The following is a 43,029-nucleotide window of genomic DNA, read 5'->3' as shown; positions in this document are numbered from 1 at the left end:
AGCCAGTCCACATAAAAAAGATGTGGTCCTAACATCAGCAAAGGATCTCTCATAGACGCCCTCCCCTTGATTGTATCCCTTCCAGCACGTCATCTCTTTCAAAACGTATCATTGCATCTCTCCTACCATTGCGCTCTCCTAGCACTTCATCCCTCCCCTCATTGTGTTCTTTCCAGCATGCCGTCTTTTCCCTTATTCTGCAGCCCTTATCATTCTGTCCCGCCATGCAACGCATTGGCGCGTGCCCGTTGAATGGCATGAGCGACCGCACGACCAGTGGCAATAGGATCACGCGCGCCATTGACGTGCACCGTGACATTTTGATTGTGTGTGATGGGGGAGTGATCTTTGCTTTTTGCTTCTGTGAAAGGGGAATTTGCATGCCCCGCCCCCGCAAATTGTGCTATGGGTTGGATGGTTGTTTTGCCTCCCAAAAAACTTGGCAAAAAATCTCTTACATCAATGGACCCAATCCACCCCTTCATGCGGCTGGGCAAAGATTTACAAAAATCGCTCAACTTTGTGATGGGTCCCATAAAACCATAAACAATCGAATTAGCCAGATCTTCGCCCGCTTGTTCCATACCAGCCTTGGCACTCTCCGAGAGCTTTTCCTGTGTAAAAAAACTCTTCAACCATTGCCAAAAGTTGGAAAAGCTTCGTTTAACGCCCTCCCACAAATTGCCAAACCACTCGACAACAGAGGAAAGTCCTTGTTTGAACTTTTGCCAAGTTTGAGAGAAATCAAAAGCAGCAGCAATGATATTTTTCCATTTGGTGATGGTGGTAGTATCAGCACCAAAAAAACGCATAACGGCTTCAAAGGCACGCCCCCAAGCCCGAGATACCCCCCGTGCAAAACCTTTGACAAAAGAAGAAAAACGGTCCCAGTATTTCCACAAAGCAAAACCAGCAGCAAGGACGACCGCCACAACAGCAGCAACGACAGCCCCTATTGGAGTAAAAACAGCTCCCACAACAGAGGCAATACCTGCCCCAACCACTTCGATCACTGTCCCAATAAAGCCAAACGAGGCAGAAAATGCCGCACCTGAAACAGCTATCCCTCGTAAAGCCCCCACAAGTAAAGTCATTGGGCGAAGAAGACGCAGCGCACTCCCACCAAGCCCTGCTGCCATTAAACCCAATGAGCGCCCTGCAGCCAATAGCCCTCGCCAGCTTGCAGAAAGACCACGACTAACAGCACCCATCTTGATAAAAGAGCCTATCAATTGAAGAAGCCCAAGGCGTGTCCCGGCCATAGTAAAGCGCAACACACGCAGAGCAATATTAAAAGCCATAAGGGCAGCAATGGTTTTGATAATGGCGCTTGTTAAAGTGGGATGGGCATTCGCCCATGCCATCAAACCATTGACAAATCCCCCAACACTTTCCATCAAACTGTTGAGAGGAGGCAGAAGCACTTCACCAATGCTAATCCCCAAAGCCACAATGCGGTTTTGTAAGAGTTCAAATTGTCGCATAGCACCGGTTGCTTGTTTGTCGGCTTCTTGTTCTACCGAGCCCTTAAAGACTTGTGGATCTTTCACATAATCTAAAGCTTGCCCTAACAATTCAGGGTTACCCACCAATTTGGCAAAATCGCCGGTAAAATCGCGCCCCGCAATGGCAATCAGGGAACGCATCCCTTGTTCGGATTTGCCCAACACATTAAAAAAGCGCACCAAGGTACCGGTGGCATCTTTGTCGAGATCTTGCATGAATTTTTCGCGGGAAAGCCCAATATTGGCAAAAGCATCTTCAATATGCTTGCCCCCTGCTTGAATACGCGCACTCATCGCATTAAAACCACGCGCTGCACTCTCAGGAACAATCCCAGCAGAAATCATCGCTGTACCAAATGCCGCGGTTTCGCGGGCTGTCAGTTTAAACATGGTTGCTGCACCGGTGGCACGATTGGTAAAATCAGACACCTCACTGGCCTTTGCCGCCATGTGGTTAGAGAGATGATTGATGGCATCGCCTAGATCTTCAATGCCTGCTTGATTAAGCTTAAAGACATTGCGCAACTTGGCAAAGCGCTCCCCAATCTGATCCCCCGTCATATCAAAAGCAACAGCCGCTTTGGCTGCATAAATGCTAAAAGCTTCTAAATCTTGTTCACCAATCCCTGCTTGGCTAGCACTGGTCATCAATTCTAAGACTTCACGCGCCGCTAACGGAATCTTGGTGGAAGTTTCAAGCGCAAAACGGCGCAATTCCTTTAAGCGATCAAGGGGGGCATCGAGAACCTTTTCTAATCCCTTCATCGATTGGTCAAATTGCATGGCTTTATAGAGCGGTGCAATTAAGGTTGCGGTTTGCGCAATGGCACCCACCATACGCCCGCGTGCATGATTGAAAGCATTTTCAGCATTCTTTGTCGCATCCTCAAGATGCTCAGGGTCAAACCAATTTTTAAAGTGTTGCCTTGTCTTGTTTTGGAAATGCGCAACATCTGAACTAAAGGCTGCAAGATCACGCTTGGCAGAAGCTATCCCCTCTTGCAGATGATTGACAAAACGCACAACAAGAGAAACATCCATGATCGCATCTTATCCTAACTTATGGCTTTCATATTCTTGAGCTTTCAGGCGCGCGAGTTCTTCTCGATAAGCAATCACATCCAGCCAATCCATCTGGTTAATTTCTGAAGGCGCCCAGTGATAATAAAGGGCTAGCTCTGCCCCAAATTGTCTGGCAGAGAGGATTGGCGTTGCGGAAAAAAAGCAAAAAAAGCCTTCAATATTGCGACAATATCTATCACATCAACTCGATCAATCAATTCAATAGATTCATGTGACATATCAGCCAAAAGTGCTGTGATGCCTTCTGTTGCCTCACTTGTGAACAAAACTTGAGAAAGCTTCGTGATAAGCACATCATTGCTCAAAGTTGTTTTATCCTCTTCTACAGCGGGCAGAACGAGCTCTACCAACTGCGGTCCAATCAACACCGCTAATTGGCGTGCTTGCTTGAAGTTTGGGCGATAAAAGGTCAGTTTCTTGCAGAGAGATTCTTTGCCTCCTTTATCCTGATAAGGAAGCGGAACCTGCAACTCTACATCAATGCTGGTTTGTAAACTTGTCATGATCAATTCCTATAAATGAGAACCCTATCAATAATGAGAGCTTATAAGTTGAGAATAGAGCGGCGGCGAGAACCGATCTCTTGCCCATTGCGCACAAGCCAACCGCCCCGTTTAAAGGAAAAGCGATGCAAAACAGAACCATCCCAAAATTCCGTATAGTCCCAAATATTTTTGATCTCGCAATCATAGCCTGTCGCTTTTCCAGCCGTTAAGCCTTCACTATCCACTTTGACCAAGCGCCCAGTCACATCAATGGAATGTTCATGCTCACGTCCATCTTCTTCAGAGATGACATGTTTTTTGCCTGTGAATTTATGATGAAGACCAGGGGGACCACTTATTTGCCTTGCACGGACAACATTATGAAATGACCTGAGAGCTTTGAAAGATATTTCCTTAAGAAAACATATAGGTTTTAAACAACATGAATATTCTTTGCTACGGCATCTTTTTTTACCCGAATAACAATGCCATGGAAGGGACGATCACAAAAGTATGAAGCAATCTACAGGCTATAATGACCAAATATTTAAGCTTTATTCTGCATTGCTTGATTCAGCATCAAGAAACTGATGCAAATCTACAATGTAATAACGTTGCAATGCATTATCTACACTGCTTTGTGCCTTTGCCTGCCATGCTTCTTGAGCGGATTGATAATCTGAAAAAATACCAACCACATCTAAATCATCAGGATTCTTAAATTGATTACTGTTAAGACTTTTTAATTCCCCACCAAATACAAGATGTAAATATTGTTTTTTTTCCTTTGTTTCAGTCATATGTGCCTCCATATCATTCAAATGATTTTAGCGCTTTTTATGTGATTAAACTAACTTTGCTTGACGAACAACATCTATCATATCCTGACAGCAATTATTTTTACCAGCAATTAAAAGCCCATATTGGTAAGGTTCAATTCCATAAGATAGTAAAGGAGTATCAAGTGATAAAAAACACCCTCCACACTCCTGCAAAATAAGATCAGCAGCGGCAATATCCCATTCATGACAATTTGGACGAACTAATACGATATCAATTTCATCTTGAGCAACAAGAACAATACGATAAGCAAGAGAAGGAAGATAATGGTAAAGACTGACTTGATTGAGAAAATCATCTGGTAATTTTTGTGCGAGCGATTTATCAAGTGAAATTTTATATTTTCGATGAACCTCAAAGGCTAAACGAGGAAGTTTTATTCCATTTAATGTTGCTCCTTCACCCGTTACAGCTGCATAAACATCCCCTTGAGCCGGACATTGTAAAACGCCCACAATAGGACGCCCATTCTCAATAATAGCAACAGAAATACACCAATAAGTACTGCCAGAAAGAAAACCACGTGTCCCATCAATAGGATCAACGACAAAGGAGCGCTTATAATCTTGTTGTTCTCGATTATCTTTTGTTTCTTCTGAAATCCATCCATAATTTGGACGTGCTCCAAGAAGCTTCTCTTTCAAGAAATGATCGACAGCAAAATCTGCCTCACTGACCGGGGAATTACCTTCTTTAATCCAGACATCCAACGTGCATCCAAAATACCGCATTGCTAAATCTCCTGCCTCTCGACAAACGTCACGCAAAAGATTTAAATCAGAAGAATGATGCATGTTATTTTCCTGCAAGTGTCATCCCTTCAATTAACAATGTTGGAGCTGCTGTACCATAACGCCGATCAATATCATTGGCAGGTGTTAAATGTGCTAACATATGAAGCAAATCAGAGCCTAGGGTTACTTCACTCACCGGATAAGCAATTTCACCATTTTCAATCCAAAAACCGGAAGCCCCACGACTATACTGACCAGTAATAAAATCAATGCCATGACCGAATAATTCGGTCACATAAAATCCATTTCGCAAATCTTTTATCATATCGCAAGGCGATACTAAACCCGGTTCAATAGCAAAATTTGTACTGGTCGGCTGCACTAATGATGCCGAACGCATACCGTGTCCATTTGTTTTAAGTCCCAATTCACGCGCTGTAGATGATGAAAGAAGCCAATTTTTTAAAATACCATTTTCAATAATATTGAGTGTTTTCCCCTCTACCCCTTCTCCATCAAAAGGATGAGAAGCATTTCCACGTAATCGCAAAGGTTGATCGGTTACATTAACATTAGGCTTCATCACTTCCTTGCCTAGGAAATTCTGTAAAAGACTCGTTTTTCGAGCCACAGAGGCTCCATTGACCATAGATGCGATATGCCCTGCAATTCCACGAGCCGTACGCGGATTAAAAATAACATCAACGCCCCCAGTCGCCGCACGAACTGCACCCAAACGTCGAACTGCACCAAGCCCTGCATTCTTTCCCACAGTTTCTGCTGCCTCTAAATCAGAAAAATGTAAGGCTGTTGTATAATCATAATCCCGCTCCATCTGTGTTCCTTCACCTGCAAGAGCACTACAAGAACGTGAAAAACAACTGGAACGATAGGCTCCACAAAAACCATCACTGGTCACAAGAATAAGTCCACTACGGCCATAAGCTGTTGCAGCGCCACCAGAATTGCTTACACCTTTAACATCAAGAGCTGCTGCCTCCGTTTTTAAAGCATCTTCTGTTAAAAAATGACTGCTGGGTATAAAATCATCAAAAAGGTCAAGATCTTTAGGGTTCTTAACCAAACACTCTTTATCTGCCAAACCTTCAAATAAACTATCGGGAGAAGCTTTAGCCATTGCAATAGCACGTTCCGCAAGTTCTTGCGGATAAGATCCTAAATTAGCAGAAACACTTGCTACTTTTTTTCCAACAAAAACCCTTAGAGTAAAATCATTGCTCTCTGCAGATTCTGTCGATTCGACTTTCCCAAAACGAACAGATACACTGGTGGAATGTGCATGAACAATAACAGCATCAGCAGCGTCGGCCCCAGAACGCCTTGCTGCTTCAACCAATGAAACAGCTTTCTCAATCTGGTTCTTGTCAGTCATTATAGACTCCCTAAAATATTTTATTATTTACATTGATAAGCATTCTGACAAAAGATTATGCACATTTCATGCATTCTTTTTCTTTTAATGCATTAAATCATTTCCTTTTTCGCTTCTTTATGAAAAGATGCAATATGTCGTAAAATCTCTTTAGTTGCAAGATTGCTCATTGGACCTTATCATTTTAGAAGCCAAATCTCCACTGACAATCAAATCAACAGAACATTGACAATTAACAAAAGTCTTAGCAATAACACTTGAATTTAAGCCAAAATCCTCAAAAATTCGAAAAGCATAAAATGATCTAAATCACAGGTCTTCCTTCCTCTGGGTAGTAAAAAACCTACCTCATCTCTTTCCTATAGCATTCTTTAATTTCCAAGCAAGAATCAAGAAAATGCCTTATATTTGTATACACTTCTTTTCTTCTATAAACTCTCTCATAATGAAACGGCACTCTTGTAAATGAAACAAAACTTAAACAGAGTAAAAAATATTTCCTTCCATTATGGTTTCAACAAAATGAGCAGTCATAAACTTCTTTACCCTAATGGACGTAATATCATAAAGAACTCATTTTTTATATTTAAAAGTAATCAAAGAAATTATATTGTAATCTTTCAATAAAATTAATATTTTGATTTATACTTATAATTTATTGTTTTGTAATTTGTATAAAAAAGCCTAATAGCATAAAATTCTCTTTGTTTCGAACCTATTCATGTTGAGTCAATCACAACTATTTGCGAGCATATCATGAATAAGGGGCATATGAATGAAAACTATTTAAGAAGAAAACAAAATGCCTCTTATGAAGGTTTTAAATGCAAAAGCTATCGCAACATTAGAAACCAGCAAATATCATGACGATATTGGCCTACATCATAAGAGAAACAATGAGCTTCTGAAACTTTCTCATTTTCAATGAATTTCATAAGATTTTTAGCGCAAAATTAATCCCGTAAGATGATTTGAATCGATTTCAACAGCTAACTAAAAAATGCTCCGTAGCTCATTGGTTTGCCGTATACTCATAACTGATTCCATTCTAATAATAAGTTACAATTTCTGCACCTTTTTTAAGGTGTTAACTTCTTTATAAACGCACACCCTTACAAGATGGTTTTGTTTTCAGTAAGAGCACGCTTACTCATTTCAATCATTGCATCGCGAAGATGTAACTTAATTTTTGATCCAATAATCATTCCAAATAAAGGAGCAAGTAAGCCAGAAATAATTACAGTATGACGAATTTTGTTATTTGAAGAACCCGATTTTGTTGAACAAATATATTCATGATTAAAACTCATACGTGTAAAAGGAAGTTTAGCATAATCAGAAAAGCAAATATTTTTTATAACTTTATCAAGTGTAAAAGTTACTGTAGGTCCTTTTTTAGGTTTCATGCGTCCTATAGCGCCTTCTTTGAAAGGACCAGAAAGTTCTACCCACTCAAGTTCACTATCCCAGCAAGGCCATGATGCCACATCTTCCCATATAGCCCAAATTTTCTCAGCACTTGCTTCTGTACTAATTTCTTCACTATATATCCATTTAAACATGATAATCTCCCCTTTTTTATAAATTACTTATCTTTAGTGATAAAAAATAATATAAAAAAGTATCCTTAAAGCTGCACAACGATAAGATACTTAATACTCTCAGATCTACTTAATATGTAATGATTAAATCAACAAGCGATACTACTAAACTAAACACACAAATATTCAGGATAAATGAACAATATTTTCAATACTAAACAAAATATCTTTTTTAAGTTTAGACAATAACAAAAAATAAAAGTTACGCATCATTAAAATATAAATGCAGACTGCATAGCTTAAAGCTTTCAACTGCTGATGAAATGTAATGATTAAGGTATAGCATAAAGAAATTAGACAAAAAAGATCATAACTATTATCGAGGATATATATATCCTATTGGAGAAAAAACATCCTTCTGTAGTAAAGCTAATAAAACTTCATCAATTCCTTTAACATTAGAATCTTTTATTTACTTTCTGCTTGACCTTTTAAAAACCATATAAAATGAAGAAAACTGTGAAAAAACATTTTTTTATCTTATCGGATAAAAACAAGAACTTTCTCAAGATGTAAGCAATCGTAATTTATAAAGACGTATTGCTGTCTCACCATAAAAACGCTCATCGTCTAGATAAAAAATATCTGGTAAATGAATAATCGTATCTTTCTTTTCTTCGAGCACGAAGAGTGTATCAGCTTTTGCCCAACCTCCTCGCAAAGCTTCTACAAAAGCACGTTCACCTAAACAACGGCTATAGGGAGGATCAGCGCAAATAACATCAAATGGAAGCATTGTTCCAATATTGCCAAGTTTGGTTGCATCACGACGCAAAATCCGTCCAATCCCTTGCAATTCAAAAGCTTCGATATTTTTTTGAAGTACTCCACGCCCCTCAACTGAATTTTCAACAAAAACAGCAGCCTTTGCTCCACGTGAAAGTGCTTCAATGCCTAAAGCCCCCGTACCAGCAAAAAGATCAAGAATGCGTTTATTGGTCCAAAATTGTTCTTCACGGCTAGAAAGAATATTAAAAAGGCTTTCACGTGTACGATCACTCGTTGGGCGAATCGACTGATTAACAGGCGAAAATAAAACACGACCAGCAAATTTACCGCCTATAATCCGCACGTGGACCTCCAAATCGCTTCGAAGTTTTTGCACCATCACTCTGTGATTTAGATTTTTTCATAGAACCACCAAATGTTTTTACTTTTTTCTTTCTCTCAAAAGAACGCTCATCATGACCACCTTTTATCATTTTCTCTTTATCCTTTAAAAAGCGATCTTTCTTACCAAAGGGATGCGTCTCGTCATAAGATATTTTGCCACGTTTTTGAACAAAACTTTCCCTCTTCTCTTTGTGTGACGAACTTTCTTTTAGTTTTTCCTTGCCTCGATGAAAGGACTTTCTACCATCCAAATCGCTCTTATAACCATGCGATTTCTCCTCACTATAGGAAGGCTTTCTACGTGCACTTTGCGGACGTGCACCAGGAGCCATCCAAACATTAGCACGGCGAGAACGCGGTAGAAAACGCTCTACTTTTCCTTCTTCACTTTTCTCCTTTTTTACATTTTCATGAGATTTTGTACTTAATCGTGCGCGACTATGTTCAACAGAACCATCTCTTGAGCGACGTCGTATCACCCTTTCACTTGAGAAAACCCAACCATCATTTGCAACAGAAAGATCTTTCTGGCTTTTCTTTTCTGCAACAACTGCAGAATTTGAAAATGGCTTAAGAATAGGAGCATCAAAATCTGCATTGGCTTGCATAATCAAACGCTCTCCCAACTGATCTCGTAACATCCGCCCTTTTAACTCTTGCACAGCTCCTTCTTCTAAATCAGAGAGATGAAATGGACCATAAGATACACGTATTAATCGATTAACTGATAATCCCAATGCCCCTAAAACATTCTTTATTTCACGATTTTTTCCTTCTCGCAAAGCAACAGAAAGCCATATATTCGACCCTTGTTCGCGTTCAATTGATGCTTCAATTGAACCATAAAAAATACCATTAATCGCAATACCATTTTTAAGGTTATCCAGCGCACTCTGTTTTACTCTTCCATGAGCACGGACGCGATATTTGCGGACCCACCCCGTTACAGGAAGTTCTAATACACGCGCTAAGCCACCATCATTGGTTAAAAGCAAAAGCCCTTCCGTGTTAATGTCAAGCCTTCCTACAGAAAGAACACGCGGCATTCCTTTTGGTAAATTACTAAATACTGTAGGTCTACCTTCAGGATCACGGTTCGTGGTTACAAGACCTGCTGGCTTATGGTAAAGCCATAAACGCGTTCGTTCTATAGGAGGTAAAGGTTTGCCATCAACTTTAATAACATCAGAGCGGCTAACATTAAAAGCTGGCGTTTTCACGACTTTACCATTCACAGAAATACGACCTGAAACAATCATCATTTCTGCATCTCGACGCGAAGCAACACCAGCACGCGCTAATCTTTTAGCAATTCGTTCACTCTCATTATTTTCATTCATTTGCGTTTCAAACCAATCTTTGCAAGTATGTTCAGAAAATTATTCACATGCACCATACCGCTTATCCTGAAAAATGAAGTAGCATAATCATTTATCATTTTCTATCCTTTAACGACAATAATGTATCTGTTGACTTGCAAGTTTGTTTTAAACTCTTAAAAAAATAGAGGTATTCTTTTCATTATAAAAGCGTAATAAATTATTCATTCCATAGCATTCCTTATCGAGATAACCTTTAGATTTTCTATACCTTCAGTAGGAAGAATATTATGACTTTGACGCCCATGGAAATAGCCCTTTTAGAAGCGCAAGAAGCTGCAAAAAAAGATGAAGTTCCCGTAGGTGCTATCATTACACGTGGAAAAGCTATCATTGCACGCGCTGGTAACTTTATAAAATCTGCATATGACCCTACAGGACACGCAGAAATACGCGCAATCCGTATGGCTTGCAAAACATTGCAAAGCGAAAGGCTTCCTGATTGCGATCTTTATGTAACACTTGAACCTTGTGCTATGTGTGCTGCTGCCATTTCATTTGCACGCATACGACGTCTCTATTACGCAATAAATGATCCCAAAGGAGGTGCTATAGAAAATGGTCCACGTTTTTATCAGCAACCAACCTGTCATCACAAACCTGAGATTTATTCTGGTTTTAAAGAAAAAGAAGCAGCTCAATTACTTAAAGATTTTTTTGTACAAAAGCGATACTAAAAACAATTCTTCTTCCATAACTTTTACTCTTTAGAAACTATCCTATTTCTTAAAAAAGATTATTCATCCTTCTGATATAGCGAAAGCTATTTTGAAATATTTTTTCTCTCACACTCTTTTAATATTGAATATTATTTCTATTATACAACATATTGATTTATAAAAATAATTCATTGCTTTTTATATAAAATATTTTTATATAAACTATAAAGCTCAAAATATCGTGGAATATTCTCATTTCAAATGACGTTGAATCAATAAAATCTCTTTCTTGGCACTCATAAGTGAGGTTACTGTCTAGATAAAAAACGATTTAGAAAAGACTAAAAATGTCTTTTATGAAAGCTCTCAAATGCAAAAATTGTCACAACATTGGAGTCTGGAAAATAAAATGATGGTATAAGTTCTCTCCTTCATAAGAATAAAGCTGCTAATTTTCAATGGCTTTCACGTTATACTATCCACACAAACAACGTTGTGAAATGGACTTAAAAGATATTTCTGTTAAAAAAGTGACGCCGAACCACTCTCTCGATGCTATAGCCATATTGCTATTTCATGGAAATAACAACCAGCTTGCAGCAGCATTATAACGCTGCATGAACGAGAACTTGGTGTCATAAGTAATGAGAAGAATACTTCGCATACTTTTATTTTGTCTTTTTCTTATCGACCAATAGGTGCAATTTTTGCCGGTTGGCGATAACTTAAAGGTGGTTCAGTGAGATAGCGACGGTATTTTGAACTTCCAACTTGTGCTCTCTGACGACGTAAATATTCTTGTCGTTGCTTCGCACTCAACTGTGAAGGATCTTCTGAACCAGCGCCATTAACTAATGATCGCTTGTGAGGAAAAGGAGTACTTTCCCGATGCTGCTTCGATGCTGCTATTTTATTGACAGATTTATCTTGTTGTGGCACCGGTAAAAACCTGCGTGAACTAGGACTTGGTATTATAAGCTTTGGATGGGGTTTCATAACAATCTGGCTGCTGTTATTTGTTGGTGTTAATGAAGTGATATTAGCAACATCTTCAAAAAACTGTATCGAAACTGGTTTATTGGTACCATAGGTAGGCGCATTACATCCCGTTAAAACAAAGCATATACCTAAAATTCCTATTGGAAATATTTTTACTTCACATTTTCTCACTGCTTATCCCATTTCCTAAGTATATGGCTGATTAATATTCCCGTTATTTATGAGAGAACGGTCCATATACAAATTTCCCCCCCCTGCAGATAAAACAACGGAATTTTTTCGTACCACAAAAAACTATATTCATCAATACGAGAAATATACTTGCATTTCTTTCCTTTGATCTAAAACTTTAAATCTTGCCAAGAATCCGCAATTCCCGCAAAGCAGCTGCATCACGAGCAGATACATCCGGATAAGCTGGATCACTTCCAACATCTTGTGTATAACGCCATGATCGAGCACATTTTTTTCCCAACGCTTTCTTTGGATATACACCAACACCTTCAACATCATCCAAAGTAAACGCATCGGAAGGCATTGTATCCTGCGTAATTGTGAGTGCGCTGGTAATACAGATCTCCGCCATATCCACATTTTCTAATGCCTCTCGTAAAACCAGATTGGAAATAAAAACAATAGGCGCAGCTTCCAAAGAGGATCCAATACGCTTATTAGCACGTTCAAGTTCTAAAGCACCTGTCACAACTTTACGGACCTGCCGAATTTTTTTCCAACGCTCAGCCAAAGATTGGTTTTGCCATTCTTCTGGTACAGAGCGAAATTGTTCCAAATGCACTGATTGGCTTTCTGGGTAACGCTCTAACCAAGCTTCCTCCATAGTAAAAGGCAACATTGGAGCAAGCCATGTTACCATACGCTCAAAAACCTCACGGACAACCTGCAAGGAGGCCTTGCGTTTTTTTGATGAAGGCGCATCACAATAAAGAGAATCCTTTCGGATATCAAAATAAAATGCCGATAACTCAATGATTGAAAAATCCAATAATGCACGCATAATCTTTTTAAAATCAAATTCATCGTAAGCGCGATTAATCAACTGATCAAGTTCAAAAAGCCTATGCAATATAAATTTTTCAAGATCCGGCAGTGCACCATAAGATATTTCTTCTCCATCATCATGTGCTAAAGTTCCAAGCATCCAACGAATTGCATTGCGTAGTTTACGATATGAATCCACATTTGTCTGAAGAATTTTCTTGCCTAAACGCTGATCTTCCCAATAATCTGTTGTCATCACCCAAAGACGAAAAATATCAGCTCCAGATGTTTTAATGATCTCTTGCGGAACAACCGTATTGCCTAAAGATTTAGACATTTTCTTACCATTCTCATCCAAAGTAAAACCGTGTGTGATCACTGCCTTATAAGGAGAGCAAGCACGCGTACCACAGCTTTCCAAAAGAGAAGATTGGAACCATCCACGATGTTGATCAGAGCCTTCAAAATAAACATCTGCAGGCCATTTTAAATCAGCCCGATCTTCTAATACAAAGCTATGGCTTGCTCCAGAATCAAACCAAACATCCAAAATATCATGAACCTGCATCCAAGGCTCATGCGCACGGTCACCTAAAAAACGTTCACGTGCTCCTTCAGCAAACCATGCATCTGCCCCTTCTACTTCAAAAGCCCGTAAAATACGTTCGTTCACGCTTTCATCTTTCAAAACAACACCATCCTCATTCGCAAAAATACAAATAGGAACTCCCCAAGAACGCTGACGAGAAAGAACCCAATCAGGACGATCTTCTATCATAGAGGCTAGGCGGTTTTGTCCAGAAGGTGGTATAAAACGCGTTTTTGAAACAGCATCCAAAGCCCGACTGCGTAAAGTTGAACCATCCCCAAGATCTTTATCCATTGAAATAAACCATTGCGGCGTATTACGAAAAATAACGGGTTTTTTCGAACGCCAACTATGGGGATAGGAATGTTTCAAACGACCGCGTGCAAATAATCGATCTGCTTTAATTAAAGCGTTAATGACCCCTTTATTGGCATCACCCATTTTCCCATTATCATCAATAACACGTGCTGCTCCCCCTTCACGATCCGGTCCCAAACCCGGAACATCTTTCGTATAGAAACCCGCATCATCGACAGGAAATGGTATAGATGAATCAATCCCTGCTTGCTCCAATAGAGGCTTATAAGCATTCCAAATTTCAAAGTCCTCACGCCCATGACTTGGTGCTGTATGGACAAAACCTGTACCAGCATTCTCTGTCACATGCGATCCCTCAAGCAATACTATCTTATAATTATACCCTCCCGCCAAACCTTTGAGTGGATGAGAAAGAACAAGAGCTTTCAATTCATCAGCAGAAATAACACGCAAACGCTTCAAAACAAGTTTGGCTTTTTCTGCACAACTCATCGCTAGAGCATCTGCAAAGAGAAGCTTTTCTCCCACTTGAGGACCAAAATCATTTTCAGCACTTTCAACTTCGTAAATACCATAAGAAATCTGCGAAGAATAACTCACTGCACGATTGCTTGGGATTGTCCACGGTGTTGTTGTCCAAATGACGACATAAGCACCATATAAATCATCAGAATTTGCTTCAAAAACAGGAAACTTAACCCAAATCACCTCTGATTCATGATCATGATATTCAATCTCAGCCTCTGCCAAAGCCGTACGCTCCACAACAGACCACATCACTGGCTTGGAACCACGATAAATCTGATCTGACATAGCAAATTTTATCAATTCACTAGCAATGCGTGCTTCTGCATGAAAAGCCATTGTAGTGTAAGGCGTGTTAAAATCTCCCACAACACCAAGGCGTTTAAATTCTTCGCTTTGAACGGTTACCCAATGTTGTGCAAATTCACGGCATTCTTGACGAAACTCATTCAGAGGTACCTCGTCCTTATTTTTTCCCTGTGCTCGATATTTTTCTTCAATTTTCCATTCAATTGGAAGCCCATGGCAATCCCAACCAGGAACATAATTTGCATTAAAACCGCGCATTTGGAATGAACGAACAACCACATCCTTTAGAACTTTGTTTAAAGCATGCCCGATATGAATATGACCATTTGCATAAGGTGGACCATCATGAAGAATATAAAATGGACGATCTTTTGCTTGTTGGCGCAATTGCGCATAAAGCCCTATATTTTCCCAATGCGCCATCAATTCAAGCTCTTTTTGTGGAAGACCTGCACGCATGGGAAAATTTGTCTGTGGGAGATAAAGAGTTTTTGAATAATCTATTGTTTCATTTTTCACAGTCATTGTGAAATATTCCTGTCCACTTTTACGAGTTTACTTTTGCATAACTTCCCTGAACCCTGCAACTCTGGTTTTTATCTATAGGGAAAGCCGAGCTTATCATTCGTATTAAGCAGCGATCAGGAAAATATATCATCACACTCTATGGGCTTTATCATGAAATTCACAAGAAAAGAAACCAAAAAGTGATCTTTAAAAAAATAAAGGCTCCACTAACAGTGGAGCCTCTTAGAAATTTACTCTTTAAAAAATTAGAATTTATAAGCTACACCAACACGGAAATCATTGGTTTTGTAGTTAACTTCAAGTTTTTCCTTTGCAAATTTCTTTTTACCAAAATCAGAGTAACGATATTCTGCACGTACAATCACATTATCCAGAAGCGAGAAATCAACACCACCACCAAGTGTGTAACCAATCATGGTTTTTGTTTCATCAGCTAAGTTCTTAGAAGAAACGACTCTTCCATCCTCATCCTTAACGGATATTGATACAGTGTCTTGGAATTGCCCATAAGCAATACCACCAGCGAGATAAGGCATAAAGCGATCAGCAGCAAAACCAATACGGACCCGTGTAGCACCACCCCAATTTTGCTTGAAAGTATGATTTAAAGTTTCAGCTTCATCCTCTTGACCAAGACCAAGTTCAGAAGCCATCTTTTTTATTTGTTCTATACCATATACACTGGAATTGTTCTTATCCACCGCTTGTGTACTTTGTGCACCGTGTCCAGCCATATTCTGTCCACCATGAGAACGAGAAGCATGTGGATTAGCACCAGAGCCATGCCCACCTGCATGAGATGCACCATGCGAATTAGCATTTCCGCTACCATGGGAAGAACTATGATGACCTCCCTGTTGGGCTCCGCTTGTTCCTTTGGAAGCTTTTGCTGTTTCAGAAGATGATCCTGATCTCGCGAGGACAAGTGATGAACTCGGTACTGTTCTTTCTACTGCTAATGGTTGTGATACAGATTGTACCGGTGTAGGTGCTTTTGCTGCTGGTTGACTTGCTTCTATTCCTGTTGATGGGGTAAAAGGCTCGGTTTTTATAGCAACTGGTTTTTCAGACACTGTTTCTCCACTTGCCCTTCCCCCTGATAACTGATCTCCTATAGCTGATCTTTCCAATGAGAGCGATGCTGACCGCTCTGCTGTTCTACTCCCTGCGTCAGGGGAGGAGGATTTAGATGCAACTGGCTGTGATCGACTTACCTCACCTACCGATGTCCCTCCTATATTTGATCTTCCCAATGAAGACGATGGCAATTGCACTAATCTAACCGTCTGCCCAGAGGAGGCTGATTGTGCTACTGGCGATGCAGCTGGCGTTTGTGATGATATTGTTGCAACTCCTGGATTTTTTACCTCCACAGCCACTGTCTGTGTTGCATTAACATTGTTAGAATCTCCAGTTGTTGCTGCTTCGTTTGATTGTGCTGCTCCTGCTCGTGACGGTTGAACTGCAGTTACTGGTTTAGCTGGTGCTTGACTGGATCGCGTTCCAGCAGATTTTTCTGAAGCGGATACTGCTGTTAGAGGCCCTCCTGTTGTAGCTCCTGCACCTGCAGTTCCTGAGGCGGTTCTTTGTGTTCCTGCTGATGTTACTTCTTGTGTGCTTGGAAGTGTTGGTGTTCCTGCGGATCTGCGGGATCTTACGACTGCATTTTCTACTGTAGTGTTATCAGCCGCTCCTATAGTAATGGTCTTTGTGTGTTTTTTTCCAGATATCATTAAATCCGTATCGATGCCAAAAATAAAGTTATCACCGAGATCAATATTAGAACCTGCATAAAAACCACCTACAAAACCTGAAAGTTTAGGAGAGAACTCTTTATCTAGTGGTAAACTCTTTTCTTGACCAACAAGAGCCATATCAGCTTTGCTCGAAAAACCACCAGCTTGGACACCTAAATAAAGACCTGTCCATGAAAAAGTAGGCGCAACAATGGCAGAAGAAGAAGCAGTCGATGATGCTGGTTGATGAGGAATCATAACATCAGCAGCTAGTGCTGTAGACGCTGAAATTAAAGAAAAAATAGACGCTGTTATTAAACGTTTTGTATTCATAAAATCTCTCCAAATATCCAAAATGAAATGTATATAGAGCATCTTTTTTGAAATATCTGTAGCAAAAATGACACACTCACAAAAAAATAAAGAATTTTTGAAGATTATCAAAATACAACTCTCAAGAATAATTCTTGTGCAATAAACAAATTATATCAAATTTTTTTAAACAAAAAGCGCGTTGCAATCACCTGTTTTGAAGCCAATGTATGCATGTGTCATAGAGGACAACTCGCATTAGCTCTTACTCAATTGCCTGATTGGAAATATGAAATTAAACACATCTAAAAAATAAATTTGCATATTTTTAAAAAATGGGAGTGCCCATATGTCATCCAGCACACCCCTACTCATTCCTAACAACTTTTAAGTAATGCATGATTCAGGCTACGGGTGGATTGTGCCAAATCAAGGAAATAAATCATGGGGAGAAAAACTGATGAAACAATAGAGTTTGATGGATACATTACGCTTTACCGTATCCATGAATTGAGAGACTTTAGAGATAAAAAGGCAGGTAATCTTGACAGCTTTATAGAGGATGAAGACAGTTTAAGTCATGAAAACGATTGTTGGATTTATAATGATGCCAAGGCGTATTCCTTTACCAATATTTACGATAGCGCTAAGGTTTTTGATAACGCACAAGTTGCTTATAATGCACAGATTTTTGAAAACGAAAAAATTTATGATAATTCAGAAGCTTGTAACAAAACTATGACCGCCCAGAACGGCGTCCCTTCAACAAAAGACGACATTCCTTTCTAACACCAAAAAACTAACCTTTTAACACCAGCGTGATTCACGCCATGGTAAAATTATATGGTATGTGCGTATTGGTCGTGGTCAACGCATTAGAGTACGTGGAACCTATGGAACGCAAGAGTTTGTTGACAACTACCAAAGTGCGCTTGCTAAATTACAAGGGCTTATACTTCCAAAATCCAAAACCGGTAAACTTATTGAAAGGTTATTTGCATGGCTACTTAAACAGTATTTTAACAGTATCAATTGGCATAGCTTCTCTAAAGTCATAAAAAGAACTCATCCTGATGAAGGTGTGTGATTCTATAGGTATCATTTCATACCAAGCAATCGAAAAGAAACATATTATAGCCGGTGTTGAACATCGCAAATAAACACTTGGAATGGCTAGAGACTTTCTGAAAGGTCTAAACGGACTTTTTAAATGGGCCATTGAACAGGGTCTTTTTGAAAATAATCCAGCTTTAAGAATCAAAAGACCTCCTCTCAAAAACGAAGACGGATTTCCAGTCAAAACAGAAAAAAGTAAATTCCAAACAGATGTTTTTCTGCCAATTTTGTCTGAAATAGCCCAAACCCTTTAAATTGGTCCTATTGGAGAAGAAACATTCATTTGTGGTCAAGTTAATCAAAAACTCTCGAAAGAAAGCTTTGGCGATACATTTAGATAGACTTGTAATACTGTAGGCATTAAAAAATCAGCGCGCATGGTTTAAGAAAATTAGCAGCAACACGCGCTGCTAATTTCGGTGCAACAGTCTCGCAACTCAAAGCAGTTTTTGGCTAGACAGACGACACTATGGCATCTCTTTACACAAAAAGCGCAGACCGTAAAAACTTGCTCTTGAAGCCATAAAAAAGCTTCAAAAAGATGAGGAAAAGAGGACTATAAAACTCAATAGAATCAGGAACAACCTATTCTCTTATATTAGACATAAATATTTTATTTTACACATATTTGTGAATGAAACGGCTTTTAAAACCTTTTCTGTTAAAGTTTATGCTTTTTTCCTCTGCATAATTTAGCGTTTTTAAGTTCTATTCTTGAAAAACTATGCAATACTTTAACAAACTATTTATTGATCTAAGCGTTCAATAATCTTTTCTTCCATTCAAATTACCTTTTTGCTTATCCTAAAGAAAAAAGCATTATAAATATACCTAATTTTCAGTCATATATGGAAAAGGTTTCAAACTGTCGATGCAAATCTTACACAACATTTTATTCAAATAGTGTAAATCAGCCCTTTCCTCCAAGATACCCTTTAGACGCATTAAATATCTGAATATTTTTATTTAAAAAATAAAAATCTTTTAAAGAGCTTTCTTATTGAATTGTACTTATTTAAACTCAATAAAAATTTTCCTTGAATATATATCCCATTCTTACAAATTTATCTCTCATAAACTGTCAAAGCAATAACATTTTCTTTTCGCAGATATGACCGATCTAAATAGAATAAATATCTGTAAAGGTAAAATAATTTAAAAATACACGACCGAAATTTAATATAATTTATCAAACATTTTCAACTGAACTTTTCTTATTATTACGAAAACGACCATTAGAACTTAAAAAATATTGCTTTGTGAAAAATTTTCAAACAGGAAAAAGAAATGATAAATATCATAATTACCTTTCATTTTTTCAGAAAAAACTATCATATTTAAAAATGAAACTCTTAGATAACACACTAAAAGAATTAACTTATGAAGAATTATTTTAATTGAAACTTAAATAGTTTTACAAAGAACGCTTTAAAATGCGTATTAAAATGATTGACCTTTTGCAAGAAATTTGTCAAAAAGCATATCTAGTTTGGAGGGGTGGCCGAGCGGTTTAAGGCACCGGTCTTGAAAACCGGCGTGCAGGAGACTGTACCGTGGGTTCGAATCCCACCCCCTCCGCCACAGCACTTTTATGGTGCTATAACTTTTTGATTTTATATGACTTTTTTAAAGGTTCGGGATAAATAAATAAAGGTTCGGGAATAGAATTTTTACACTTTCCTTTACAAAATGCATTCTTTTTGCCAGCTTTCTCTAATAATTTTTTTAATAGTTCTAAATCTTCTTGTGAAATAATGTTTATCAGTCTAGAAAACATACCAACAGTTTCACATCTGAAAGTATCAGAAGGCTTTATAATAAAACTTTTGCGACAAGAATCCGACTCTCTTCTCAAAATTTCTGCTACCTCTTGATCTAAAGCATAGAGTTCAATTATCTTTTCCTCCAATCCTACAGGAACAGATTTTTTGCCAATTTCTACAGATGATAAAAATGCTACAGATATATCTAATTTCTTAGCCATATCTAAGAGGCGTTCGGAGTGATCAATGCGAAGTTTCCGTAAAATTTTACCAAAAGATGTAACCATATAAAAAGTCCTATTAGAGAAGAAATATTTTCTTCTGATTCTAACAAATCTTTTTATGATTTTCTTCAATTATTACGAATCAAGAGTTCTTTTCGGGGTGGTTTTTTAGCAAAACCAGAGGTCCAAAGGGTCTCAACTTCTAAAAAGTCAAAATCCTTAAAGATCTCTCGAACCGCATCACAATCATTCAGACTCAAGACAAATTTGCCTTGAATGCCTTTGAGGACTCTTGCCATACTCACAAAATCATCTTCAACAAAATTCCCAGAGCTATAGCACTTCTTCTTTACAAGATAAGGAGGGTCTAGGTAAAATAAACTGTCGGGTGCATCAAATAGCTCGATAACCCGCTCCCACGACAAATTTAAAATCGTCGTATCAAGAAGCTTCTGTCTAACACGTTTCATCCTCGCTAAAAGCTTTTCGGGATTAAACTCTGCCAGTCTTTTTCTTCCAAAGCTAAAAGAGACATACTCTTTTTTCCCATACATCACACAACGCTGGAGAAATAAAAACCGTGCGGCTCTTTCAACTTTGGAGAGCTCTTCTGGGTCAATCGCAGCAAGATCAAAAAACAACTGTCTTGAACAAACAAACCACTCCAATCGTTTGGCTAAATCATCAAAATAGTTTTGAACGCATTGAAACAGATTCGTGATCTCTCCATTCAAATCATTAATCACAGAATATTTTGCTGGTCTTTTATTTAGAAAAATAACACCAGAGCCTAAAAATGGTTCAACATAGGTTTCATGGTCAATATTATTTAAAATCGGTATAATTTTCTTACGCAGATAGTGTTTACCACCCATCCACGCAAACAGCGTTTGTGTAAAACTTTCCTCTTTCATAAGCGAAGTTCATTCCCTCAAGCTTTTGCAAGCCTAATCATTTTTTCATATTTTAAGGATAAATTTAGTGAGACTAATTCTTTGAAAACCACTGCTTTAAATGTGCAATGACATTATCTAACGCATCCATGAGGCGTGCAAAATCAAGGATAAGCAAAAAAAGAAAAAATGCTATCCACTTCATCAAGCGAGACATCATTTTCACGCTTTGATAAGTGATGATCATTTCTTGAAGCATTTCTTTTTCCGATTCTGTAAGCTCTGTATGTTTTTCAGCTTTTTTTCTTACCATGTTGCCACCCACACAAGCGTTCTCCTTGCTTATTATGTTTTAAGATCTCTCTTGCTAAGCTCGAACTGATGGTGTCGACATCTTGCTGGCTTAAATAAATAGGTAACCAACCAACACAAGAAGAGATATATTTATTTGTCGTGCAACCAACGAGAGAGAGCAGCACGCACATCAGTATCACTTTTTTTGTTAATTTCATTTTCTACCTCAAGACGGGTTGTTGCTGCTTTTAAGGTTTTTTCTGTTTGCTTTTGCTGTTCAGCCTTTTTTCCAAGAGTGAAAGCTTTGGCTAAAACTATAAAAAAAGCGGCTAAAGCCGCACCTGTTACCATCAAGTTTCTTTTCATCCATAAGATCATAGGCGGTGCTCCTGAAAGCGTTTAGCAACAAAGAAAATGCCAGTACATGCGGCTAAAACCATAATGGCGGCTAAAGCCCATTGGATTGGTCCATTGCCCGCTAAAAACCCACCAAGACCTGAGAAAGAACCAATAATCGGTGCCAATGCTTCTGCTTTGAGAAACCCTGTTGGTTGTTTCGTTTCTACTGTTTGATAATTAGAAGAAACATAAGCCCCTTTCGCCCATAGCCCTGCCTCAGCTACACGCCGGTGTACGAGACCTTGTAAACGTTTGCCTCCCGCTTTGGTCCATTTCTGCAATTCGGTTGGTACCGCTTCATAATCCCCCCGATTAAGCCTTTTAAGCAATGTAGAGTTTTGGAAAGCTGCAATACCCACATTATAACAAAAGGAAACAAGAGCGCCGAACTGCTCGTCGCTTAAATTCACACAAACTGCTTTTTCTACCGCCCTCTCATATTGCCGCAAATCTGCTAAAAGCATGTTTTCAGCTTTTTTTTCTGTAATCACCATACCTTCAACAACTGTTGGTTGACCGGCTTTTTTCGTATGACCATAACCAATCGTCCATATGCCAGAAGCATCTTGATAAGCCTGCAAGCGCAAACCTTCCCACTTTTTTAAACAGTATAAACAGTCTTTACTTATTTTCCGTACCATTGTTCAATTCACCTTATAAATATACTTTTATGAGTACTGCTCCGTCACCACCGTCGCCGCCAATTTTGTCGCCTCCGGATTTCCCATCGAAATATCCCCCGCCGCCGCCGCCAGCTCCATTGCCGCCACGACCACCTCTACCACCTTTGTAACTCTCACCACCCTGCCCCATGATAGAACCCTTACATTTACCGCCACCGCCGCCGCCGCCGCCAAGAAAAGAACTTCCACCAGTACCAGCTCTCTTGCCGTCTATTCCACTCCCTCCACCATTACCACCAGAAAAAATAAAGCTTTCACCACTGCTGCCGTCCCTGTTTCCTCCTCCATCGCCACCTTTCCCTCCAAAGTTAACAAAAATCATGGAGACGGAATATCCTCCTTCTGCAGTAACAAGCCCTTTGATAATTGTTTTACCACCATTGCATAAAATGTTACTGTCATTGCCTTTACCACCACGACCAATGTAAGCTGTTTTTAATTTATCTAAATCAGAACCTTTCATTTTAACATGCACGCATTGACCGCCGCCTCCGCCGCCATCTTTAACACCACCACCTCCACCGCCCCAAGCCCATACTTCGATATCGGTGTCAGCAGTAATACCATCAGGCAATAGAATATCTCCGCTTTCTGTCATCAGAATTTCAACAGGTTTTCTAACCCCGCCATCATTGTTGCCGCCACTACCGCCGCTGCTATTGCTACTATTTGCTTTGATTGAAGCCATCAGTTTGGCTGGTGAAATAAGTGCATCCACTGTTTTTGTGCCATCAATCCAGTCTTGTTTGGCAAGAGGTTGAATGAGATCAACTTTTTTCTGTACACTATGTGCTGTATCTTGCGCTTTATCGGCTGCTGTTTGCGCAATATTTGCCTCAGCTTTTGCACTGTCTCCCGTTTTTTGTGCTGTCTCAGCCGTTTTTTTTGCATCTACTGCATAAGCTTTTGCATCATTTGCTGTTCTTAATGCACTATCTGCAACGTTCTTCGCTTCACTTGCAACATGAATCCCTTGTTGTGCAACATCTTCAACTTTATCAATTTTTGCAATCTGTGCACGTTCTGGAGGAGTTAAGATAAGATGCTTTTTCCCTTCCTTCATATTCTCCATATCAAAGGCATCTTTTTCTATTTTATCTGGATCATAGACTGATTTTGACATACCAAAAGACTTTGAGCCTACAAAATAACGAATGGTATTTTTGAGATCTACCGGAGATATGGGATAATAAACACCTTCATCCCCCATACGCCATTTTTCCATTGTTGGCTGCGTAGCACTCAACCATCGTAACTTTGATCTTTCCTCTGTGGTTAAGATCTTTTTTGTAGAACCCTCGTGCATATTTTCCATAGAAAATGCATTTGCCCCCACATTGTCGGGATCATATGTAGCAGCCTTCATATCGCCAATCCCTAAAGGCGATATTTTTACCCAACCAGCGCCTGATAAAATCGCATTCTCATGCGCTTCACCACTTGCTTCAATATCGTGAATTGTGACCTTATTTTTGTAAGCAAGGGCTCCAATATCTCTCTTTGCAACAGCATCATCAGCCTTTTTTCCTTGAGCAGCAGTTGCAAAATATTCTACCTCATAAGCTGCTGCACTCCCCACTGAAACTGGTGCAAGAGCCTTACTATTTAAAACACCTTCTTTGACTTCTTTCTTTGTTGCTGGTTCAAGCTTAAATATATGTGTGTGATAGGGTAATGGCATCGCGTTTCATTCCTTAATCAGTTCGTTGTCTTGTTGTGTGAAGAGAGGACTGCAATTCATCAATAAGTTGTTGCATGGTCTCGAGACGTTTATCTGTCGCTTCTTTATATTCTGCCAAAGCGCTTAAAAGATCATGCTGTATGTCGCTTTTGACAAGATCAAGCACCTTATTTAATGGTGCATGGACCATTCTATTGCTTGCATAAAAAAGGACGCGGATTTGCTCCGCGTCCGCAATATCATCAATAGCAGACGGATTATTGATCATTTGAAAAACTCACGATTTTATGGCATAAACAACCGGTACATTAACAGGGCGTGTTTCTGCCTCGCCCGTTGAAGAAAGTGTTATCTTGTGCGTATGCACTCCAGCAGGTTGTGTTGTTCCTCCAAGAACGGCATAGTGATAAGAGGGGTTTCTTCTACCAATATCATTGGCACTCCATCCCACTCCATTATACTGAAACTCGTGTGTATGCTGCCCCGCCGATTCAACACTACAAGCATGTGTGTGCGATTTAAGGCAATCTTGCTGTATATCAGCAAATTTTCTACTTCTGTCTAAACCGCGACCATTATCAAAGCCGCGCAAAAACATTCCTCTAAAGTCTGGAACTTTAAAGGTTGTATCGCTGTTTTTTCCCCATTTATCCCCTATCGCCTTGAATAATTGCGGATAATCCTTGCGTTCATAAGTAGCGCCATCACATAAAAGCCAACCGTTTGGCACTTCTTGCATAGCAAAGGTCGCAATAAAACCGCAAGGAAAGGTTTCGACCTTTGGTAGTGGAATGGGGGTAGGGTTTAAAAGATACCAGCCATCAAGACCTTTTGTTGATACGCCATCATTATAGACTATTTCATAAATACCGCCCGTTTGTAACTCACCACCTATCAATGGTACTATCCCCGTGCTGGTGGCTTTATAGAGTGGCTTTGCTCCTATATTATTCATGTTTATTGTTGTCGTACCAATATTTATACCACGCGCCTTAAAGCGGATAATGATATCGTTTTTATATTTCGCTATCGGCGACACCGTCGTCAACGTGATTGATGTTGTTTGTTCCTTTCCATTCACAATAAACTTTGAGTCAAGAGAACCACCATTATCGGCAAGATATTCACGTATACGCTGCATCATGACCCGCGCACTATCATTAACAGAACTAGGTGGCTGCCCTTCTGCCCAATTAATGATACTATCGGAATTGGCATTTTGATCAGCTGTGAGTGACCAGTCATAAATATCAGACATGATAAGCCCCCGTTCTTCTTAATAGCTCTTCGCGCAATTGCTCTTCTTTTTGCCGCCCATAGGAACCAACAGATTGCCGCCTAGAGGGATCAATGAGAGGTGTTAAATCTGTCGGTCCCCCAGTCGATTGTGAGAAACCCGCCATGACTGGTTGCTGTAACATTTGTTGCTGTACCATCTGTGCCTGCTGTTTTTGTCGTTCTCCATTCTCTCTCATTAAATGAAGCAAACCGGAAAAGCCCTTTTTAAGAGCACCTGCATCAATACCTTGTGCTTGTAATGGTGTAGTTTCCATAACCTGTCCTGTTAAATTGTCTCTGCTTTCAGGTGCCATCATTCTGTTTGGGAATGGCGTGTCATATGCCATCAATTGGTTGTCCCCTTGATCACCTTGCCCCACTTGATTACCTTGAATTGTCTTTTGAAGCCTCTCAAACCCACGCAAAGGCCCCACCTCGTTTGGTGCTGCTTGTCCATTGCTTTGGTTTTGCTGTATCGTTTTCTTCAAAGCATCTCCCGTTTTATTATAAAGTCCATAAATATGATTCATAAAATCCCTTGCTGTAGCTTCCATGTTGCCACCGTTGAGTGTGACTGCCTGTCGACCTAAAAGCTGGCTTGCTGGAATATGTGGATTTTTGATAAGTTTTACTGCCCCTGCTGGTCCTTGTTGGTGTGCGAGGTAAAGCTCTGCCTCTGATGGCTCTCTGCCTAATGCTGTGGCTAAATAACGCGTATTATCCTTCGTTAACCGTGCCATAGCATCAGTTGCTTGAAAGGGATCAAACTTGTCATTCAGTTGATAGTGTTTTGCTGTTGAATCGAGAAATTGATACAGCCCCCCTGCACTGCTGTTCTTATTTCTTGCATTTGGATTACCATTACTTTCTATCATAGCAACACGTTCAAGAAAGCTTTCTGGTAAACCATATTTTTGTGCTGCCTGTGAGATAGCACGCTTCACATTGGGATGAAAATTGATCATTAGTTTATAACCGTTCTATCAGCACTGCTATTCAAAAGAATGCCAAGAAAATTGAAGAATTTTGTGTGGTCTTCTTTGGTTATTAAGCGTTTCTTTTCTGCTTCATGAAACTTCTTAATTAATTCAACGGCTTTTTCTCTTGCTAACCCAAAATCTCCTTTTTCCCGCGCTGTTATAAGCGCTGCAATATCTCTCTCAGTATCTTTATGGACGCTTGAGAATTTGCGTCCAAATTTCTCTAAGAAATTTTTTACAACTGCCTTGATGAAAGCAATCTTTCCTACACCCATAGTCTGTTGTGCCCCCCTCTCTTCCACTTCACCTATATGGTTTGGCAATCGTGCAAAAAGCTTTGTTCTTTCCACTTCTGGTCGCAACATTTTCATAAGCTGTTTTGCTTTATCCTCACCATAACTCCGCTGCAATTTTTCTTGACCATTTTTTGTGTCAAACAAACTCAAAAGATTGTGGTCAAAATTCTGTGCATTGCCTGCCGCATGTTCTACTTGCGACCGTATACCTTTTTGAAACGCATCTTTTTCCATCAACCCAAAATCCGAAAGTTGACTGTTGATTGTGTCGAGATTAACGCTCTTCTTCAGCGCTTGCTCTCCCTGCTCGAGGGCATCACCAATAGTACGCTCGTCATAATAAATTTTCCGTGCTTTAGCATAATCTGGAGAGGACGTATCCAAAACGTCCAGAATGCGTTGTTTGAACAGAGTCAAATCTCGCGCATATCCTTGTTTTCCTTTGATGCGCGCAGAATTAATTTGATCATCCAAAACCTCTTTCATCTTATGTAAAATTCGCATATTCAGCTTTGGATATCCATTGCTCTCTATAACTGTTGCATCCGCTTCATTTGGCATTTGCGCAATTGCTTTTTTATAGGCTTTTTGGAAGGCAGGAGTTTCTTGCAACCGCGATAAATCTTCACGAACAGCATTAGAAATGGGAGAAGCTTTCGCCCTCTCATAAAATGGTTCAGCCTTTTTCTGTGCTTGTTTGATAATCTCTTGCTTTAAATTAAGCGTATCTACTTTTGGACCCATCACATCTGTCAACGCATTCTTTACCCGCAATGCACTCGCATCTTGCCTTTCATTCAAACGATTACTTATGAGCGAATATGTATCATGGTCTTTTTTTGCTGCCTTAAAAGCTCTTGTAGCAAGCCCATCATGAAGATCAATAATCATTGAATCAGGACCTCGCTGTTTTAATGCCCTTTCAAGTTTATCAACACCTTCATCCCCTAAAGTTTGGCTTACATCCCTAAGCGCTCTATCGCTTATCTGAAATGCTTCTTTTTCTACACCTTGTGTTATTGGTTCAGTTTTACCAAACAATTTTCCAACTGTGTTTTTGAGAGCCGCAGGTGTTTTTTTCACAATAGCAGGCGTTTTTTTTAGTGATCTTGTCGCAAAAGATGTTGCTTTTGATACACCACTGGCAACAAATGGTGTTGCAACGCCTAGCCCTGCACCAAACCCAGCAGACACTAGAGTATCTGCAAGCCCTTCCCCCTCACCACTGCCTGCTATTCCACCATAAATGGCTCCAGTTTTTGCTGCACGCCCCAAGCTAAATTTTGCCGCCTCTTTACTTGCTACTGCTTTCATTGCTGCTTCACCTGCAGCTTTTGCCGCTGCCCGTTCCGCACCCTCTGCTAAAGCAGATTGCACCGCCCTTTCTCCTGCTGCTAAAGCTTTACTGGTTATTTGTGCTCCTGCAACACCAGCTCTACCTCCCAGCACAACATCAGCCCCAATTGCCGCACGAGCAGCCGCAGTAGCACCTGCCGCGGGTGGAAAGAGAGCAGAAGCAATTACGGGTGCCGCAGCACCCGCTAAATTCCCCGCAAGAGATAGATAAAACTGATCTCGGTTCGCCGCTCTTTGATAGTCACGCCATCGCTTTGTTACTTCATTATATTTTTTGACTGCCTCTTTATCTCCCGTCCAATAAGCAATAGGACCCGCCTCTAATATTCCGGCTAATTCATCATCATACCCCATGGTTAACCCGTGAAGAGCTCCCCATCCAAAAGCACCCGCAGCACTTGGATGTGGACCATCTTCTTCTGTTTCCTCTGTTGCACCTTTATTTCCTGTAACAGAACCCCTTAACCTTTCCTTATTTTTTGAAAAAAGCTCTTGAAGCTGTTCTGGTGTATAGTCACTTACATGTCCAATGACTCTTGTGTTTTTACGATTAATAAGAGGGGGGATTACTTCAGCCATTGGTTTGTTTCTCCTTAATGCGCCCGTCACTATCAACGAACAGCATGCCTTCCGGCAATGCTTCTATCTGTTTTTCTAGTGGATCATTTGACTGTGCATGATTTCCCTTATAAGCATCTTGCCCATAGGCGGCTCGAACGAGCTCGTTTGTTGCTTCTGCACCACCAAAAAGAATTGCGCGCGTTGCTGCATTGGATTTATTGAAAGTGTCAATAACTGTTTTTAAAGATTTCTTCATTTGCTCTGCAGAAAGATCTTGATACAGTGCTGCTACAGAGTTTTGCAATGCTTGCAATTCCATATTAGACAAGTTTCCAAAGCCAGATGCGCCATTTGGTGAAAATGCTTTTGCTTTTCTCAAGGCATCAAGCCCGATACTCGCCTTCAATGAATCGAGCATATGCCCGAAATCTTTTGCCTGAGAATTAGGAAGGAACGACATTATAGGACCAGTGAAACCAACAACATGCGGGTGTTCCTCAACAGTTTTTAGCAATTCTTTAGATGCTGAGAGTATGCGATTTGACCTGTCTGCTGTTTCCAGAATTTGCATTTGTATTTGTTGATTTTTACGTTCATCATCCTTCTGTTCTTGAATTAATTTATGTTCTGCACCACTGCCTGCAATTGGCATCGCACGTATACCATGAGGAGCATTTTCATCCTTAATAAGCATATAGCCTGCTTCAGGCTTTGACAGCATGTTATCAGTATTTCCCCCTAATCCAGAAGCAGTGGAACGTTGTCCCCCTTGGACAGGTATAATTTTCCCTGTGCTTGTTGAGACTTGGAAAGTCATATCCTCAGGCAATCCTTGCTCTGCCTTTTCTTCTGATGTCAATGTTCTATAGCCTTCTTGAGGGCTTAACGTGTTTCCTATAACTTTCATGGCAAGATCTGGATATTGCACAAGGGCTTGTGCGTCTTTATCACTATATCCTTTAGAGCGTAAAAACTCAAAAATTGGTCTATTTTGAGCGCGTACATTATTGCCCTGCCGCATAACAAGCGCCGCATTTGAAAAACTTTCTTGCGGTGTTTTTCCTGATGCTAACCCTGCAAAAAAATCCATTAAATGCTCGGAAAATTCTGATTTTCTAAAACGCTCCCATAAGCTACTTGGGTCTGCATCTTTATGGATAAAGTTTCCAACTGCGTTTACATAATCGGTTGCCTGTTCGGGCTTAGCACTTGCTTTTAAATGCTCCTCTTCTGGTAAGTGTGCATTCAAATGTTTTTCTTCTCCTATGGGTGCCTCAAAAAGCTTTTCCTCATTATTTCCAGAATCGTTTTTCAAAGAGTTTTCCGCTACAGATTTCTCATTAAGTTGTGCAATATAATCCATGGCATCTTTCTGCTGTGCACGTGCTTTATTCTCATCAGCTTTATCTGTGTTAGCAACAAACGAAGATTGAGAAGGCAATATTTCAACCACTTTTTGCCCTGAAAAGTCATTCTTTCCTTGCTCTGGCGCCTCTTGGATCTTAACAGTATCCTTTGAAGCATCCGGCAAAGGGGGCATTTGACGCTTTAAATCATCCGTAGACATAATCAGTTCTGCTGGTGTTTTTTTCCCAGCTTCTCCTCCTCCTGTTTGAGCACCGCGAATAAGCTCTGTAGGACTCAATTTTTGTGGCGTATCAGCCCCATTGCTCGCATCAAAAGGGTTTGTGCTAAAAGCAGCCCGTTCTATAAAACTAGGCTTGTATCGTCCTTCAAACGGTGTGTTTGAAGGCGTGGAATGTTTTTGAAAAAAATATTTAGGTAACTGAAAAAGACCCTGATGTATTAAAGGACGCAAAACTTTTGGATTCATAAATAGTGATAAAGTATTAAAGCTGTTTTGTTCCATCACTGCACCCTTTCCATTTCAAATCCAAGCTTGCTATAATCCACATGCAAAAAGCCTGTCGTCTTATGCAAAAAAACAGCTTTAGGATTTGTCTTCAAAACATCCTGCGCCATCACCCCGCGATAGCGCTCTGGATAACCTTTGTAGTTGTATTCATAGAGTGTATAGCCATTTCTCTGCCCAGCCTCTCTGATGTTTTCTTTTGCTCTGATGTCACTAAGCCCAGCAAAAGTACCAAGGATAGTTCCAACATTTCCAACAATCTCCCATGGATTAGGTTTTGGCTGTGGAGTCAATGTCGTCATTTGTCCTGTTCGCGTTCCGTAATTTCCAGCAACAGCCCCACCAGCTGCAAGCAACTTACTTAACTGGTCCCAATCAAGATTGTTCTGCTGCTCCCATTTTTGCCGCTCTTCATCCAATTGCCGTTGATGATTGGCATCAAGCACACTCCCTCCCGCCAATGCATTGAGATTTGCCTGTCCTTGACCTTGAAAGAAGTTATTAGCGCCCGCCAACTGATTTTGATTGGCTTGATCAATCATTCCATTAGCTTGCATCATATTGTTGACATCTTGGTTATATTGCTGTGAGAGAGCTTGTGTTGCTATGCCGCCTAATTCATCAGCCAAAACGCCCGTATGTGCACCAGAACCATAACGCCCCGCGCCTGCTAGCGAACTGTTAATAGAGCTTGTTGCTTTATTTAATGCGTTTTGAAGTGCTTCATTAAAGTAAGGGTTATTGCCTATTTGTTGCCCTGAAGCCATATTCTTTAAGTTTTGGCTTGTTGAATTTTCCCCTGTGGCTAATCCATTTAAAGTGTTATTATCATAGTTATGCGTATTATTGCTAAGCCCTTTAATCGCATTCTTTGTTTGATCACTTAAACCCGCAACACGCTGCCCGTCATAAACGGCTTTTCCGCTGCCTTGGTTATAAAAAGTCATGGCATCTTGAGCTGCGTGTTCAAAAATACCTTTTGCCCATGCAGGGGGTTCATTTGTTTGCGTCGTGTTTTGGGTATTCTGGATTGGTTTAGAACTTTTTCCCATATTAAAGCTGCTTTCTATATTCTAAAAGATTAACGAGATATCCATGCGATTTAAGAGATTTTTCCCACCCTCGCCTGCCTATGATGACAAGCTCTTTTGCCCCTTTTTTCTTGTAATAGGCTTCAATCTGAGTGATAAGCTTTGTTAAGGGCGCTCCTCCCTTTCCACCAAGCGTGACAACAACCGCCCTTAATGCTCCAGTGACGAGTTCTTGTAACTGTGTTGTGACATGCGCCATAAAGTTTTCATGCGCATCAACGATAATCCAAAGAACTTTTTCTCCCTTCAAAATATCGTTTAAAATGGTCTCTGTATTATAATCATCAGGGAATTTTTGATTAAAATAAGCTATCGATTTTATGACATTGTCAAAATAGGGCGCCATTTGTTCAGCGCTCCATTTTTCTGTATTATAGATCTTAAAACTCATCTTATGCCCGCGGGTTTCAGCGTTACATCAAAGCCTGTTATATGCGTCCATGGCGTACCTTCTGGTATTCTCAGACGCAAAGCGTGATAACGCGCCCGTGAGCGGATATTATACATCCCAATATTATAGCCGGCATAACGCTCTTTAGCCCAATTTAATTGGTTCTTGTTATCAATGATAAAAGCCGCTCCAACACTTAAAAAACCATTTGTGGTATCCGCTTGAACAAAAGCCTCACTCATCAGGTTGATTTGCCTGCCCGTATCCCCCACAATTTGTGAAGCAATAACTGCTTCCATCGGAGGACCTGCAAAAAAACCAAATGTGTTGTCTGGCGTAAAGGCTCCCAAAACAGGCGCACCATTTTGCCACATTTTACTATCAAGAGAAGCTGGTAAATCTTTCAAGCTCTCTTGTACTTCGTCTAAGCCTTCTAATGTATAACCAGCAGCAAAGAGGGGAAATAAGAGAAGGTTCTGCCCCTTAATGACACTCCATATTTGCAAGAGCCAATCATAAACATAAATATGCATACCTTCAGTGTTATCATTGATAGAAAAATAAACACGAGAATAGACCGGATCAATACATGCCCTCATCTCATCAATGGCAAAGTTATTGTAAAGTGTGAAGATGGTTTTATCGACTTTGCCAAAACCAATAGGGAGCATTTCACCAGCACTGTTGATTTGATAAAAACCATCATCAGAGACAAAAAAAGTACAGTCTCCACGGCTTGCAATTGCTGTGCTGCTTTTAGCTCCTATTTTGTCTTTTATTTTTGCAAAACTGAATATAATTTTAGAGCCTGGTACAAAGGTTGCGTGATAAATGGCGGAGCGCATGAAAATAAGCGGATTTGTTGATTCCGTAGATCCTTGAACATATTCTCCATCGGGAAAATCTTGATAATCGCAATTTTTCTCCCCAACCGTCCAATGTGTCGCATCATTCAAACCTGACCACTGAACACGGTTTGGCTTATCTGTTAATTGCATCAAGCAAACAAAATCACCCCACACACGTACAAGTCCAGCACGCGGAGGATTACCGCTCAGATCACAAAACCTTTCATCCGTTTTTAACGAAAGCATTTGTGGTGGATCATTGCTATTAACAGCAATGATATGATCACCAAAGGAGGCAAAAGACCAAAGTGCAGTTTCATTGGCGTGATATTGTGTGTAAGGTTTGCTAATGTCTTTCCAGCCGCGCGTGCTGTTGTCATATTCATAAAGTTTTGTTGGTGCCCCCACAATGATGCGAACACCACCCAATGAGCGCACCGCATAGACCCCCAAAACCACATCCGGAAAAGGATCTGAGACCGGCGCCACAATAGGAAACGGAATATACGAATTTGGTGCAGGTAAAACGTTCACAATCTCACTAGAATAACCACTATTAATAAATGCAACATCTGGTCTATACTCAGCAATAGGAATAAAGGTCATCAGAAATCCGTGTGTTGAATTTTTAACAAATTCTTGCGCCGTGATGTTTCAATTTGTAGCGCATCGAGTTGCTCTTGAAACATGGCAAAAGCTGCCGCTGCCATCTGTGGTTCTTTAATAATATTGGTATAAATTTCATACTTTGCACGCGTTTTGATCAGTTCATAGGCTTCTAAAAACCATATGGACGCTTCTTGTGCACTCTCAATATCTTTTATTCTTATAGGGTCAAGAATAAGCCTGATAGAATAAACTCGCTCTGGTGTTGGATACAATACAAGCTTTTGTTCAAAATAAGCATAGCGTGTCGGCATGCCATGGCTACAATCATCCTCAAGATTCTCAATAAAAAGCGGATCTGTATGCAAAAGCTTTGATTTGCTGTGATTATCTTCATAAATGTAAGCATCAACAATGCGAACAGCCCCTGTCATTGAAGGATGTGTCTCTGCACCATAACGGCTTTTTCCCTTTATAGTGGTAAAAACAACTTCGCGGCTTTCATTGAAATAAAAAGGCAATCGTTCACAAAAGCGAATAGCCGAAAATATCGCCCTTTGCACTTGATCAACATACTCATCTGTTTGATCATCTATTTCATCCTGAATATCGTTTAACATCTGGATAAAATTTTTATCCCAAGGAGCAATGGTCTGTTTGTCTCCAATCGGACCACCTGTCTGTACTATTATTGTCATATTACCCTCTTCCAAATGTCTTGCGGCATCTTGTATGGGAGGGGGACGCAAGCAACAAACGCCCCCTTGCCTTTAACGATTTGTATAAAACTCAACAATCACCTCAACATCACCTTTGGTGCTTTTCTTGTCTCGTGTCATGTAAATCGCACTTTCAGCTTCTAATGGAACATCTCGTTCCTTCATAGGGAGGTACAGATTGCTATTGGAATATTGCGTAAGCCCTATATTTCCATAATCATTACCATGAGGCTCTTTTCCAAATGTAGCTTTTACATCTTCAAAATCCTCCATGGGATAAGCTGTAATACTTTTTATAAAAGCCCCTCGGGGTAGAACGCCAATTTTCGTTATCAACCCTTGGTCCGTACATTTAACACGCGCCCGTAAATAACTAACCTGCTGCGTAGAGTTGTTGCGTCCCTGCAAAACAGGTGGCAATCCCTCATCTGTCATCTCAACAATTTCAATAGGTTCAATAGGTTCAACAGTTTCATCAGGTTCCTGTGTAATTAGCGATTTTTCTGCCATAATTGTCATCCTTTAATAATTAGCTTGCTTCGGCAAAAGAAGGGATGACAATGGTACCAAAATCCTGTCCCCCTTGATCAGAATGCGGTAAGGTATAGCGTGACTTTTTCATGCCGATAATAGTTTTTGCTGCAACCCCAAATTCACGTTGATAATCAAACAGTTCTTCAACAAGTTTATAGCGTGTTCCCCCTTTCCCATCGCCTCCTGTTGCTCCATTACCAACGCGCCCATAAGCCATGATAACGCTTTGTGCACCAAGCAACACGGCACGGCGAACAGATGTTACAGGTTCTTGTGTCTTTGAATTGATACCATTGGGAACATGTTCAGCTTCACGTAAGATGACACCGTTATACATCCCCAAAGAGCCATCAAAAATTGGGTTCTGAGACCGTGAACCATCATAAGCTGCTTTGGTAATGTCTAACCACTGCCCGCTCTTTGTATTGGTCCGTAATTGGGTCACTTGTGTTGGGTGGAGATACATCACATAAGCAGATTTTCCATCAACACGAACAGGGCGCAAACGTGGATTAGCAAGTTTAGCGCGTTCAACAGCCTGATCTATAAGATCTAATGTAAAAACATCGTCTTTTGTAAGTTCTTCATCAGTTTTTTTCTTAGCTGGGCGAATAATACGCAATTTGCTTGGCTCTAATGGAGCATTAAAACCATAATGCACCGGTTTAAGGGTTATGGTGCGTCCTTCAAAGTGAATCCATGGTGCTGTATAACCTGCTGCCTGAATGAAGAACATCAAACTTAAGCGATCTGCATACCAATCAACAAGTCCATCCTTTGCTTCTGTTCGTAAATTAAATAAGACACGTTGTTGATCAATGGTGCCTTCATATTTTACGCGTACAGCATGAGAAAGCTCGTTAATACGCACCGTTTCATTCATAAATTGGAGTGCTTCTTCATTCCCCTCCAGTGTTTGTCCCTCGCTAACGCCATCCCCCATAAGTTGGACTCTTAATCCGCTCGTCACAGAGTCACCAGCGGATTTTCCTAACATATCCAATACTTGAATAATGCTGTTTTTGCCTTTTCCCATCAGCGGTGCAATGGGCAACGCTTTTGAAGTTTCCGTGTTTAGCATCTTAGCCCAAACGCCAACGGCTAATGGGTCATTAAGATTTACCTGTGTTACTGCCATTTCAATCAATGCCTTTCTTGGTTTTTAAAACTCGCCTTGCGGCTATCCCAAACGATAAAAATCACTTGGTTCTCTCTGTTGCGTCACCACGCACATCTCACGCTCTGCTCATAATTTGTTCAAATTTTTCGGGATTTTTCTCAACCCATACAGCAAATTCGGCTTCTGGCATGGAAAAGAGCGTTCTCACATCCATACCGCCTGTTGGAACTTGTCCGCCGCGCGCTGTAAGTGTTCGCGCTGCTTGAGAGCGCTCTTGAAGGGTTTCCACTTCATCCTTTATTGGTGCTTCACTATAGCCAAAAGCCTTTGCTTTTTGCACCAGCACCTCTATTGGGTTTATACCGGCTTTTTGGCATTGTTGGCATATCTGACGCAATTCAACACCAATTTGCTGTTGCCGAGCCATGGGGTCTTTCCATTGTGGATAAAGATCTGCCTGCGCTTGTAGGACACTGTCTGCTCTTTCATAGAGATAATCGGTGATACTGTCTAAATCCGGATATTTATCTTGTACCTGCGCTTTGGCTTCCTCGAAATAATCCCCTAACTTTTGGCGTTCATATTCCTCTTGACTCATGCGCTCTTGGCTCTCTCTTATGCGAGAAAACTCATCAAGTAATTTCTGTTGTTCTTGTACCTTATGACTAAGCCATGCAACATGTGCTTGTGGGTCATCTTCTAGGGAGGGAACATTTTCCTCACGGCGGCGCGTGATTTCTTCCTGCATTGCGGCATATTTTTGCGCAAGTTCAATAGCCAATTCACGCGCTTCAATGGCGCTTTGTTCTGCCTTTTGGCGTGCTTGCCGCTCTTGCTCTAGTTTATCAGATTCTATTACATCAGAATTTGGCTGCTCCTGAAGCGGTTCTACAGCTGGCTGTTCAGAACTTTCCTCTGCATCAAAAACTTCCTCAACTTGTTCAGGCTCGACCAACTCAACAGCATTATCACTGGCAAAATGTTCATCATAGATTGCTTGTTCTTCAGGCGTAAACTCTTCTTCCATATTCTGTCCCTTCAATGTGTTATTATATTTTTTGTCAAAACTCGATAGTGTTCCAACTGTGCCTGTAAAGCTTTGCGTTCTAAATCACGCTGCGCTATCTCATTTTTTGCCTGTTGAAGTTCGAGCTGCATACGCGCTTGTTCTTGTTTCAAGAAAAGTTCGATATTTTTCTGCTGCAATGCCGTTTGTTTCTGCTGCGCATCAAGTTGATAGAGTGTGCTCTTTGCTTGCGCTTCTTGCTGTAAAACAGCAATCTTTGCTTGTTGCTCTGGAGTTAATTGTGCTCCTTGGCTTTGTTGTATCATCTGCTGTTGCTGCTGTTCTTGTTGTGCCTGCTGTGCTTTTGCCGTTAAATTTGCTACCAATGTTGCCGGTAGTGGGGAAAGCTTTAAAAGATCTGGAATCATCTCCGGTGTTAAGAAACCACCAAGCAGCGGCAACATCTGCGTAATTGCTGCAAAAGTTTTCTCTTTTTCATTGGGGCTTGTCGGTGAATCATCAACAATAATGTCGTACTCAAGCGTTGTGACAGCTTCACGCGTCAACGGCACATATTGGGCATTCTCTTGTCCAGAAATACGTACCAAACGCCCATCAGAGAGATAATTTTGAATAAGATAGAGAATAATCTTTCCCTGCCTACACCGATAAAGCTTGAGATTGTCAAACAACCCCGCAAGCAAATTAAGCGTTGATTGCCGGCGTGTGTTTTCCAGCACATTGGCTTGGTTGACCTCCCGTGTTCCGATAAACTCAGCTGATAACCCTGTTACATGCGTTATCGCTTCACGCGATTCATTAAACAGCTGAAAAAATCCATTGGGAAATTGTGCACTTGGCTTTGGTTGAATTTTCCCTCCTATAAGCGCGCCATTTTTAACCCAAGTAATCGTATCCGTTCGCGCCCAGCTTTCCATAGCTTGGCGATCATCATCGAAAGCGTCTCGTTCTGCCATCAAGCCGCCCTTAGACTGGCTATTAAGGATATACATCACTTGGCTAAAATATTTATTCGACCATTTTTGTGGATCTTTTGCGGGGCGAACAATCCCGTAAAACTGGTTTTTAAGCTTATCCAGCGTGCCCGTGATACACTCCCACCCAAATTGCCCATCAGGTGCTAATGGCTTATCGGGCTTTGCTAAAAGACGTCGTCCTAGAAAAGCGCGCCTCACCACTTTTTTATTAAAACACACCCCTTGTAGTTGTGGCATCACCCTTTGAAGCTGTTCAAACTCCTGTTTGCTATAGTTGCGCATCTGGCCGGTTTGAAGATCAGGCGCCTTGTAAGTGATCTCATATTCAAACCAACGGCATTCAACCAGCGTAACATAGCGTTTCCTAGAACACGGCTCTGATAGAGAAGTCGCATTGGAGTCATCTTGATACGCATCAAGTGACACATGAGAATCCTCAGAAGCGGTTGTACTATCGATAGCCCAATCGGCGTTAAGATCTTCAACAGCAACATCAGGAAAAAGACTTTTAGCATCCTCAACAGATTTACGATCAACATACCACATACGCTGTGCGTCAATGAGATTTGGTCTTACAGCATTGGCATCCCAAACCATTTTTAAGGGATCTAAACGTTGAACAGCAGGTATCCCTTCGGGATCTGTATCATAATCAAGCCGCGTATCTGTCCAGCCCATACCGCAAATGACCATATCCTGAAAAGCATCGGAATCGGCATATTCCGCCTCCGCCTCATCACGAAACCATTCTGCTGCTCCAGTAAGCAATTCATTGGGTATTGCTGCTCCCATTTGCCGTGGTTGAAACTGTACTTCGCGCTTATTATTACGCTCCGCTCCAACAATAGCATTCACAAGGGGCGCAATGCGGTTAAAAGTCATGACAGGACGGCGTTGCTCTTTTAAAACCGCAAGATCTTCCTCTGCCCATTGACGACCATTATAAAAATCAAAATCTTCACGCGCCTGTTCACGCCATTTATTGACATGTTCAATATCTTCTGCGTACCAAGACTTTAAACGCTTATAGATTTCATATTCATCGAGGATTGTCGTTTTTTGAAAGTCTTGATCTAGAATGCCATCCATGATGCCGCTTCTCTTTCCATCGTGCAATAACGCTCTTGCTTGGGTTTGACACTGGGTGCTTCATAGACAACGCACATTAAACCAAAGGCATCCGCCCCATGGCTCGACCAATCATGCTCTGCACCCAAACCAATGCCGCGCTTCTCATCCCATTTCTCGTGATACCAATTCAGTGCTTTGCGCCCTGCTACCGTCATCTCTTCATTAAACCAAACAGACGGCAAAATACGCCGCACCGCCTCTATTCGCATCTTAACCGCCCCCGCCCCTTGATTAGGGATTACTTGCGTTTCAAAACCCGCATCATTTAAAGCACTCTCAAAACTCACATTGTGCACACGATCTCTCGTCGCACCATCATGGGGTAACACCATCAATGCCTTCTCATAACCATTTTGACGTAACCAACCGATATGTTCCGATAATGGCTGTCCCTGTGCTTCGTAATAATTAAGCACTCTGATTTCTCGCCCCACAAACTGTGCTATCCATATCGCTGTTGCATCTGCCTTGGCGCCCGTACCCCCAATGTCCCAAAAAGCCCGTATCTGCATTAAAGGGTCACGCGCAACACGCCCTATCCGCCCCTCTTGCTCGGCTGCCAACATTTCCCTCTGATAATAAGCACCTTGAACCGCTTTCAGATAATCCCCTTCCCAGATATGCTTATAGGTCTCTGGACGGTTTCTCAGATCATCCAATCGTGCTTCATTCAAGATCTTGGGAAACTTCGGATTGTCTGACCAATTGATCTCTACACGCTTGATTGCCTCATTGTCTGAAAAGCGAAACCGCTTCTCAACGGGTGCATTCTCTCGCAACGGGTTCCATGTGACCCATAACTCTGCTCGCCACCCCTCTCCCTCTTCTCGCAAAGTCGGTATAAGCGTCTGCCAAGCCGTCTCTGTAACCGGCTCTGCTTCATCAACCCAACAAAGCAAAATACGCCCCATGGATTTGATACTGGCAATATTACGGTCTAGTCCAGAAAACTGAAAGGCTATACGACCATCTATCGATTTAATCGACGACTCCCCAACCTTGTAATAGTCCTTTAAAAAGTCGTGCGCTTCAATGGCGCGCTTAATCTCCTCCAATGAACTCTCTGCTAGCGAATTCTGAAACTGACGTGCACAAAGTATAGTGCCTGATATCCCTCCCATACCAAATTGATAGCCTTTTAAAGCAGCCATCAAGGCAAATGATCTTGTCTTTCCAGACCCTCTTCCTCCCCAAGCAGCACGCACCAAAGCCTTACCTGTAAAAATCGGTATAAGCTTTGGAACAATATTAATCTGTCGTGTCGTCATTGACCAAAGGCGCGATTTCTACACGCGTTATCATCTTAATGGCGCCCCCATCTTCCCCTGTCACTTGAAGAGGCAAAATCTTTCCCAACAATGACAGATAAGCAGCGGGGCATTTGATTGCCTGTTTTTCTAGATAAGAGATCAAACCATCATCACCATATTTCTTACCAGCGCGCTCAGCTGCCTTAAGCACTGCTTCTTTCAAAATACGTGTCGTTTTATTTGGCACACCTTTTACTCGCCCTTGACCTGCCTTTGGGGGCGTTTTTTTTGCAAGTTTTTCAGTGGTTTTCATGTGTGTTTCTTTTTGTAAACAAGACAATAAAAAAACCCCGCAAAAGCAGGGCTCTGAACAATCATATAAACTTATAAGAAAGGTTATACCTTTACCGTAATTCTAGACACAATTCGACTAGTACAGCAACGCCATAAAACACTATTTTTCATATCCTGTCAACAAAAAAATCACGATATTGTATATTTTTTATTTTTTTACCTAAATCTAGTGTCTTTAACAACCAACCACTCACAATTGTATCCTCTAAACGAATCAATTATATGACTGGGAACTGCTAAAAAAGGGGGGAAACTATGGAACCAATATCAATGTATTTTGGCGCAATAGTAGTAATAATTGATATACTATTTATATCAGGTTCTCTATCTCTTCGAGTTTTGACAGCAATATCGATTATTTCTATTTTCTGGTCAATCTTTAGATATGTATTTTCGTCGCACTACTGTGAAATAGGTGATAATTATTATTATGATAGTCGTGATTTCACGCACGTACTGATATCTATAGCTATAATATCTACAGGAATCCTCCTCTACGAGTCCTTAGATGTGGGAATAATAGTACTCGTAATTACAGTACCAATCATGCTGTTTTTGTTTCTTTTGTATGTAGAGATCGAAATCACAATTTGCCTAGTAATAGGAATCTCTATACTTCATTTTTTCGGAGTCCCAACAAAAATTTTGTTGGTAATAACAATCTTCTCTGTTGGTCTGTATGAGTTTTTAGCGTCAAGAGGACTTAAAATTTTTTGCGATACTCATAATGAGCTAGTTAATTCTTATAATTTAGTGATAAAAGACCGTGACAACGCTGTTAGAGAACGAGATGAGGCGATTGAAGAACGGGACGAATTAAAAAAGAAATTCAAACATTTAGATTACTCAGATGATTACTTTTAAATCAACATAGCGATAAGCTTTTATGAAAATATTTGCCCAGCCTTTGCTTCAGTTTGTTAACACCTAATCGTCCAAGCCAAGCTCTTTCCTCACCTCTTCAGAGCTATAAAAAGTACCCTCTCCCCTTCGAACACGCTCTCTTACTTGTGAGGCTAAATAATAATCCTCTGCTTCCTCTATTCCACGTTCAATAATCTCGCGTAAATAAAAAGACTTTGTACGTCCTGTCTTAGCAGCTAAATTATTCAAACGTGTTTCGAGATCACTTGACAACCGAATAGATATCGTCATAACGCAATCCTCATCTTTGTATTCATTGTAATACAAATACAACGAATTGCACAGAAAAACGTTTCACGTCATATCGCTTGCTTTGGCAACATTCTCATAAATTCCGAAAAAAGTTACGTAAGAAACGTTGCTAATTTCGCAAGGACTTCGTTCATAATCACGGAGGGAACTGTTTCCATTCTCTTTCCCTGACGCGCTGCTATATCGAGAGCACGTGGTTGATCACAACGTATCACACCTGTTGTATGTAATCCCACTCCCATTAATGAAACAGCAAACCCTGCGGTTCTCGCAAAATTTCCTCCGCTTGTAATAGGCAAGACAATAGGTGTTTTTGTTACACGATTAAATGGCTCTGGTGACACAATTAATACAGGACGCGTTCCTTTTTGTTCATAACCCGAAGATGGATCAAGAGATACAAGCCAAATTTCGCCTCGCTTCATCACAACAGCTCTCTACCAACAGGCTTAGCATCAAACCATTCCATATCATCATCCGCAAAATCGTCCGAAGGATTACATTGCGCTAACAATTCATCAAGAGTATAACTAGGAAATGTTTGTGGTTTCACAACCAATTGTCCATTATCAATAGCCAAACCCACTTGCGTGTTTTCAGTAAGATGAAGAACATCAAGCAGCGCCGGCGGTATAGAGAGCATAACAGACCCTCCAACTTTACGTAATTTTGTTGTGTGCATAAAACACTCCCTTTAATATTATATAAAAATATAACATTCTAATGCATATTCTTCAAGAGCTTTTCACGCTTTTATGGAAAAAGAACAATAAACATCTACCATTTATTTTTTTTATCAAAATATTTATGAAGCGCATTCAGAGCAATCTGCAATGAATTTATAAGATATGGCAACGTTTGATCTTCACTAACAAGATATTGTAGAGCCGCATAAAGATTATACTGTTTATAGAGGCATTGTGTTTCTTTGATTACCTCTTGCATGTTACAAAACTGTTCTGTTGCACGTTCAACCCACTTCTCTCTTGCTTTGTCATCAGAAGATGATGGCATTTCATCATAAACAGCGCTTGGCAAACCTTTTGCACACGAATAGTCATTTCTCACTTCAAGATATTTTTGCGCAGCATCATACTGATCTTGAGTAAGCACGCCTTGCAAACATAGCCGCCCAACATAAGAACCAGCAAGCGGACTTTTAGCCTCTTCTATGGTCAAGCAGAAGCGTTTAGCACGCATTTCAATTGCCAATTGATTAACAGAATCTTGACGTACTTTCACTTGTGAAATATGAGTATCTTTCTTTTTCATACATCCCCTAATCTGTGGGAGCCCACATG

At 40.5% G+C, this 43,029-nt stretch carries 39 protein-coding genes, 1 tRNA gene and 3 pseudogenes; 5 read left to right on the top strand and 38 right to left on the bottom strand.

What is annotated here, in order from left to right; genetic code table 11:
* Positions 1-209: 209 nt before the first annotated feature.
* From ACFIM8_RS07620 to ACFIM8_RS07580, 9 genes and pseudogenes are all read right to left on the bottom strand, one after another.
* Positions 210-2,546 (bottom strand): phage tail tape measure protein, encoded by a 2,337-nt coding sequence (locus ACFIM8_RS07620; protein WP_375614749.1) that lies wholly within the window; start codon positions 2,544-2,546, stop codon positions 210-212.
* Positions 2,547-2,677: 131 nt separating this feature from the next.
* Positions 2,678-3,091, bottom strand: coding sequence for a hypothetical protein (locus ACFIM8_RS07615; protein WP_375614748.1), 414 nt, complete (start codon positions 3,089-3,091; stop codon positions 2,678-2,680).
* 41 nt (positions 3,092-3,132) lie between these two features.
* Positions 3,133-3,426: pseudogene (locus ACFIM8_RS07610) on the bottom strand (phage tail protein); the annotation flags it as partial.
* 201 nt (positions 3,427-3,627) lie between these two features.
* Positions 3,628-3,873, bottom strand: a complete 246-nt coding sequence (locus ACFIM8_RS07605) for a DUF4170 domain-containing protein (RefSeq protein ID WP_375614747.1) — start codon at positions 3,871-3,873, stop codon at positions 3,628-3,630.
* Between the two features lie 45 nt (positions 3,874-3,918).
* On the bottom strand, positions 3,919-4,722 hold the full coding sequence (locus ACFIM8_RS07600) for a 3'(2'),5'-bisphosphate nucleotidase CysQ (RefSeq protein ID WP_375607339.1): 804 nt from the start codon (positions 4,720-4,722) through the stop codon (positions 3,919-3,921).
* Entirely contained in the window at positions 4,709-6,040 is a 1,332-nt protein-coding gene (locus ACFIM8_RS07595; protein WP_375607338.1) for a TldD/PmbA family protein, read from the bottom strand. Before ACFIM8_RS07595 ends, ACFIM8_RS07600 begins: the two co-directional genes overlap by 14 nt.
* Before the next feature lie 1,112 nt (positions 6,041-7,152).
* Complete coding sequence (locus ACFIM8_RS07590; protein ID WP_375614746.1) at positions 7,153-7,602, bottom strand: hypothetical protein; 450 nt, start codon at positions 7,600-7,602, stop codon at positions 7,153-7,155.
* A 544-nt stretch (positions 7,603-8,146) separates the two neighbouring features.
* Positions 8,147-8,713 carry a 16S rRNA (guanine(966)-N(2))-methyltransferase RsmD gene (rsmD, locus tag ACFIM8_RS07585; RefSeq protein WP_375607336.1) on the bottom strand — a complete coding sequence of 189 codons (567 nt, stop codon included), beginning with the start codon at positions 8,711-8,713 and terminating at the stop codon, positions 8,147-8,149.
* Positions 8,694-10,094: a pseudouridine synthase gene (locus ACFIM8_RS07580; RefSeq protein WP_375607335.1), complete on the bottom strand. Its 1,401-nt coding sequence runs from the start codon at positions 10,092-10,094 to the stop codon at positions 8,694-8,696. Before ACFIM8_RS07580 ends, rsmD begins: the two co-directional genes overlap by 20 nt.
* 269 nt (positions 10,095-10,363) lie before the next feature.
* On the opposite strand from ACFIM8_RS07580, the gene ACFIM8_RS07575 reads away from it, so the two are divergent.
* Positions 10,364-10,810: a nucleoside deaminase gene (locus ACFIM8_RS07575; RefSeq protein ID WP_375607334.1), complete on the top strand. Its 447-nt coding sequence runs from the start codon at positions 10,364-10,366 to the stop codon at positions 10,808-10,810.
* Positions 10,811-11,476: 666 nt separating this feature from the next.
* Here ACFIM8_RS07575 and ACFIM8_RS07570 read toward each other — a convergent pair.
* The 3 genes from ACFIM8_RS07570 to ACFIM8_RS07560 form a co-directional block, all read right to left on the bottom strand.
* A complete protein-coding gene (locus tag ACFIM8_RS07570; RefSeq protein ID WP_375607333.1) occupies positions 11,477-11,962 on the bottom strand; it encodes a hypothetical protein in 486 nt (161 codons plus the stop codon).
* A 178-nt stretch (positions 11,963-12,140) separates the two neighbouring features.
* Entirely contained in the window at positions 12,141-15,056 is a 2,916-nt protein-coding gene (ileS, locus tag ACFIM8_RS07565) for an isoleucine--tRNA ligase (RefSeq protein WP_375607332.1), read from the bottom strand.
* Positions 15,057-15,304: 248 nt separating this feature from the next.
* Complete coding sequence (locus tag ACFIM8_RS07560) at positions 15,305-17,128, bottom strand: outer membrane beta-barrel protein (RefSeq protein WP_375614745.1); 1,824 nt, start codon at positions 17,126-17,128, stop codon at positions 15,305-15,307.
* Positions 17,129-17,551: 423 nt separating this feature from the next.
* On the opposite strand from ACFIM8_RS07560, the gene ACFIM8_RS07555 reads away from it, so the two are divergent.
* The 3 genes and pseudogenes from ACFIM8_RS07555 (at position 17,552) to ACFIM8_RS07545 (ending at position 19,804) form a co-directional block, all read left to right on the top strand.
* Positions 17,552-17,896 carry a hypothetical protein gene (locus ACFIM8_RS07555; protein ID WP_375614744.1) on the top strand — a complete coding sequence of 115 codons (345 nt, stop codon included), beginning with the start codon at positions 17,552-17,554 and terminating at the stop codon, positions 17,894-17,896.
* 49 nt (positions 17,897-17,945) lie between these two features.
* Positions 17,946-18,769 (top strand): annotated as a pseudogene (locus tag ACFIM8_RS07550) (tyrosine-type recombinase/integrase); the annotation flags it as partial.
* Positions 18,770-19,714: 945 nt separating this feature from the next.
* Positions 19,715-19,804, top strand: a tRNA-Ser gene (locus ACFIM8_RS07545).
* Between the two features lie 115 nt (positions 19,805-19,919).
* Here the strand turns inward: ACFIM8_RS07545 and ACFIM8_RS07540 are convergent.
* The 22 genes and pseudogenes from ACFIM8_RS07540 to ACFIM8_RS07435 all read right to left on the bottom strand — a co-directional run.
* A pseudogene (locus ACFIM8_RS07540) lies at positions 19,920-20,273 on the bottom strand (helix-turn-helix domain-containing protein); the annotation flags it as partial.
* 65 nt (positions 20,274-20,338) lie between these two features.
* Positions 20,339-21,124 (bottom strand): DNA adenine methylase, encoded by a 786-nt coding sequence (locus tag ACFIM8_RS07535; protein ID WP_375614743.1) that lies wholly within the window; start codon positions 21,122-21,124, stop codon positions 20,339-20,341.
* 73 nt (positions 21,125-21,197) lie between these two features.
* Positions 21,198-21,416: a hypothetical protein gene (locus ACFIM8_RS07530; protein ID WP_375607328.1), complete on the bottom strand. Its 219-nt coding sequence runs from the start codon at positions 21,414-21,416 to the stop codon at positions 21,198-21,200.
* Positions 21,397-21,615: a hypothetical protein gene (locus ACFIM8_RS07525; protein WP_375607327.1), complete on the bottom strand. Its 219-nt coding sequence runs from the start codon at positions 21,613-21,615 to the stop codon at positions 21,397-21,399. The genes ACFIM8_RS07530 and ACFIM8_RS07525 overlap by 20 nt, the downstream gene beginning before the upstream one ends.
* Positions 21,548-21,775, bottom strand: coding sequence for a hypothetical protein (locus ACFIM8_RS07520; protein ID WP_375607326.1), 228 nt, complete (start codon positions 21,773-21,775; stop codon positions 21,548-21,550). The genes ACFIM8_RS07525 and ACFIM8_RS07520 overlap by 68 nt, the downstream gene beginning before the upstream one ends.
* On the bottom strand, positions 21,772-22,437 hold the full coding sequence (locus tag ACFIM8_RS07515; protein ID WP_375607325.1) for a lysozyme: 666 nt from the start codon (positions 22,435-22,437) through the stop codon (positions 21,772-21,774). Before ACFIM8_RS07515 ends, ACFIM8_RS07520 begins: the two co-directional genes overlap by 4 nt.
* Before the next feature lie 13 nt (positions 22,438-22,450).
* Positions 22,451-24,160, bottom strand: a complete 1,710-nt coding sequence (locus ACFIM8_RS07510) for an alanine-zipper protein (protein WP_375614742.1) — start codon at positions 24,158-24,160, stop codon at positions 22,451-22,453.
* A gap of 13 nt (positions 24,161-24,173) precedes the next feature.
* The gene (locus ACFIM8_RS07505) at positions 24,174-24,428 is read right to left on the bottom strand and encodes a hypothetical protein (protein WP_375607323.1); all 255 of its coding nucleotides are present in this window, start codon (positions 24,426-24,428) and stop codon (positions 24,174-24,176) included.
* A 9-nt stretch (positions 24,429-24,437) separates the two neighbouring features.
* A complete protein-coding gene (locus tag ACFIM8_RS07500) occupies positions 24,438-25,418 on the bottom strand; it encodes a tail fiber protein (protein ID WP_375607322.1) in 981 nt (326 codons plus the stop codon).
* Positions 25,411-26,403, bottom strand: a complete 993-nt coding sequence (locus ACFIM8_RS07495; RefSeq protein WP_375614741.1) for a transglycosylase SLT domain-containing protein — start codon at positions 26,401-26,403, stop codon at positions 25,411-25,413. The genes ACFIM8_RS07500 and ACFIM8_RS07495 overlap by 8 nt, the downstream gene beginning before the upstream one ends.
* A complete protein-coding gene (locus ACFIM8_RS07490; RefSeq protein ID WP_375614740.1) occupies positions 26,403-28,649 on the bottom strand; it encodes a hypothetical protein in 2,247 nt (748 codons plus the stop codon). Before ACFIM8_RS07490 ends, ACFIM8_RS07495 begins: the two co-directional genes overlap by 1 nt.
* Complete coding sequence (locus ACFIM8_RS07485) at positions 28,642-30,501, bottom strand: hypothetical protein (RefSeq protein WP_375614739.1); 1,860 nt, start codon at positions 30,499-30,501, stop codon at positions 28,642-28,644. Before ACFIM8_RS07485 ends, ACFIM8_RS07490 begins: the two co-directional genes overlap by 8 nt.
* Positions 30,501-31,556, bottom strand: a complete 1,056-nt coding sequence (locus tag ACFIM8_RS07480; protein WP_375614738.1) for a tail fiber domain-containing protein — start codon at positions 31,554-31,556, stop codon at positions 30,501-30,503. Before ACFIM8_RS07480 ends, ACFIM8_RS07485 begins: the two co-directional genes overlap by 1 nt.
* 1 nt (position 31,557) lies before the next feature.
* Entirely contained in the window at positions 31,558-31,941 is a 384-nt protein-coding gene (locus ACFIM8_RS07475; protein WP_375614751.1) for a hypothetical protein, read from the bottom strand.
* Between the two features lie 41 nt (positions 31,942-31,982).
* Complete coding sequence (locus tag ACFIM8_RS07470; RefSeq protein ID WP_375607318.1) at positions 31,983-33,440, bottom strand: hypothetical protein; 1,458 nt, start codon at positions 33,438-33,440, stop codon at positions 31,983-31,985.
* On the bottom strand, positions 33,440-34,138 hold the full coding sequence (locus ACFIM8_RS07465) for a hypothetical protein (RefSeq protein ID WP_375614737.1): 699 nt from the start codon (positions 34,136-34,138) through the stop codon (positions 33,440-33,442). Before ACFIM8_RS07465 ends, ACFIM8_RS07470 begins: the two co-directional genes overlap by 1 nt.
* 72 nt (positions 34,139-34,210) lie before the next feature.
* Entirely contained in the window at positions 34,211-34,669 is a 459-nt protein-coding gene (locus ACFIM8_RS07460) for a hypothetical protein (RefSeq protein ID WP_375614736.1), read from the bottom strand.
* Between the two features lie 19 nt (positions 34,670-34,688).
* On the bottom strand, positions 34,689-35,831 hold the full coding sequence (locus tag ACFIM8_RS07455) for a N4-gp56 family major capsid protein (protein ID WP_375614735.1): 1,143 nt from the start codon (positions 35,829-35,831) through the stop codon (positions 34,689-34,691).
* A gap of 97 nt (positions 35,832-35,928) precedes the next feature.
* Positions 35,929-36,840, bottom strand: a complete 912-nt coding sequence (locus tag ACFIM8_RS07450; RefSeq protein WP_375614734.1) for a hypothetical protein — start codon at positions 36,838-36,840, stop codon at positions 35,929-35,931.
* Positions 36,841-36,851: 11 nt separating this feature from the next.
* A complete protein-coding gene (locus ACFIM8_RS07445) occupies positions 36,852-38,906 on the bottom strand; it encodes a portal protein (RefSeq protein WP_375614733.1) in 2,055 nt (684 codons plus the stop codon).
* A complete protein-coding gene (locus tag ACFIM8_RS07440) occupies positions 38,891-40,216 on the bottom strand; it encodes a PBSX family phage terminase large subunit (protein WP_375614732.1) in 1,326 nt (441 codons plus the stop codon). The genes ACFIM8_RS07445 and ACFIM8_RS07440 overlap by 16 nt, the downstream gene beginning before the upstream one ends.
* Entirely contained in the window at positions 40,197-40,511 is a 315-nt protein-coding gene (locus ACFIM8_RS07435; RefSeq protein ID WP_375607311.1) for a hypothetical protein, read from the bottom strand. The genes ACFIM8_RS07440 and ACFIM8_RS07435 overlap by 20 nt, the downstream gene beginning before the upstream one ends.
* Positions 40,512-40,807: 296 nt before the next feature.
* Here ACFIM8_RS07435 and ACFIM8_RS07430 point away from each other — a divergent pair, with 296 nt between their 5' ends.
* Complete coding sequence (locus tag ACFIM8_RS07430) at positions 40,808-41,416, top strand: hypothetical protein (RefSeq protein WP_375607310.1); 609 nt, start codon at positions 40,808-40,810, stop codon at positions 41,414-41,416.
* A 63-nt stretch (positions 41,417-41,479) separates the two neighbouring features.
* Here ACFIM8_RS07430 and ACFIM8_RS07425 read toward each other — a convergent pair whose 3' ends face one another.
* From ACFIM8_RS07425 to ACFIM8_RS07410, 4 genes are all read right to left on the bottom strand, one after another.
* Positions 41,480-41,707, bottom strand: coding sequence for a DUF6290 family protein (locus tag ACFIM8_RS07425; RefSeq protein WP_375607309.1), 228 nt, complete (start codon positions 41,705-41,707; stop codon positions 41,480-41,482).
* Positions 41,708-41,820: 113 nt separating this feature from the next.
* Entirely contained in the window at positions 41,821-42,153 is a 333-nt protein-coding gene (locus ACFIM8_RS07420; RefSeq protein ID WP_375607308.1) for a type II toxin-antitoxin system PemK/MazF family toxin, read from the bottom strand.
* Entirely contained in the window at positions 42,153-42,410 is a 258-nt protein-coding gene (locus ACFIM8_RS07415) for an AbrB/MazE/SpoVT family DNA-binding domain-containing protein (protein WP_375607307.1), read from the bottom strand. The genes ACFIM8_RS07420 and ACFIM8_RS07415 overlap by 1 nt, the downstream gene beginning before the upstream one ends.
* A gap of 95 nt (positions 42,411-42,505) precedes the next feature.
* Positions 42,506-43,000, bottom strand: a complete 495-nt coding sequence (locus ACFIM8_RS07410; protein WP_375614750.1) for a hypothetical protein — start codon at positions 42,998-43,000, stop codon at positions 42,506-42,508.
* Positions 43,001-43,029 lie beyond the last annotated feature (29 nt).

Source organism: Bartonella sp. AC535YNZD (genome assembly GCF_042196625.1).
Lineage (GTDB): Bacteria > Pseudomonadota > Alphaproteobacteria > Rhizobiales > Rhizobiaceae > Bartonella.
This window is presented reverse-complemented; position numbering and strand designations above follow the sequence as displayed.

Bases quoted from the DNA above. Each gene is read 5' to 3' on its own strand.
- ACFIM8_RS07620 (WP_375614749.1), bottom strand. From the start codon at position 2,546: ATGGATGTTTCTCTTGTTGTGCGTTTTGTCAATCATCTGCAAGAGGGG.
- ACFIM8_RS07615 (WP_375614748.1), bottom strand. From the start codon at position 3,091: ATGACAAGTTTACAAACCAGCATTGATGTAGAGTTGCAGGTTCCGCTT.
- ACFIM8_RS07605 (WP_375614747.1), bottom strand. From the start codon at position 3,873: ATGACTGAAACAAAGGAAAAAAAACAATATTTACATCTTGTATTTGGT.
- ACFIM8_RS07595 (WP_375607338.1), bottom strand. From the start codon at position 6,040: ATGACTGACAAGAACCAGATTGAGAAAGCTGTTTCATTGGTTGAAGCA.
- ACFIM8_RS07590 (WP_375614746.1), bottom strand. From the start codon at position 7,602: ATGTTTAAATGGATATATAGTGAAGAAATTAGTACAGAAGCAAGTGCT.
- ACFIM8_RS07580 (WP_375607335.1), bottom strand. From the start codon at position 10,094: ATGAATGAAAATAATGAGAGTGAACGAATTGCTAAAAGATTAGCGCGT.
- ACFIM8_RS07575 (WP_375607334.1), top strand. From the start codon at position 10,364: ATGACTTTGACGCCCATGGAAATAGCCCTTTTAGAAGCGCAAGAAGCT.
- ileS (WP_375607332.1), bottom strand. From the start codon at position 15,056: ATGACTGTGAAAAATGAAACAATAGATTATTCAAAAACTCTTTATCTC.
- ACFIM8_RS07560 (WP_375614745.1), bottom strand. From the start codon at position 17,128: ATGAATACAAAACGTTTAATAACAGCGTCTATTTTTTCTTTAATTTCA.
- ACFIM8_RS07555 (WP_375614744.1), top strand. From the start codon at position 17,552: ATGGGGAGAAAAACTGATGAAACAATAGAGTTTGATGGATACATTACG.
- ACFIM8_RS07535 (WP_375614743.1), bottom strand. From the start codon at position 21,124: ATGAAAGAGGAAAGTTTTACACAAACGCTGTTTGCGTGGATGGGTGGT.
- ACFIM8_RS07530 (WP_375607328.1), bottom strand. From the start codon at position 21,416: ATGGTAAGAAAAAAAGCTGAAAAACATACAGAGCTTACAGAATCGGAA.
- ACFIM8_RS07525 (WP_375607327.1), bottom strand. From the start codon at position 21,615: ATGAAATTAACAAAAAAAGTGATACTGATGTGCGTGCTGCTCTCTCTC.
- ACFIM8_RS07520 (WP_375607326.1), bottom strand. From the start codon at position 21,775: ATGATCTTATGGATGAAAAGAAACTTGATGGTAACAGGTGCGGCTTTA.
- ACFIM8_RS07515 (WP_375607325.1), bottom strand. From the start codon at position 22,437: ATGGTACGGAAAATAAGTAAAGACTGTTTATACTGTTTAAAAAAGTGG.
- ACFIM8_RS07510 (WP_375614742.1), bottom strand. From the start codon at position 24,160: ATGCCATTACCCTATCACACACATATATTTAAGCTTGAACCAGCAACA.
- ACFIM8_RS07505 (WP_375607323.1), bottom strand. From the start codon at position 24,428: ATGATCAATAATCCGTCTGCTATTGATGATATTGCGGACGCGGAGCAA.
- ACFIM8_RS07500 (WP_375607322.1), bottom strand. From the start codon at position 25,418: ATGTCTGATATTTATGACTGGTCACTCACAGCTGATCAAAATGCCAAT.
- ACFIM8_RS07495 (WP_375614741.1), bottom strand. From the start codon at position 26,403: ATGATCAATTTTCATCCCAATGTGAAGCGTGCTATCTCACAGGCAGCA.
- ACFIM8_RS07490 (WP_375614740.1), bottom strand. From the start codon at position 28,649: ATGGCTGAAGTAATCCCCCCTCTTATTAATCGTAAAAACACAAGAGTC.
- ACFIM8_RS07485 (WP_375614739.1), bottom strand. From the start codon at position 30,501: ATGGAACAAAACAGCTTTAATACTTTATCACTATTTATGAATCCAAAA.
- ACFIM8_RS07480 (WP_375614738.1), bottom strand. From the start codon at position 31,556: ATGGGAAAAAGTTCTAAACCAATCCAGAATACCCAAAACACGACGCAA.
- ACFIM8_RS07475 (WP_375614751.1), bottom strand. From the start codon at position 31,941: ATGGCGCCCTATTTTGACAATGTCATAAAATCGATAGCTTATTTTAAT.
- ACFIM8_RS07470 (WP_375607318.1), bottom strand. From the start codon at position 33,440: ATGACCTTTATTCCTATTGCTGAGTATAGACCAGATGTTGCATTTATT.
- ACFIM8_RS07465 (WP_375614737.1), bottom strand. From the start codon at position 34,138: ATGACAATAATAGTACAGACAGGTGGTCCGATTGGAGACAAACAGACC.
- ACFIM8_RS07460 (WP_375614736.1), bottom strand. From the start codon at position 34,669: ATGGCAGAAAAATCGCTAATTACACAGGAACCTGATGAAACTGTTGAA.
- ACFIM8_RS07455 (WP_375614735.1), bottom strand. From the start codon at position 35,831: ATGGCAGTAACACAGGTAAATCTTAATGACCCATTAGCCGTTGGCGTT.
- ACFIM8_RS07450 (WP_375614734.1), bottom strand. From the start codon at position 36,840: ATGGAAGAAGAGTTTACGCCTGAAGAACAAGCAATCTATGATGAACAT.
- ACFIM8_RS07445 (WP_375614733.1), bottom strand. From the start codon at position 38,906: ATGGATGGCATTCTAGATCAAGACTTTCAAAAAACGACAATCCTCGAT.
- ACFIM8_RS07440 (WP_375614732.1), bottom strand. From the start codon at position 40,216: ATGACGACACGACAGATTAATATTGTTCCAAAGCTTATACCGATTTTT.
- ACFIM8_RS07435 (WP_375607311.1), bottom strand. From the start codon at position 40,511: ATGAAAACCACTGAAAAACTTGCAAAAAAAACGCCCCCAAAGGCAGGT.
- ACFIM8_RS07430 (WP_375607310.1), top strand. From the start codon at position 40,808: ATGGAACCAATATCAATGTATTTTGGCGCAATAGTAGTAATAATTGAT.
- ACFIM8_RS07425 (WP_375607309.1), bottom strand. From the start codon at position 41,707: ATGACGATATCTATTCGGTTGTCAAGTGATCTCGAAACACGTTTGAAT.
- ACFIM8_RS07420 (WP_375607308.1), bottom strand. From the start codon at position 42,153: ATGAAGCGAGGCGAAATTTGGCTTGTATCTCTTGATCCATCTTCGGGT.
- ACFIM8_RS07415 (WP_375607307.1), bottom strand. From the start codon at position 42,410: ATGCACACAACAAAATTACGTAAAGTTGGAGGGTCTGTTATGCTCTCT.
- ACFIM8_RS07410 (WP_375614750.1), bottom strand. From the start codon at position 43,000: ATGAAAAAGAAAGATACTCATATTTCACAAGTGAAAGTACGTCAAGAT.